At 74.2% G+C, this 57,671-nt stretch carries 42 protein-coding genes and 1 riboswitch (1 of these 43 running past the window's edge); of the genes, 24 read left to right on the forward strand and 18 right to left on the reverse strand.

What is annotated here, in order from left to right:
• Nucleotides 1–2,894: guadinomine polyketide synthase module 2 GdnF (gene gdnF / locus ACIA8Q_RS27630; protein WP_396317896.1), on the reverse strand; the 2,894-nt coding region annotated here is incomplete at its 3' end.
• Between the two features lie 121 nt (nt 2,895–3,015).
• Nucleotides 3,016–10,371 (reverse strand): amino acid adenylation domain-containing protein, encoded by a 7,356-nt coding sequence (locus tag ACIA8Q_RS27635; RefSeq protein ID WP_396317880.1) that lies wholly within the window; start codon nt 10,369–10,371, stop codon nt 3,016–3,018.
• A 640-nt stretch (nt 10,372–11,011) separates the two neighbouring features.
• Between ACIA8Q_RS27635 and ACIA8Q_RS27640 the strand changes: the two genes are divergently transcribed.
• The 4 genes from ACIA8Q_RS27640 (at nt 11,012) to ACIA8Q_RS27655 (ending at nt 14,478) form a co-directional block, all read left to right on the forward strand.
• Nucleotides 11,012–11,881, forward strand: coding sequence for a 3-hydroxyacyl-CoA dehydrogenase NAD-binding domain-containing protein (locus ACIA8Q_RS27640; RefSeq protein ID WP_360212043.1), 870 nt, complete (start codon nt 11,012–11,014; stop codon nt 11,879–11,881).
• A gap of 18 nt (nt 11,882–11,899) precedes the next feature.
• Complete coding sequence (locus ACIA8Q_RS27645) at nt 11,900–12,142, forward strand: acyl carrier protein (protein WP_360212041.1); 243 nt, start codon at nt 11,900–11,902, stop codon at nt 12,140–12,142.
• Nucleotides 12,143–12,230: 88 nt separating this feature from the next.
• The gene (locus tag ACIA8Q_RS27650) at nt 12,231–13,349 is read left to right on the forward strand and encodes a hypothetical protein (protein ID WP_360212039.1); all 1,119 of its coding nucleotides are present in this window, start codon (nt 12,231–12,233) and stop codon (nt 13,347–13,349) included.
• Between the two features lie 4 nt (nt 13,350–13,353).
• On the forward strand, nt 13,354–14,478 hold the full coding sequence (locus ACIA8Q_RS27655) for an acyl-CoA dehydrogenase family protein (protein ID WP_360212037.1): 1,125 nt from the start codon (nt 13,354–13,356) through the stop codon (nt 14,476–14,478).
• A gap of 76 nt (nt 14,479–14,554) precedes the next feature.
• Here the strand turns inward: ACIA8Q_RS27655 and ACIA8Q_RS27660 are convergent, their stop codons facing one another.
• The gene (locus ACIA8Q_RS27660) at nt 14,555–15,703 is read right to left on the reverse strand and encodes a histidine kinase (RefSeq protein WP_360212035.1); all 1,149 of its coding nucleotides are present in this window, start codon (nt 15,701–15,703) and stop codon (nt 14,555–14,557) included.
• Nucleotides 15,700–16,350 (reverse strand): response regulator transcription factor, encoded by a 651-nt coding sequence (locus tag ACIA8Q_RS27665; protein ID WP_360212055.1) that lies wholly within the window; start codon nt 16,348–16,350, stop codon nt 15,700–15,702. Before ACIA8Q_RS27665 ends, ACIA8Q_RS27660 begins: the two co-directional genes overlap by 4 nt.
• Before the next feature lie 344 nt (nt 16,351–16,694).
• On the opposite strand from ACIA8Q_RS27665, the gene ACIA8Q_RS27670 reads away from it, so the two are divergent.
• Both ACIA8Q_RS27670 and ACIA8Q_RS27675 read left to right on the forward strand, forming a co-directional pair.
• Nucleotides 16,695–18,524, forward strand: coding sequence for a phosphatidylglycerol lysyltransferase domain-containing protein (locus ACIA8Q_RS27670; protein ID WP_387905016.1), 1,830 nt, complete (start codon nt 16,695–16,697; stop codon nt 18,522–18,524).
• A 274-nt stretch (nt 18,525–18,798) separates the two neighbouring features.
• Complete coding sequence (locus ACIA8Q_RS27675; protein ID WP_360212033.1) at nt 18,799–19,512, forward strand: hypothetical protein; 714 nt, start codon at nt 18,799–18,801, stop codon at nt 19,510–19,512.
• 54 nt (nt 19,513–19,566) lie between these two features.
• On the opposite strand, the gene ACIA8Q_RS27680 is transcribed toward ACIA8Q_RS27675, so the two are convergent.
• Nucleotides 19,567–22,341 carry a SpoIIE family protein phosphatase gene (locus tag ACIA8Q_RS27680; protein WP_396317881.1) on the reverse strand — a complete coding sequence of 925 codons (2,775 nt, stop codon included), beginning with the start codon at nt 22,339–22,341 and terminating at the stop codon, nt 19,567–19,569.
• 279 nt (nt 22,342–22,620) lie between these two features.
• On the opposite strand from ACIA8Q_RS27680, the gene ACIA8Q_RS27685 reads away from it, so the two are divergent.
• The 5 genes from ACIA8Q_RS27685 to ACIA8Q_RS27705 all read left to right on the forward strand — a co-directional run bounded on the left by ACIA8Q_RS27685 (nt 22,621) and on the right by ACIA8Q_RS27705 (nt 28,935).
• A complete protein-coding gene (locus ACIA8Q_RS27685) occupies nt 22,621–23,844 on the forward strand; it encodes a rhodanese-like domain-containing protein (RefSeq protein ID WP_387905023.1) in 1,224 nt (407 codons plus the stop codon).
• 92 nt (nt 23,845–23,936) lie between these two features.
• Nucleotides 23,937–24,602: a DUF5819 family protein gene (locus tag ACIA8Q_RS27690; protein WP_360212027.1), complete on the forward strand. Its 666-nt coding sequence runs from the start codon at nt 23,937–23,939 to the stop codon at nt 24,600–24,602.
• Nucleotides 24,599–25,963, forward strand: a complete 1,365-nt coding sequence (locus ACIA8Q_RS27695; protein ID WP_396317882.1) for an HTTM domain-containing protein — start codon at nt 24,599–24,601, stop codon at nt 25,961–25,963. The genes ACIA8Q_RS27690 and ACIA8Q_RS27695 overlap by 4 nt, the downstream gene beginning before the upstream one ends.
• A gap of 10 nt (nt 25,964–25,973) precedes the next feature.
• A complete protein-coding gene (locus ACIA8Q_RS27700) occupies nt 25,974–28,139 on the forward strand; it encodes an FUSC family protein (protein ID WP_396317883.1) in 2,166 nt (721 codons plus the stop codon).
• 43 nt (nt 28,140–28,182) lie between these two features.
• On the forward strand, nt 28,183–28,935 hold the full coding sequence (locus tag ACIA8Q_RS27705) for an RNA methyltransferase (protein ID WP_360212021.1): 753 nt from the start codon (nt 28,183–28,185) through the stop codon (nt 28,933–28,935).
• 165 nt (nt 28,936–29,100) lie between these two features.
• Here ACIA8Q_RS27705 and ACIA8Q_RS27710 read toward each other — a convergent pair whose 3' ends face one another.
• The 4 genes from ACIA8Q_RS27710 to ACIA8Q_RS27725 form a co-directional block, all read right to left on the reverse strand.
• Nucleotides 29,101–30,027: a pyridoxamine 5'-phosphate oxidase family protein gene (locus ACIA8Q_RS27710; RefSeq protein WP_360212019.1), complete on the reverse strand. Its 927-nt coding sequence runs from the start codon at nt 30,025–30,027 to the stop codon at nt 29,101–29,103.
• A 25-nt stretch (nt 30,028–30,052) separates the two neighbouring features.
• A complete protein-coding gene (locus tag ACIA8Q_RS27715; RefSeq protein WP_360212017.1) occupies nt 30,053–30,523 on the reverse strand; it encodes a VOC family protein in 471 nt (156 codons plus the stop codon).
• A gap of 240 nt (nt 30,524–30,763) precedes the next feature.
• Nucleotides 30,764–31,777 (reverse strand): XRE family transcriptional regulator, encoded by a 1,014-nt coding sequence (locus ACIA8Q_RS27720; RefSeq protein WP_360212015.1) that lies wholly within the window; start codon nt 31,775–31,777, stop codon nt 30,764–30,766.
• A gap of 278 nt (nt 31,778–32,055) precedes the next feature.
• On the reverse strand, nt 32,056–34,200 hold the full coding sequence (locus ACIA8Q_RS27725) for a protease pro-enzyme activation domain-containing protein (RefSeq protein ID WP_396317884.1): 2,145 nt from the start codon (nt 34,198–34,200) through the stop codon (nt 32,056–32,058).
• 266 nt (nt 34,201–34,466) lie between these two features.
• Here ACIA8Q_RS27725 and ACIA8Q_RS27730 point away from each other — a divergent pair, with 266 nt between their 5' ends.
• Nucleotides 34,467–35,024 (forward strand): CGNR zinc finger domain-containing protein, encoded by a 558-nt coding sequence (locus tag ACIA8Q_RS27730; RefSeq protein WP_396317885.1) that lies wholly within the window; start codon nt 34,467–34,469, stop codon nt 35,022–35,024.
• 97 nt (nt 35,025–35,121) lie between these two features.
• On the opposite strand, the gene ACIA8Q_RS27735 is transcribed toward ACIA8Q_RS27730, so the two are convergent.
• The 3 genes from ACIA8Q_RS27735 to ACIA8Q_RS27745 all read right to left on the reverse strand — a co-directional run bounded on the left by ACIA8Q_RS27735 (nt 35,122) and on the right by ACIA8Q_RS27745 (nt 39,871).
• Entirely contained in the window at nt 35,122–36,609 is a 1,488-nt protein-coding gene (locus tag ACIA8Q_RS27735) for an FAD-dependent monooxygenase (RefSeq protein ID WP_396317886.1), read from the reverse strand.
• A 144-nt stretch (nt 36,610–36,753) separates the two neighbouring features.
• Entirely contained in the window at nt 36,754–38,454 is a 1,701-nt protein-coding gene (gene paaN / locus ACIA8Q_RS27740) for a phenylacetic acid degradation protein PaaN (RefSeq protein ID WP_360212007.1), read from the reverse strand.
• A 151-nt stretch (nt 38,455–38,605) separates the two neighbouring features.
• Nucleotides 38,606–39,871, reverse strand: a complete 1,266-nt coding sequence (locus ACIA8Q_RS27745) for a hypothetical protein (protein WP_360212005.1) — start codon at nt 39,869–39,871, stop codon at nt 38,606–38,608.
• Between the two features lie 174 nt (nt 39,872–40,045).
• Between ACIA8Q_RS27745 and ACIA8Q_RS27750 the strand changes: the two genes are divergently transcribed.
• Nucleotides 40,046–40,630 carry a TetR/AcrR family transcriptional regulator gene (locus tag ACIA8Q_RS27750; protein WP_360212003.1) on the forward strand — a complete coding sequence of 195 codons (585 nt, stop codon included), beginning with the start codon at nt 40,046–40,048 and terminating at the stop codon, nt 40,628–40,630.
• A gap of 18 nt (nt 40,631–40,648) precedes the next feature.
• On the opposite strand, the gene ACIA8Q_RS27755 is transcribed toward ACIA8Q_RS27750, so the two are convergent.
• Complete coding sequence (locus tag ACIA8Q_RS27755; RefSeq protein ID WP_360212001.1) at nt 40,649–41,110, reverse strand: Lrp/AsnC family transcriptional regulator; 462 nt, start codon at nt 41,108–41,110, stop codon at nt 40,649–40,651.
• Between the two features lie 149 nt (nt 41,111–41,259).
• Between ACIA8Q_RS27755 and pdhA the strand changes: the two genes are divergently transcribed.
• From pdhA to ACIA8Q_RS27775, 4 genes are all read left to right on the forward strand, one after another.
• Nucleotides 41,260–42,399, forward strand: a complete 1,140-nt coding sequence (gene pdhA, locus ACIA8Q_RS27760) for a pyruvate dehydrogenase (acetyl-transferring) E1 component subunit alpha (RefSeq protein ID WP_360211999.1) — start codon at nt 41,260–41,262, stop codon at nt 42,397–42,399.
• A gap of 80 nt (nt 42,400–42,479) precedes the next feature.
• Nucleotides 42,480–43,448, forward strand: a complete 969-nt coding sequence (locus tag ACIA8Q_RS27765; RefSeq protein WP_360212051.1) for an alpha-ketoacid dehydrogenase subunit beta — start codon at nt 42,480–42,482, stop codon at nt 43,446–43,448.
• Complete coding sequence (locus tag ACIA8Q_RS27770) at nt 43,448–44,755, forward strand: dihydrolipoamide acetyltransferase family protein (RefSeq protein ID WP_396317897.1); 1,308 nt, start codon at nt 43,448–43,450, stop codon at nt 44,753–44,755. Before ACIA8Q_RS27765 ends, ACIA8Q_RS27770 begins: the two co-directional genes overlap by 1 nt.
• Before the next feature lie 265 nt (nt 44,756–45,020).
• Nucleotides 45,021–46,727, forward strand: coding sequence for a globin domain-containing protein (locus ACIA8Q_RS27775; protein WP_396317887.1), 1,707 nt, complete (start codon nt 45,021–45,023; stop codon nt 46,725–46,727).
• A 54-nt stretch (nt 46,728–46,781) separates the two neighbouring features.
• On the opposite strand, the gene ACIA8Q_RS27780 is transcribed toward ACIA8Q_RS27775, so the two are convergent.
• A complete protein-coding gene (locus ACIA8Q_RS27780; RefSeq protein ID WP_360211995.1) occupies nt 46,782–47,324 on the reverse strand; it encodes an NUDIX domain-containing protein in 543 nt (180 codons plus the stop codon).
• 218 nt (nt 47,325–47,542) lie between these two features.
• Between ACIA8Q_RS27780 and ACIA8Q_RS27785 the strand changes: the two genes are divergently transcribed.
• On the forward strand, nt 47,543–47,968 hold the full coding sequence (locus ACIA8Q_RS27785; RefSeq protein ID WP_360211993.1) for an SsgA family sporulation/cell division regulator: 426 nt from the start codon (nt 47,543–47,545) through the stop codon (nt 47,966–47,968).
• 89 nt (nt 47,969–48,057) lie between these two features.
• Here ACIA8Q_RS27785 and ACIA8Q_RS27790 read toward each other — a convergent pair whose 3' ends face one another.
• Complete coding sequence (locus tag ACIA8Q_RS27790) at nt 48,058–48,438, reverse strand: phage holin family protein (RefSeq protein ID WP_360211992.1); 381 nt, start codon at nt 48,436–48,438, stop codon at nt 48,058–48,060.
• A 164-nt stretch (nt 48,439–48,602) separates the two neighbouring features.
• Here ACIA8Q_RS27790 and ACIA8Q_RS27795 point away from each other — a divergent pair, with 164 nt between their 5' ends.
• From ACIA8Q_RS27795 to thiC, 4 genes are all read left to right on the forward strand, one after another.
• Nucleotides 48,603–48,920, forward strand: coding sequence for a cupin domain-containing protein (locus tag ACIA8Q_RS27795; RefSeq protein ID WP_387905055.1), 318 nt, complete (start codon nt 48,603–48,605; stop codon nt 48,918–48,920).
• Nucleotides 48,921–49,012: 92 nt separating this feature from the next.
• Nucleotides 49,013–49,681 (forward strand): thiaminase II, encoded by a 669-nt coding sequence (gene tenA / locus ACIA8Q_RS27800; protein WP_360211988.1) that lies wholly within the window; start codon nt 49,013–49,015, stop codon nt 49,679–49,681.
• 250 nt (nt 49,682–49,931) lie between these two features.
• Nucleotides 49,932–50,132 (forward strand): DUF5326 family protein, encoded by a 201-nt coding sequence (locus tag ACIA8Q_RS27805; protein WP_360211986.1) that lies wholly within the window; start codon nt 49,932–49,934, stop codon nt 50,130–50,132.
• Nucleotides 50,133–50,305: 173 nt separating this feature from the next.
• Nucleotides 50,306–50,441: riboswitch (TPP riboswitch) on the forward strand.
• Nucleotides 50,437–52,269, forward strand: coding sequence for a phosphomethylpyrimidine synthase ThiC (gene thiC / locus ACIA8Q_RS27810; protein ID WP_360211984.1), 1,833 nt, complete (start codon nt 50,437–50,439; stop codon nt 52,267–52,269). It overlaps the preceding riboswitch by 5 nt.
• A gap of 112 nt (nt 52,270–52,381) precedes the next feature.
• On the opposite strand, the gene ACIA8Q_RS27815 is transcribed toward thiC, so the two are convergent.
• Entirely contained in the window at nt 52,382–52,816 is a 435-nt protein-coding gene (locus ACIA8Q_RS27815; protein WP_360211982.1) for a hypothetical protein, read from the reverse strand.
• Between the two features lie 429 nt (nt 52,817–53,245).
• On the opposite strand from ACIA8Q_RS27815, the gene ACIA8Q_RS27820 reads away from it, so the two are divergent.
• Nucleotides 53,246–53,614: an ice-binding family protein gene (locus ACIA8Q_RS27820; protein ID WP_396317898.1), complete on the forward strand. Its 369-nt coding sequence runs from the start codon at nt 53,246–53,248 to the stop codon at nt 53,612–53,614.
• A gap of 14 nt (nt 53,615–53,628) precedes the next feature.
• On the forward strand, nt 53,629–55,041 hold the full coding sequence (locus ACIA8Q_RS27825; protein ID WP_396317899.1) for an ice-binding family protein: 1,413 nt from the start codon (nt 53,629–53,631) through the stop codon (nt 55,039–55,041).
• Between the two features lie 381 nt (nt 55,042–55,422).
• On the opposite strand, the gene ACIA8Q_RS27830 is transcribed toward ACIA8Q_RS27825, so the two are convergent.
• Both ACIA8Q_RS27830 and ACIA8Q_RS27835 read right to left on the reverse strand, forming a co-directional pair.
• Nucleotides 55,423–56,283, reverse strand: coding sequence for a hypothetical protein (locus ACIA8Q_RS27830; RefSeq protein WP_360211976.1), 861 nt, complete (start codon nt 56,281–56,283; stop codon nt 55,423–55,425).
• 251 nt (nt 56,284–56,534) lie between these two features.
• On the reverse strand, nt 56,535–57,671 hold the 3' portion of the coding sequence (locus ACIA8Q_RS27835; protein ID WP_360211974.1) for a metallophosphoesterase. The gene runs 96 nt beyond the window's last position; 1,137 of the gene's 1,233 nt are visible here — the last part of the coding sequence; its start codon lies off the right edge, out of view; its stop codon occupies nt 56,535–56,537.

The raw sequence follows: 57,671 nt of genomic DNA on the forward strand, positions 1-57,671 counted from the left end.
CGGGTGCCGGTGGTGGTGAGGTGGTGGACGAGGGCGAGGAGTTCGGTGGTGAGGTGGTGGGTGTGTTCGGCGGTGGTGCGGGTGGTGTGGTCGGTTGGGTCGGGGAGGTAGAGGTGGTGGTCGGCGTCGGTGGGGTCGGTGACGGTGGTGGCGTGGGGGCCGAGGTCGACGTCGGTGGTGGTGCCGGTGACGTGCCAGTGTCCGGTGGGGGCGGGCGGGTTGTCCTCGGTGGTCTCCTCCCACCGGACACCCACCAGCCAGTCGTCGTCCGCCGGCAGCGGCCGCGCACCGGGCGCGGTCTCCTCGGTGAACCAGTGGCGTTCCCGCTGGAAGGGGTAGGTCGGCAGGGCGACCCGGCGCGGCCGCGGCCGGCCGTCGACGGCGGCCCAGTCGACCGGAACCCCGCGCACGTGCAGCGCGGCCGCACTGCCGAGCAGCTCGGTCAGGTCGCGGTCCGGGCGCAGGCTGGGCAGCAGGACGGCGTCGTCGGCGTCCGGCAGGCAGGCGCGGACGAGCCCCAGGAGCACCGGCTTGGGCCCGATCTCCACGAAGGCGCGGGCGCCGCCGGCGTGGGCGGCCCGGATCCCGTCGGCGAACCGCACCGGGGCGAGCGCGTGCCGGGCCCAGTACTCCGGGTCGCACAGCCGGTCCGCGCCGACCGCCTCACCGGTGACGTTGGAGATCACCCGGATCCGCGGCGCCGAGTACCTGACGGTCCTGGCGAGCGCCGTCAGCGGCGCGGTGACCGGCTCCATCAGGGGGGAGTGGAAGGCGTGCGAGACCCGCAGCGCGCGCCCGGTGACGCCCTGGCGGGCGAGTTCGGCGACGACCTGCTCGACCTGCCCGGCGTCGCCCGCGACCACCACCTCCTCGGGCCCGTTGACGGCGGCGACCGAGACCAGCGGGTGGCCGGCGACGGCGGCCTCGACCACCTCGGGGCGGCCGCGCAGCGACACCATCACCCCGCCGGCCGGCAGCTCCTGCATCAGCCGGCCGCGCTCGGCGACCAGGCGCAGCGCGTCCGACAGCGAGAACACCCCGGCGACGCAGGCGGCCACGTACTCGCCGACGCTGTGGCCGAGCACCACCTGCGGCTCGACGCCCCAGGAGCGCCAGAGCCGGGCCAGCGCGTACTCCACGGCGAACAGCGCCGGCTGGGTGTACCCGGTGCGGTCGAGCTCGTCGCCGGCCGGCTGTGCACCGTCCGGGTACAGCAGCCCGGTCAGTGACCGGCCGAGCAGCGGGTCGAGGACCGCGGCGCACTCGTCCACGGCCTGCCGGAAGGCCGGCTGCGACTCGTACAGCTCCCGTCCCATGCCCGGGTACTGGGAGCCCTGGCCGGTGAAGAGGAAGGCCACCTCCGGGACGCTGCGACGCCCCTGGACGTGCCCGTCGAAGCTGCCCGGGCCGCCCTCGGTGAGCCGCTGCACCAGCTCGCCCGCGGTGGCGGCGACGACGGCCCGGCGGTGGTCCAGGTGGCTGCGGCCGGAGTTGGCGGTGGCGCAGACGTCGGCGAGGTCGGCGCCGCCCGCGCCGTCGGCCAGGAAGGCGGCCATCCGGGTGGTCGCCTCGTCCAGCGCGGCCGCGGTCGCACCGGAGACGGTCAGCACGTGCAGCGGGCGGGCCGGCGCCCCGGCGGCCGGTTCCTCCTGCGGCGCGGACTCCAGCACCAGGTGGCAGTTGGTGCCGCTGAAGCCGAAGGAGCTGACCCCGGCGACCCGGCGCTCCTCGGTCCACGGCTCCAGCGCGGTCGGGACGCGCAGCGGCAGGGCGTCCCAGTCGATGAGCGGGTTGGGCGTGTCGAAGTGCAGGGTCGGGGGGATTGCGGCCTCGCGCACGGCGAGGACCGCCTTGATGACGCCCGCGATGCCGGCCGCCGACTCCAGGTGCCCGAAGTTGGACTTCACCGAGCCGACCGCCAGCGGGCGGGGCCGGCCGTCGAACACCGCGCCCAGCGCGGCGGCCTCGATCGGGTCCCCGAGGGCGGTGCCGGTGCCGTGCGCCTCGACGTACCCGACCTGGTGCGGCTCGACCCGCGAGTCCTCCAGGGCCCGGCGGACGACGTCCTGCTGGGAGGGGCCGTGCGGCACGGTCAGGCCGCTGCGGTGGCCGTCCTGGTTGGTGGCGCCGCCGCGGACGACGGCGAGCACGCGGTCCCCGTCGCGGCGGGCGTCGGAGAGCCGCTTCAGCACGACCATGCCGCAGCCCTCGGCCCGCACGTACCCGTTGGCCGCGGCGTCGAAGGGCTTGCAGCGCCCGTCGGGGGACATCATCCGGCCCTTGGACAGGCTGATCGTCTCGTGCGGGGTGACGATCTGGTTCACGCCGCCGGCCAGCGCCATGTCGCAGGCGCCGCTGCGCAGGTTCATCACGGCCAGGTGGACCGAGACCAGCGAGGAGGAGCAGGCGGTGTCCACCGAGAGCGCGGGCCCGGTGAGGCCGAGGAAGTAGGAGAGCCGGCCGCTGGCGGTGCTGGTGGTGCTGCCGGAGCTGAAGTACCCGTCGAGGTGCTCGGCGCCGTGCGAGACCATCGCCTCGCGGTAGTCCACGTTGCTGATGCCGACGAAGACGCCGGTGCGCGCGGGCAGGCTCCGCACCGGCATGCCGGCGTCCTCGAAGGCCGCCCAGGAGACCTCCAGCAGCAGCCGCTGCTGGGGGTCGATGCTGGCCGCCTCGCGGGCGGAGACGCCGAACAGCGCGGCGTCGAACTCGGCGACGCCGTCCAGGAACCCGCCGTACCGGGTGGACATCTTGCCGGGGGCGTCCGGGTCCGGGTCGTAGTAGGCGTCGACGTCCCACCGGTCGGCGGGCACCTCGACGACGGCGTCGCGGCCCTCGGTCAGCAGCCGCCAGTACGCGTCGGGTCCGTCGGCGCCGGGGAAGCGGCAGCCCATGCCGACGACGGCGATCGGCTCCGGGTCGGCGGCCCGGCCGCGGGCCTGCTCGACCTCGGCCTCCAGTGCCTCGATCCGGGCCAGCGCCCCCTTCAGGAGGGCCTCGTAGGCGTCGTTCGTCTCACGCATGGTCGAAGTTCCCGATCCCCAGCTTCTTGGCCAGCAGTAGAGCCGCCTCGTCCGCCCCGGAGCGGCTCTGCGGGCCGTCCTGGCGGGTCGCGTCGGCCGGCTGGTCGCCGGCGCCGTCGCCCGAGTCGTCGGTGATGCCGACCACGTCCCAGAGGTGGTCGGTGAGGGTGTCGAACGTGGGGTAGTCGAAGACCACGGTCTGTCCGAGGCGGCAGCCGAGCGCCGTCTGGAGCCGGTTGCGCAGCTCGATGGAGCCCAGCGAGTCCAGGCCGAGCGAGAAGAAGCCCACGTCGGGCTCCAGCCCGCGGTCCGAGCCGAGGCTGCGCACCACCTGGTCCCAGACCTGGTCGGCCAGCAGCTTGCGGCGCTGGTGCGGTTCGGCCGCTGCCAGCCGCTCCCGGAAGGACTGCGCCGGGGCGGCCGCCGGGCCGGCCGGTCCGCGGGTGCGGAACCGGGACAGCAGCGGCACCGCTCCGACCTGGTGCTCCAGGAAGCGGGGCCAGTCGATCGGCAGCACCGCGACGGCACCGCCGTCGGCGTTCGTGCGGAGCAGCGCGCCGAGCGCCTCGACGCCCTGGGCCTTGGGGATGACGCCCTCGCCCATCCGCTCCAGCTTGCCGTCGAGACCCAGCCGGGCGCTCATCCCGGCCTCGGCCCAGGAGCCCCACTGCACCGCGAGGGCGGGCAGGCCGAGGCCGCGGCGGTACGAGGCCAGCCCGTCCAGGTAGGCGTTGGCGGAGGCGTAGTTGGCCTGTCCCGGGGAGCCGAGCGCGGAGGACACCGAGGAGAACAGGACGAAGAAGTCCAGCGGCAGCCCCTCGGTCAGCCGGTGCAGCAGCCAGGCGCCGCGGGCCTTCGCGGCGAACACCCGCTCGAAGCGCTCGGCGGACTGCTGGCCGAGGACCCCGTCGTCCAGCACGCCGGCCAGGTGCAGCACCCCGCGCAGCGGCGGCAGGCCGGGGGTGTCGGCGAGCTCGCGCAGGCACCCGGCCAGGGCGGTCCCGTCGGCGACGTCGACGGCGACGGTCACCACCCGGGTGCCCGCGGCGCGCAGTTCGGCCAGCACCTCCTCGGCGGCCGGGCCCGGCGCGCCGCGCCCGGCGAGCACCAGGTGGCGGGCGCCCTGCTCGTGCAGCAGGCGGGCGGTCTCCAGTCCGAGCCCGCCGAGGCCGCCGGTGACCAGGTAGCTGCCGTCCGCGCGGACGGCCGGCCCGTCGGTCCCGACCGTCGCCCGGGTGAGCCGGGCCAGGTGCCGGACCCCGCCGCGGTAGGCGATCTGGTTCTCGTCCGAGCCGGCGAGCGCGTGCAGTTCGGCGGCGAGTTCGGCGGCCTGACCGGCGGCGGGCCGGGTCGGGTCCAGGTCGATCTGGGTGTGCCGCAGGTCCGGCTGCTCCAGGACGACGACCCGGCCGAAGCCCCACAGGGCGGCCTGCGCCGGCTCGGTCGCCTCGCGGTCGGCGAGGGCCTGGGCGCCCCGGGTCACCACGGCGAGCCGCGGTGCCCGCTCGCCGCGCGCGGTCAGGGCCTGGACCAGGTGCAGCAGGCGCACCCCGTGGTCGAGCGCGGCCTCGGACGAGCCTCCGTCGGACGGTCCGCCGTCGGACGGTCCGCCGTCGGCGGCCTCGACCGGCCAGGCCGCGACGACGAGGTCGCGGTCGCCCGCCTCGTCCAGCAGCCGGGTGAAGCCGTCGGGGCCGTCCGCGCCCGCCGGGTCCGCGGTGCGGCAGTCGACGCCGCGGGCACGGGCGGCGTCCGCCAGGGCCCGGCCGGCCGGGCCGTCGGCGAGGACGAGCCAGCGCTCCCGGCCGGGGGCGGCCGCCGGGTCGAGCGGCTCGGGCGTCCAGGACAGCCGGTAGAGCCAGTCGCGCCAGGCGGCGTCCGGGCGGCCGACCATGGTCTGCCGGTCGGCGCGCTTGAGCAGCACGCCCTCCATGGTGAGCAGGAGCAGGCCGTCGGCGTCGTAGAGGTCGACGTCGCCGTGCAGGGTCTCGGGGTCGTCGCTGTCGGCGGGACGCAGGCGCGCGTGGCACCAGGCGTGGGTGCCGACCCGCTCGTGGAACCGCATCCGCTCCACGCCGACCGGCACGTAGGTGCGCCGCCCGTACTTCTCCGGGTACGTCACCGTCAGGGCCAGGAAGCAGGCCTCCAGCAGCACCGGGTGGATCCGGTGCTGCGGGGCCTCGTGCCGCAGCGCCTCGGGCAGGGCGATCCGGGACAGGCAGCGGGTGTCCTCGCGCCACAGCCGCTCGGTGGCCCAGAACAGCGGGCCCAGGTCGATCTCGCGTTCGCGCTCGCCCTGGTAGATCTCCTCGACGGGGATCTCGGTGGTGAAGCGGGCGCGCAGCCCGGCCAGCGGCTCGGCCGCCCGGTCGGCGGGCTCCTGGCGGGCGGCCGGGGCGAGGCGCCCCGAGATGTGCTGCGTCCAGGGGCCCCGGCCCTGGTCGGCGAGGCGGGAGAAGATCCCGAGCCCGTGCTCGTCCTGGCCCTCCGGCTTCAGCACGATCTGGACGTCGCGGTCGGCCCGTTCGTCGGGGAAGGTCATGGCGCGGTGGATGAAGAAGTCGCGCAGTTCGACGGCCTCGCTACCGAAGGCCTCCTGACCGGCGGCGAAGGCGGTCGCCATGTAGGCCACGCCGGGCATCACGATGGTCTGGAAGACCCGGTGGTTCTCCAGCCACGACAGGTGGCGCGCGCCCACGACGGCTCCGAAGCGGATGTCGTCGGTGTCGGCCAGGTCCAGGCGGGTGCCGATGAGCGGCAGGCCCTCCGGGGCGGCGGGCCGCCGGGCCGGGCCGGCCGGGGCGTCGATCCAGTGCCGCTGCCGCTGCCAGGGGTAGCCGGGCAGCGGGACCCTGCGGTGCGTCCCGGGCCGGTACAGCCGCGCCGGCTCGACCGGGACGCCGGCCTGCCACAGCGCGCCGACCGCCTCCAGCAGCTGGCTCCGCTCGCGGTCGGCCCGCAGGCTCGCCACCACCAGCGGCTCGGCGTGCGCGAGCTGCTCCCCGACGAACTGCAGCAGGGTGGGCCGGGGCGAGACCTCGACGAAGACGTCGGCGCCGAGGCGCTCCATCGCCGCCACCCCGTCGGAGAACCGGACCGGGCGCATGACGTGGTCGACCCAGTACTCGGCCCGCGCCATCTCCGCGCCGATGACCTCGCCGGTGACGTTGGAGACGACCGGGGTGTGCGGGGCGCGGTACTCGACGGCCCCGGCGACCTCGGCGAACCGGGCCAGCACGGGCTCCATCAGCGGCGAGTGGAAGGCGTGCGAGACCGTCAGCTCGCGGTGGCGCACGCCGCGTTCGACGAGCTGCGCGACGATCGCCCCGACGGCCTCCCCCGCGCCGGACACCACGGTCGAGCGGGCCCCGTTCACGGCCGCGATCGAGACCTCGGCCGGGTACGGGGCGATCAGCTCGGCGACGTCCCGCTCGGGTGCGGCCACCGAGACCATCCGGCCGCCCGCGGGCAGCTCCTGCATCAGCCGGCCGCGCTCGGCGACCAGCGTCAGGGCGTCCTCCAGCGAGAAGACCCCGGCCCGGCAGGCCGCGACGTACTCGCCGAGGCTGTGGCCGATCATCACGTCCGGCCGCACACCCCAGGACTCCCACAGCTCGGCCAGGGCGAACTCGACCGCGAACAGGGCGGGCTGGGCGTACTCGGTGAGGTCGACGAGCGGCTCCGCGCCCTCGGCGGGGAAGAGCACGTCGAGGAGCGGGCGGGCCAGCCTGCCGTCCAGGAGGGCCGCACAGCGGTCGAGGGCGGCCCGGAAGACGGGCTCGGTCCCGTACAGCTCCCGGCTCATGCCCGGGTACTGCGAGCCCTGGCCGCTGAAGACGAAGGCGGTGCGCCCGGTGCGGCGCGGGGCCGCGGGCCCGGCGGGGTGGGCCGCGAGTGCGGCGGCGGCCTCCTCCGCCGTGCGGGCCACCACGGCCAGGCGGTGCTCGAAGGCCCGGCGGCCGACGGCGGCGGTGAAGCAGGCGTCGGGGAAGGGCAGTTCGGGGTGGTCGGTGAGCCAGCGGGTGTAGCGCCCGGCCAGCTCGTGCAGGGCCCCGGGGGTGCGCGCGCTGAGGGTGAGCAGCTGCGGCCGCTCCTCCCCGGCGTTCTCGGCGGCCCCGGTCCCGGGGGCCTCCTCCAGGACGACGTGGCAGTTGGTGCCGCCCATGCCGAAGGAGCTGACCCCGGCGCGGCGCGGTGCGGCGCCCGGCGCCCAGTCGGTGGTGGCGGTGTTGACGAAGAACGGCCCGGCGGCGAAGTCGATGCGCGGGTTCGGCTCGGTGAAGTGCAGGCTGGGCGGCAGGGTGCGGTGCTGCAGGGCCAGCGCCGTCTTGATCAGGCCGGCGATGCCGGCGGCCTCGTCCAGGTGGCCGATGTTGGTCTTCACCGATCCGATGGCGCAGGAGCCGGCGGGTGCGGGCTCCGCGGCGGCGTCCCGGAAGGCCTCGGTGAGCGCGGCGATCTCGATCGGGTCGCCCATCGCGGTGCCGGTGCCGTGGGCCTCGACGTAACCGACGGTCGAGGCGTCGACGCCCGCGGCGTCCAGCGCCTCCCGGACCACGTCGGCCTGCCGCTCGACGCTCGGCGCGGTGAAGCCCACCTTGTCCGAGCCGTCGTTGTTGATCGCCGAGCCCTTGACGACGGCGATGACGTGGTCGCCGTCGGCGAGCGCCTCGTCGAGCCGCTTGAGCAGCACCACGCCGCAGCCGTTGCCGAACAGCGTGCCCTCCGCCTCGGCGTCGAAGGCCCGGCAGTGCCCGTCGCGGGAGCGGATCATGCCCTCCTCGTGGAGGTAGCCGCCCTTCTGCGGCACCACGATCGACACGCCGCCGGCCAGCGCCATGGCGCTCTCGCCGGCCTGCAGGCTGCGGCAGGCGAGGTGCAGGGCGACCAGCGAGGTCGAGCACGCGGTCTGCACGTTGACGCTGGGGCCGCGCAGGTCGAGCTTGTACGAGACCCTGGTGGGCAGGTAGTTGCGGTCGTTGCCGAGCTTCAGCTGGAACTGCAGCATGTCCGCCTCGATCAGCGGGCCGCTGTCGGGGATGCCGAAGTGCGGGTTGAGGTTGTTGACCAGGTAGGTGGACATGCCGGAGCCGGCGAAGACGCCGACCGGGCCGTGCGCGTCGCCCGGCACGTAGCCGGCGTGCTCGAACGCCTCCCAGGCGCACTCCAGGAACACCCGCTGCTGCGGGTCGATGGTGGCGGCGTCCTTGGCGGTGATGTCGAAGAAGCCCGCGTCGAAGCCCTCGATGTCCGGCAGCACGGCGCCGGCCCGCACGTAGTCGGGGTGGTCGCGCAGGCGCGGGTCCACCTGGTCGAGCTCCTCGGGCGAGAGCGGGGTGACGGACTCCACGCCGTCCCGCAGGTTCCGCCAGAAGGCCTCCAGGTCGTCGGCGCCGGGGAAGCGGCCGGCCATGCCGATGACCGCGATGTCGGCGCCGAACGCGGGGGCGCGACGGGCGGGGGCGGCGGGCGCCCCGCCGTCGGGCCCGGTGCCGGCCCCGTCGAGGTGCGCGGCGAGCGCGCGGACGGTGGGGTGGCGGAACAGGTCGACGACGGAGAAGGGGCGGCCCAGTTCGGTGATCCGGCGCTGGACGGCCACCAGGTGCAGCGAGGTGCCGCCGATGTCGAAGAAGTTGTCCTGGACCCCGATCGAGTCGAGCTGCAGGACCTCCTGCAGCACCTCGACCAGGAAGCGCTCGGTGTCGGTGCCGGCGCCGACCGCGGCGGCGTCCGAGAGCCGCTCGAGGACGGCGGGCGGGGTGAGCCGGCGGCGGTCGGTCTTGCCGCTGGAGGTCAGCGGCAGCGCGTCGAGCAGGTCGTAGGCCTCGGGCACCATGTGGCGGGGGAGCCGGTCGCCGAGGTGGGCGTGCAGCCGCCGCGCCGCGCCGTCGCGGGCGGCTCCGGGCCGCAGCACCACGTGGGCGACCAGCCGCTTCCGGTCCTGTTCCCCGTGTGCGAGCACGACGGCCTCGCGCACGTCGGGGTGGGCGGTGAGGGCCGCCTCGATCTCGCCGGGCTCGATCCGCACGCCGCGGATCTTGACCTGGTCGTCCATCCGCCCGAGGTGCTCGACGGTGCCGTCGGCCGCGGCGCGGGCGAGGTCGCCGGTGCGGTAGAGGCGCCCGGGGCCGAAGGGGTTGGCGACGAAGCGCTCGGCACTGAGGTCGGGGCGTCCGAGGTAGCCGTCGGCGACGCCGGCGCCCGCGATGCAGAGTTCGCCCTCGGTGCCGGCCGGCACCTGCTGCAGCCGGGCGTCGAGCACGTACACCTGGACGTTGTCGATCGGCAGGCCGATCGGCACCGTCCGGGGCCAGTCGGCCGGGTCGCCGTCGAGGGTGCAGGTGGTGGCGTCCTGGAACTCGGTGGCCCCGTAGTGGTTGTGCAGGCGCGCTCCGGTGCGGCGGAACAGGTCGAGGGTGGCCGGGGTGAGCTGGAGCAGCTCGCCGGTGGTGACCACCTCGGTGAGCGCCGCGGGGGCCGCCCGGCCGGTGACGGCCTCGGCGAGCTGCCCGAGCGAGGTGACCGGGACGAAGAGCCGCTCGACGCGCTGCTCGGTGAGGAAGTCGGCGAGCGCGAAGGAGTTGCGCCGTACCTCGTCGTCGGCGAGCACCAGGGTGCCGCCGAAGCAGAGGGTCGAGAAGATCTCGTGGAAGGAGAAGTCGAAGCTCACCGTGCAGACCTGCGCGGTGCGCGCGCGGCAGCTGCCGGGGCGGGTGCGGTCGTGCCACAGCAGCATGTTGACGAGGGACCGGTGGGCCATGGCGACGCCCTTGGGGCGGCCGGTCGACCCGGAGGTGTAGATCACGTAGGCGGGGGCGTCCGGATCGGCGGTCTCGCCGGTCGCGCCGGTTTCGCCGTCGGGACGGGTCGCGCCGTCCCCGGCGGCCGCGGCCCACCGCTCGTCCAGGACGAGGACCCGGGCGGGGACGTCCGGGAGCGGGCGGGAGCCGTCCGTCACGATGACGCCGACACCGGCCTGTTCGGCGATGTGGCGCACCCGCTCGTCGGGGTCCGCGGTGTCCAGGGGGAGGTAGGCGGTGCCGGCCTTGAGGACGCCCAGCATCGCCGCGAACAGCTCGGGGGTCCGCTCCATGCACAGGGCGACCGGGACGCCGGGACGGGCCCCGGCGGCGCGCAGCCGGTCGGCGACGTCCTCGGCGAGCCGGTCGAGCTGACCGTAGGTCAACTCCCTGTCGCCCCGCACGATCGCGATCCCGTCCGGGGCCGCCTCGACCGCCTGCCGGAAGAGTCCGTGGACCGTGACGGAGGGGACGTCGACGGCGGTGCCGTACCACGCGCTCGACTCCGGGGCGCCGCCCTGACCCTGCGTACCGACCGCGCTATTCATGGTGCAGTTCCCCCAGAGTCTGACTTGCGAGCATGCGGAAGCGGCTGGATTACCCGTAAGGCCCGTGACGGCAGGTCCCCCCGGCGGCCCGGGCGAATGAACCCGTGATCTACCTGTCCCCGTTGAACCAGCGATCTACCTGTCCCCGTTGATCAGTGTTGATCGGTCGTCAGATCGTCGACCGTTGCGCCAATGTGATCTGCCGTCGGGCCCCAGAGTAAGCAGCTGGGTGACCCGGTGCGCAAGAGTGGCTGACGAACTTTCGACCCCCGGAGTTCCCCGCTTCCCGGACGAGATCCTCAGTCGAACCTTCTGGGCAGTCCAGCGTTAACCCTTGTTATCTTGATCACATGGTGGGATGCTGCTCAGCAGGTAGGCTGCGGGTCGGTCAGCTCGGTCCGGCGTTGAGAGATCATCGTTCCCGCATGTCACCGGCTTCCTCGGTGCTTCGTGGCCGAAGGCGTCGGTTGCCGCGCCTTTGCCGACTCGTGATCCGGGGGCGGAGCATCTGTTTGTTCTATTGATCGGCGTGAGTGGTATTCCGTCCGCCCTTTTCATGAACACCAATTAGGGGACCGGTGTCCTTATTTCGAGGACCGTCGGGGTTACCGGCCAGTACGGGGAGACAGGGGAAATAGCCATGGGGAACGTTCGCACCGTCGGGGTCATCGGTGCCGGGGTCATGGGGCGGGGTGTCACCACGGCGTTGCGGCAGGCCGGATTCCGGGTCGTCCTGGTCGACCGCGACGAGGAGATCCTGGAGCGCACCCGGGCCCGGCTGCGCGATGACGTCCGGCTGTACGCGATGCTCGCTCCGGGATCGGCCATCACCGCCGACGAGCTCTTTGCCGAGACCGTGTTCACGACAAATCTCGAGGACCTCGCGGACGTCGACCTGGTCGTCGAGAACGCCACCGAGCTCTGGACGGTCAAGCGCCCGATCTATGAGCGGCTCGGCGGGATCTGCCGGCCGGACGTCATCATCGCTGTGAACACGTCAGCCATCTCGATTACCCGGCTCGGCGCTCTGACCGGTCGGCCCGAGAACGTGATCGGCATGCACTTCATGAACCCGGTGCCGTTGAAGCCTACGGTCGAGGTCATTCGCGCCCACCACACCTCGGAATCGACGGTGGACGCGGCCCGCGAGTTCCTCACCGCCCTGGGTAAGAAGAGCATCGTGGTGAACGACTCCCCCGGGTTCGTCACCAACCGCGTCATGATGCTGACCGTCAACGAGGCGGCCTTCCTGGTGCACGAGGGCGTCGCGTCCGCGGCCGACACCGACCGGCTGTTCGTGGAGTGCTTCGGCCACACGATGGGCCCGCTGGAGACCGCCGACCTCATCGGCCTGGACACCGTGCTGCTCTCGATCGAGGTGCTGTACGACGAGTTCAAGGACAGCAAGTACCGCCCGTGCCCCCTGCTGACCAAGCTGGTGGACGCCGGCCTGCACGGCCGCAAGAGCGGGCAGGGATTCTTCAACTACGAGTCCGCCAAGCGCGGCTGAAAAGGGAGGGCGACAGACATGGCCGACAACAGGGCCGTCATTCGCGAGTTCATTCTGGAAAGCATCACCGAGTCCACCGTCGGGGACGACGAGGACATCTTCGAGCGCGGTCTGGTGCGCTCGATGTTCGTGATGCAGCTGGTGCTCTTCGTGGAACAGGAGTTCGGCATCTCCGTCACCGGTGACGATCTCCAGTTCGACAACTTCCGCACGGTCGAGCGGATCGACGAACTGGTCACCCGCAAACTGGCCGCTGCCTGACGGAATCGGAGGGCGAGAGGGTTTTCGGATGCCGACTGTACATGTCCGACTTTCTCAGCGGGTGCCGGAAACCCTGGCCCCCGAACTGATGAAGCGACTTTTCTTCGCGGCCAGCTCGATCGAAGAGTTCCAGCTATTCACGGAGGACGGCTCCGTGGTCGGCGTCGAATTGACGCTGAATTCCGCGGATTCCGCCGGAGTGGCCGAGAAGATCGACCGCGTGGTGGCCGAGCAGGTGCTGACCCAGCGTCCGCTGGCGCCCCGTTCGGTCTGGGAGTCCCCGGTGGTCCGGAGCGAGTTCACGGACGCCTTCCCCGAACTCCTGGCCCAGGACACCGTGGTGGTGTCCGGTGAGGGCCAAGTCGGATTCGCGGAGCCGCTGATATCGCTGTTCGGCTACCTCGACCGGAGGCTGCGCGCCATCGCGCTGAGCCTCGAGGGGGCCCGCGAGTACCAGTACCCGACCCTGCTGCCGACCAGCGTCCTGGACCGGTTCGGGTACTTCGGCTCGTTCCCGCAGTTCCCGATGTTCGTGACGCGGCTGCACAACGACATCGACGTCTACGCGGACTTCGTGGAGCGGTACCGGGAGGAGCAGCGGGTCCCGGACGACCTCTTCGCGCACTGCTCCAACACCGACTACTGCCTGCCGCCGACGATGTGCTACCACAGCTTCCACCAGTACCAGGGGCGGGAGTTGGCGGGGGACTCGGTGATCACGGCACGCGGCAAGTCGTTCCGCTACGAGTCCCGGTACCACACCAGCCTCGAGCGGCTGTGGGACTTCACCATCCGCGAGATCGTCTTCATGGGCACCCCGGAGTTCGCCGCCGAGTGCCGCAACTCCGTGATGCGCCAGACCTTCGCGCTGATGGAGGAGCTGGAGCTGGCCGGCGGGTGCGAGGTGGCCAACGACCACTTCTTCGCCAACGCGGACACCGCGGGCAAGATCCTCTCCCAGCGGATGATGGAGCTCAAGTTCGAGCTCCTGCTGCCGGTCGCGGCCGACCGGTCGATCGCCGTGGGCTCCTTCAACCTGCACGGGCACTTCTTCGGCGAGTCCTTCGACATCAAGGGCCCGGACGGCGGCCCGATCGCGAGCGGCTGCGTCGGGTTCGGCCTGGAACGGCTGGTCCACGCCTTCTTGAGTCAGCACGGCAGTGATCCCGCACGATGGCCGACCGCGGTCGCACAGGAGATTGGGTAGACGCATGCAGTACGCACTGACCGCGGAGCAGCGGGAGGACCAGTCCGCGTTCGCGGCCTTCGCCGACGAGCACCTCCTCCCCCGGGCGAACCAGTGGGACCGGGAGCAGCGCCTCTCCGACGAGATCGTCGAACTGCTCGGCAAGGAGCGCCTGCTGGTGCCCACGCTGCCCGTCGAGGCGGGCGGCCGGGCGATGGATGTGATGACCTACGGCCTGCTGAGCGAGGAGCTGGGGCGGGGCTGCGGCAACATCCGCAACCTGGTCGCCGTCCAGGGCATGGTCGCGCACGCCATCCTCAAGTGGGGCAGCAAGGAGCAGGCGGACCGCTGGGTGCCGCGCATCGGCACCGGCGAGACCGTCGGCGCGTTCGGGCTCACCGAGCCCGAGGCCGGCAGCGACGCCCGCAGCGGTACGACGAGCGCGGAGCGGGTCGGCGAGGACTTCGTCCTCAACGGCCGGAAGAAGTGGATCAGTTTCGGCCAGCGGGCCGGGATCTTCCTGGTCTTCGCCAAGCTGGACGGCGAGTCGGCCGCCTTCGTGGTCGAGCGCGGCACGCCGGGCTTCAGCACGACGCCGATCACGGACATGCTGGGCCTGCGCGCCTCCGAGCTCGCCGAGCTGACCTTCGAGAACTGCGTGGTGCCCAAGGCCAACCTGATCAGCCACGGTCGGCTCACCTTCGACCTGCTGGCCACCGGGTCCCTCGACTACGGCCGCTACAGCACCGCCTACGGCGCGGTCGGGCTCGCCCAGGGCTGCCTGACCGCGAGCCTGGACTACGCGCGGGAGCGGACCCAGTTCGGCGTCCCGCTCAAGGAGCACCAGCTGGTGCGCGGCATCCTCACCGACATGATCTCCGGTGTGGAGGCGGCCCGGCTGCTCTGCCGGCAGGCCGGCGCGCTGCGGGCCACGGCCCACCGCGACGCGATCCGCCAGACGCTGATCGCCAAGTACGTGGCCTCGCAGACCGGCTTCCGGGTCGCCAACGACGCGGTGCAGCTGCACGGCGCCAACGGCGTCGGCCCGGACTTCCCGGTCCAGCGCCACCTGCGCGACGCCAAGATCCAGGAGATCATCGAGGGCACCAGCCAGATCCAGCAGGTGCAGATCGCCGATCTGACCCTCTAGCCCGCGGCGCCACGGGCCCGGCCGGGGACACCGGCCGGGCCCGACGCGTGCCGCGACCGGGGTCCGGTGGCCCGCCTCAGGACCGCTCGGCCGGCAGGTCGGCGCGGACCTCGAAGCCGCCGTCCTGGGTCGGGCCGGCGGTGAGCGTGCCGCCGAGCAGCTGGGCGCGCTCGCGCAGGCCGACCAGGCCGTGGCCGCCGCCGGGCAGCACCTCGGCCGGCCGCCCGGGCGGCGCGTCGTTGCGCACCTCGACCCGCAGCCGGCGCCCCTTCGCCCGGACCTTCACGTGCACCCCCGCCTCGGGGGCGTACTTGGTGATGTTGGTGAGCGCCTCCTGGACGGTGCGGTAGGCGGCGCGCTCGACCGCCTCCGGCCACGGGCGGTCGCCGGGGCTCAGCTCGGTGTCGGCGGCCAGCCCGCTCTCCTCGATCAGCCGGGGCAGGTCGGCCAGCCGGGGCTGCGGGGCGAGCGGGGCGTCCGCGCGCTGGCCCGGGGTGCTGCGCAGCACCCCGACCATCTGGCGCAGCTCGTCCAGGGTGCGGACGGCCAGCTCGCGGATGGTGCGGGCGGAGGCGACGGCGGCCGGGTCGGCGGTGCTGACCTGGAGGGCGCCGGCCTGGATGCTGATCAGGCTGACCTGGTGCGACACCACGTCGTGCATCTCCCGGGCGAGCCGGCCGCGTTCGCTGATCAGCACCCGCTCGGCCAGCAGCCGGCTCTCCCGCTCCTGCCCGCGGGTGAGCTCGTCGAGGCGGGCGGCCAGCTCCCGGCGGGTCCGGGAGAGCAGACCGGTGGCGGCCGGGCCGGCGGCCAGCATCACCGACTGGATGGCGTAGAGCGCGGTGTCCCGGCTGAGCTCGACGATCTGCTCGGACAGCGGCCAGTGGAAGTACTCGACCAGCGCGAACAGGGTCGCGCAGGGGATGACGACGCGGGGGCGCGGGCGCTCGGCGGCCACCGTGTAGACGGCGGTGATCGGGGCGAGCCAGATGTCGTCGAGGTAGCTGCCGGGCATGGTGAGCAGCAGCACCGTCACCGGGAAGCGGCGGCGCCAGAGCAGCGCGACGGCGGCCACCACGGACAGCGTGACCTGCCACCAGGGGGCGTCCCGGGCGACCAGGGCGGCGTCGAGCAGGGAGTAGAGGGCGGGCAGCAGCAGCATCAGCCAGGGCGCGGTGCACCAGGCCGGGAGCCGGCGGGACGGCAGCTGTTCGGCGGTCGTCATGCCCCGTCGCCGGGCTTCGGGCGGACCAGCCCGGCGCGGTGGGCGAGCACGGCCGCCTGGACGCGGTTGGCGGCGCCGAGCTTGCCGAGGATGGCGCTGATGTGGTCCTTGACGGTGCCGGTGCCGAGGAACAGGCGGTCGGCGATCTCGGCGTTGGACAGGCCCTCGCCGAGCAGGGCCAGCACGTCGAGCTCCCGGCCGGTGAGGGTGCGGGTGAGCGCGCTGGCCTCGGCGTCGGGGCCGCCGCCGTCCACGTAGCCGCCGATCACGGTGCGGGTGACGGTCGGGGAGAGGATGTTGCCGCCGGCCGCGAGCACCCGGACGGCGTGCACCAGCTGTTCGGGGGCGGTGTCCTTGAGCAGGAAGCCGACGGCGCCGGCCCGCAGCGCCGTGCCGATGTACTCGTCGGTGTCGAAGGTGGTCAGCATGGCCACGGCCGGCGGGTCCGGCAGGGCGCGCAGGCGGCGCAGCACGGAGATGCCGTCGAGGTCGGGCATCCGGATGTCGAGCAGCACCACGTGCGGGCGCAGCCGTTGGACGTGTTCCTCGGCCTGCCCGCCGGAACAGTCGCCGACCACCTCCAGGTCGGGGGCGGAGCCGACGATGAGGCCGAGGCCGGAGCGGACCAGGATCTCGTCGTCCACGATCAGCACGCGGGTGGTGGAGATGGTGCCTCCTCGGTTCGGGCGGCCGGGTGGGGGGCGGTCCGCGTGGGTCGTATCGAGGGTAGGGGCAGAGGGGGCGGCGTGCCGAACTCATGGCGGGTCTGCACCCCCGCCGTTCGGCGGGGGTCGGAATCCGCTACCCGGTTCACGCGATTCTCAGGTGGAGTGGGGAACCATTGAGTTGGCTGCCCTTTTGCCGACCCGCTCCCCACCAGGGGCGATCGGCCGAGGCGAGGGCCGCCGGTCAGTCCGTCGGGCCCGTGCGGGCGCCCGGCGCCGGGCCGTGTGCGGATGCGCCCCACCATCTGATCGTTTGGAATTGAGCTGTGTCGTCCACTGTGAAGTCGGAGCCGTCCGCCACGTCCACCGGGCCCCGGCCCGTCGGCGTGCTCGACCGCTGGCGCCCCCGGGCCGCCGCGGCCTCCGTCTGGTACCTGCGGCTGATCGCGCTGCTGAACATCGCGACCGTGCTGCTGGTGCCCTTCCGCGACCAGGTCAGCGAGCACAACGAGGGTGAGTACTTCACCCCGTACCTGATGACCTCCGGCCTGGCCAGCGCCGTCCTGTCGGTCTTCCTGGCGATCGCGATGCGCCGGCGCAAGCGGGCCGCCTGGATCTTCAACATCGCGCTGTCGAGCGTGTTCGCCCTGCTCTACCTGGCCGCCATGGTGCTGCCCGACGAGCGCTTCAACCGGCACCCGCTGAACTACGTCTCCACCGTGCTGACCTGCCTGTTCGTGCTGGCGCTGCTGGTCGGGCGGAAGGAGTTCACGTCCAAGGGGGACCGCTCCAACCCGAAGACGGCGGCGGCCACCTTCGTCGGCGGGCTGCTGTTCGGCGGCACGGTGGGCGCGCTGCTGGTCTGGATGACCAACGGGCTGAGCGGTGCGGGCTTCTGGGACCTCTTCCGGTACTCGGTCGGCCGCATGATCACGATCACCCCGTCCGAGCACCTGCGGTCGGTGATCTCCGCGCCCACCTGGGTGAACGCGGCGATCAATGCGATGGGCGGGGCGCTCTTCCTGCTCGTCCTCTACGTGGCGTTCCGCAGCCCGCGCGGCAAGGAGCTGCTGACCCCCGAGGACGAGGCCAGGCTGCGGGGGCTGCTCGACAAGCAGGGCGAGCGGGACTCCCTCGGCTACTTCGCGCTGCGCCGCGACAAGGCGGTGATCTTCTCCCCCAGCGGCAAGGCGGCGGTGACCTACCGGGTCGTCGGCGGCGTCTCGCTGGCCTCGGGCGACCCGATCGGCGACCCGGAGGCCTGGCCCGGCGCGATCGACGCCTGGCTGGCCGAGGCCCGCGAGCACGCCTGGGCGCCGGCCGTGATGGGCGCCTCCGAGGAGGCCGGGGTGATCTACGCCCGGCACGGGCTGGACGCGCTGGAGCTGGGCGACGAGGCGATCGTCGAGCTGGACGAGTTCTCGCTGGACGGCCGGGCGATGCGGGTGGTCCGCCAGGCGTACAACCGGGTCAAGCGGGCCGGCTACACGGTGCGGATCCGGCGGCACGAGGACATCCCCGAGTGCGAGATGGCCGAGCTGGTGGCCAAGGCCGACCAGTGGCGCGACGGGGCGACCGAGCGCGGCTTCTCGATGGCCCTCGGCCGGCTCGGCGACCCGGGCGACGGCCGCTGCGTGATGCTCGAGTGCCACGACGGCGACGACGAGCTCAAGGCTCTGCTGAGCTTCGTGCCGTGGGGCCCGGACGGCCTCTCGCTGGACCTGATGCGCCGCGCCCGGGACACCGAGAACGGCCTGATGGAGTTCATGGTGATCGAACTGCTGCAGCGGGCCGAGGAGGTCGGGCTGAAGCGGGTCTCGCTGAACTTCGCGATGTTCCGTTCCGTTTTCGAGCGCGGTTCGCGGCTCGGCGCCGGCCCGGTGCTGCGGCTGTGGCGTTCCGTCCTCGGTTTCTTCTCGCGCTGGTGGCAGATCGAGTCGCTGTACCGCGCGAACGCGAAGTACCGGCCGATCTGGGAGCCCCGCTACCTGCTCTTCGGGAAGAGCAGCGAGATTCCGCGGATCGGCCTGGCGAGCGCGCGGGCCGAGGGCTTCATCGTCGCGCCGAGCCTGCCCGCCCTGTTCCGCCGCCGGCACGCCGGGTCCGCCGTGGTGGCGCCCCGGGAGCCCGTCGCGGCCCGGGACGGGAAGGGGTAGCCCTCCGCCGGGGGGCGGAGGGGGGCCGGTCGGCCGAGTACCGGGGCGGCCGTATGGGGGTGCGCTCAGGGATCTCCCTCCCCCCTGAGGATGACCGGGATCCCCATCCATGCCGATGTGGATTTGTTAACCGGCTTCTAATGTTGGAGTAGCTGAGAAGTTCGGGGATTCGGGAGTAACGGTTGTGATTCACAGGACCCACGCGGGGGGCGTGCGAAAGGGGCCGCTGGCAGTCGCCGGTTCGGCCGCTGTCGCCGAGTGGGGAACGTTGTACGTGACGGTCCGGGACACGGTGGCGCGCAAGAAGCTCGCGGCCGTACCGATGGCCACGGCGGCGACGTTTCTGATCCTGCTGTTCAGCATCACCCAGCACCTGCCGGGGGGCGAGCGCTTCGTCAACCACATCGGGGTGGTCAAGGCGGCGCTGCCGCTGGAGGTCTCGCTGCTGCGGACCCCGCTCTCGTTGTACGTGCCGGCCCTGGACCTGCCGGTCTGGGGCGCGCTGGCCCAGGTGTTCGTGGTCTTCGGCCTCGCCGAGATCGTGCTGGGCCGGCGGATGACCCTGGTGGTCGCCTACACCTGCACCGTGGCGGGCACGCTGTTCGCCCGGGTCGGCGTGGCGATCGGCCCGGACCACCTGTTCGGCTTCCCGAAGTGGGTCGCCTACGTGCGGGACACCGGGCCGTCGGCCGCGGTGGTGGCGCTGGCGATCGTCATCGCGTTCCGTTGCCGGGCCTGGTTCACCGCCGGCCTGGTCGTGGCGCTGATGGTCGGCGAGGCCGTCGTGCTGCCGAACCTGGCCGGTCTGGAGCACGTGGTGGCGGTGATCGGCGCGCTGCTGATCGCCGTCTCGGTCGAGGTGTTCGGGGACTTCTGGCCGCGGGTGCTGGCCGGGGTCGGAGCCGCCACCTCGGTGGCCGCGGCCGCCTCGCGGGAGGTCGCGGTGGAGGCCCGGCGCCGCCGGTCGGCGGGTGCGGTCATCCCCTGAGGCGCCCGGAGCCGGGGTGCGCGCCGGGCCGCGGGCCGGGCGCGCACCGGCGCGTCAGGCGTGCGGGAGCGGGAGCTCGAACCAGACGACCTTCCCCACCGCCTTGCGGGCGGTGCCCCAGCGCTCGGCCAGCTTGGTCACCAGGGTGAGGCCCCGGCCGGTCTCGCCGAGCTGCTCGGCGGGCTCCAGCGACGGCAGGTTGTGGTTGTCGTCGCTGACCTCGACCAGCAGTTTGTCCACCCGGATCAGCTGGAGCTGGACGCGGTCCCGGGCCACCCGGACGGCGTTCGTGACCAGCTCGCTGACCAGCAGCTCGGTGGTGTCGCTGAGCGCCTCCAGGTGCCAGCCGGCCAGCTGCTCGCGGACCAGTGAACGGGCCCGGCGGACCTCGCGGTGGTCCACCGTGAGGTCCCAGGTGGCCACCTCGGACGGGGCGACCCCGTCGAAGCGGGCCACCAGCAGGGCGACGTCGTCCTTCCGGTCGTCCGAGTGCAGCCGCTTGAGCACCACGTCGCAGGCCTGTTCCGGGCTCTGCCGCGGGTCGATCAGGTTCCCGCAGAGCGCGGCCAGGCCCGCCCCTATGTCACCGCCGCGGACCTCGACCAGGCCGTCGGTGCACAGCACCAGCATCGAACCGTCCGAGACGTCGATCGTCTTGGCGACGAACGGGACGCCGCCGACGCCGATCGGTGCGCCGGCCGGGATCTCCAGCAGTTCGCCGGAGCCGTCGGGGTGCACCAGCACCGGGGGGACGTGGCCGGCGCTGGCCAGCTCGCAGGTGCGGTTGATCGGGTCGTAGACCGCGTACAGGCAGGTGGCGAGGTGGTCGTCGCCGAGCTTGTGGGCCAGGTTGTCCAGGTGGCGCAGCAGCTGGCCGGGCGGCAGGTCGAGGGCGGCGAGGGTCTGCATGGCGGTGCGGAAGCGACCCATCGCGGCCGCCGAGTGCAGGCCGTGCCCCATCACGTCGCCGACCACCAGGGCGACCCGGCTGCCGGGCAGCTGGATCGCGTCGAACCAGTCGCCGCCGACCTCGGCCTTCGGGTCGCCCGGCAGGTAGCGGTGGGCGATCTGTACGCCCGGGATCTGCGGCGGGCGGGTCGGGATCATCGAACGCTGCAGGGTGGTCGCCACCCTGGCCTCGGCGCGGTGCAGCCGGGCGTTGTCCAGGGAGAGCGCGGCGCGGACGGCCAGTTCCTTGAGGGTGGCGGCGTCGCTCTCGTCGAAGGGCGCGCGGTCCGGCAGCCGGAGCAGCTTGAGGATGCCCAGCACGGTGCCCCGGGCGGACAGCGGCACCACCAGCATCGAGCGGCCGGTGACCACCGGGGCGAGCCGGACGCCGCCGAGCGCGATCGCGTAGTCGACGGCGACGTCCTCGCTGACCACCGGGACCAGCACCGGCTGGTTGAGCTGCAGGGCCATCCCGGGCGGGGTCCGGCGGGGCATGCTGACCAGCGAGCCCTCGGCGAGCACGTGGTCCCAGGCGCCGCCGGTCTCGTTGTAGACGAGGGCGACCCTCCGGAGCATGGTGTCGTCGTCCGGCCGGGCGACCGGTAGCTCGGAGTCGGAGATCAGCCCGTCCACCAGGTCCACGCAGGCGAAGTCGGCGACCCGGGGGACCAGCACCTGGCAGAGCTCGTGCGCGGTGAAGCCGAGGTCCAGGGTGGTGCCGACCTTGCCGCCGACCTCGTTCAGCAGGGCCAGCTGCTCGCCGGCCTGCCCGTTGGTCAGGAACGGGCCCAGCCGCCCGGGCTGCGCGGCCTCGGCGGCCGTGGGGGCCGCGGGGGCCGGGACGACGGGGGGCGGCCGGTGGCCGTTGCCGGCCGGCTCGGGGCCGGACGCCCCGGGGGAGGACGGTGCGCGGGTGGACGGCTCGGCGGCGGCCTGGTCGATGGGGACTCCTCCTCCGGCGGGCGGCGGGGCGGTCGGCGGTGCGGCGGCGACGGATTCGGCGGTGACGGGTTCGGCGGCCTCGCGCTGGGCCGGCAGCGGCCCGGGCGGGCGGCCCCGGACGGTGCGGGCCGCGGGCGCGGCGGGGTCGGGCGGCGGGGTCGGGCCGAGCCGGGCGGCGCGCTGCTGGGCGGTCGGGTAGCGCCGACCGAGCCCGGCGGCCGCGTGCGCGGCGGCGGCCTGGGCGTCGGCGGGCAGGACCGGCAGCACGGTGGACGCGTCCAGCCGCAGGGCGGGCAGCCCGGCCCGGTCCAGGGCGTCGAGCAGCAGGGCCCGGCGGTCGGCCGAGCCGGCCGGCAGCAGCGGGACGAGCCGGTCGGCCGGGAGCAGGCCGGCGCTCAGCCGCCCCGGTGCGGTCAGGGTGGCGCCCAGCCGGTGGAAGCCGCCCCGGGCGGACGGGGTGGCGGCGAACGGGAGCAGCCGCTCGCCGAGCACGAGCCGCGGGCCGGCGGTGCGCAGCGGCCGGGCGTCGGCGGCGAGGGCCAGCAGGCCGCCGAACGGCTCGGGCAGCGGGTAGGCCCACCAGAGCACGTCGCGCAGGTGCTCCTCGCGGTCGGTGACCGGCATCTGCCCGGCCCAGGGGCGGCCCTCGGAGGTCAGCGCGGCCAGGGTGTCCAGGGCGTCGCAGCGGCGCCGGACGACGGAGCCGGAGGCGCCGAGCGGTTCGACGGCGGGCAGCAGCCCGCTGGCGGCGCGGTCGTGGGCGACGTCGGCGCGGTGTCCGAACAGTTCCTCGGCGGCCCGGCTCCACTGGGCGATCCGTCCGGTCCGGTCGACCAGGACGAGGGCGAGCCGGACCAGGGCGGCCACGCCGGTCGGGTGGTCACCCGGCACGGTGTCGGCGCCCGCCGGGCGCGGTGTGGAGTTGGACTCGGCCACCATGGATTCGGTCTGCTCCCGCCTGGCCGCCACGCCTGGAGGCGGCCGTCTCTCCGGAGGAAGGCACGCTGTGTGGATACCAGCGAAGCACGGACCGGGCCGGGCTCGATAGCGAAACGGGGAGATTCCTCAGGATCGGTTGCGTGTCGTGCGGCGCGCGCCGGTCCGCGCTCCTCGTTCACCCGGACGGGGCTTTCGCGCACAACGGTAGGGTGGCAGGCCGGGCCGCCCCGCGGGGCGGTTCCGCGGGACGCAGCAGGCCGGACGAGACAGAGGCGAGAAGTGAGCGCGCAGAGCCCCGTCCGCTGGACGGATCCGGAGCAGCAGGAGCTGGAGGAGCGGGTCGCCGCCGCGGAACTCGCCTGGCTGAGCATGGACGTCGACGTGCAGACGCTCCGGGTCGAGATCGACAACTTCGCCCTGATCCACCATCAGCTGCTCGGCCCGCTGTACGCGCGCCTGGACGAGCTGGAGGCGCTGGTCGCCGAGGCGGTCGCCGCCCGGACCGGGAACCCCGAGGACCTGCGCCGGGCCGCCGAGGCCCGCCGACAGGTCGAGGAGCTGCCCGACCTGGACGCGCTGTTCGACTCCGTGCGGGAGCAGGAGGCGGCCGCGCCGCCGCCCGCCGCGCCCGCCCGGGTGCGCCCCGGGCGGGACGCCCAGCGCGTCTACCGCGAGCTGGTCCGCCGCGCCCACCCCGACCTGAGCACCGACCCGGCCGAGCAGGAGCGGCGCGCCGCGTTCCTGGCCCGGGTCAACGAGGCCTACGCCCTCGGCGACGGCACCGCGCTGGAGGGCCTGGCCGCCGAGTGGTCGACCGCGCCCGAGGCCGCGCCCGCCGTCGACGCGCCCGACCGGCTGGAGTGGCTGCGCCGCCGGCTCGAGTGGCTGACCGCCAAGATCACCGAGACCGCCGTCGAGCAGGTCCGGCTGGAGCGCACCCCGATGGGGCAGCTGCTCGCGCTCGCCCCGCAGGACCCGGACGGGCTGCTGGAGCAGCTCGCCGAGGAACTGCTCGCCAAGGCCGCCGCCCAGCAGGCCGAACTGGAGCGGCTGCTCGGCGGCCCGCAGTCCGCGCACGGCGGTCACCGCCCGCCGGTGGGCGACAATGGCACCGACCCGACCGCCGACCCCCGGCCTCCTTCGGCCGGAACGCACCCCCACCAGGAGAGCCCCACGATGTTCGCGCAGATCCCCTCCGCCGCCGCTGCCGCCGTGCCCGCCGACGCCGCCCTCCTGGACGTGCGCGAGCAGGACGAGTGGGACGCCGGGCACGTGGACGGCGCGCTGCACATCCCGCTCGGCGAGGTGATCGCCCGGCTCGGCGAGCTGCCGGACGGCAAGCTCTACGTCCTCTGCCGGGTCGGCGGCCGCTCCGCGCAGGTCGTCCAGTACCTGGTGCAGCAGGGCCGGGACGCGGTGAACGTGGACGGCGGCATGTACGCCTGGGAGGGTGCCGGCCGCCCGATGGTGAGCAGCACCGGCCAGGACGCCTACGTGCTCTGAGGTCTCCTGCATCCCCGCCCGGTAGGGCAGGATGGGCGCGCGACCGCGCCGGGACGGGACCGGGCCGGCGCGCCCACCGGATCGGGGAGGCCGTGACGGAGACGACGACGGGGCCGGCACCGGCCCCCGGGCGGGTCTGGTCGGCGCCCGCGCAACTGGTGCTCGGCCTGGCCGGGGCGGTGCTGGTGGTCGCGACCGGGCTCTTCCTCGCCGCGGTGTTCCTGCACGTCGCGCCGCCCAACGCGCTCTCCCGGCAGTACCGGGCGGAGGTCGACGGCCTGGTGTACCCGGAGTTCGAGCAGAACTGGAAGCTGTTCGCGCCCAACCCGCTGCAGCAGAACGTCAGCCTGGACGCCCGGGTGCGCACCGTCGGGGACGGCGGCGCCACCACCACCCGGGACTGGACCGGGCTGACGGCGCAGGACCTCGCCGCGGTGCGCGGCAACCCCGCGCCCAGCCACGTCGACCAGAACCTGCTGCGCCGGGCCTGGGACTTCTACGAGGGTTCGCACAGCCCGCAGGACGACTCCCTGACCAACGCCCGCGGCAAGCTCGCCGAGCAGTACCTCAAGCGGATCGCCCTGCAGCGGATCGGCCGGGAGGTGGCCGGTGAGCGGATCCTGGAGATCGAGTTCCGGGTGACCGCGACGACCGTCCCGCCGCCGTCCTGGAGCGGCGAGGCCGCGCCGGCGGCGCCGAAGGCGCGGGAGCTGCCGTGGTGGCCGGTGGGCGACGAGGACTACCGGGGGCTCGGGTGAACGAGACGTCGTCGCGGCCACCGGCCGGTGCCCCCGCGCAGGCCCCCGTCGACTCCCCCGTCGACGCCGGGGCGGTCGGGCTGCCGCAGCAGGCCGGGCCGCCGCCCGCGGCCGGAGCCGTCGCACCGGGGGTCGTCGCGCCCGGGACCGTCGCACCCGGGACCGTCGCGCCCGGTGGCACCGTATCCGCCGCCCGGGCGGCCCTGGGCACGGCGGCCGCGCGGGCCGTCGCGGCGTTCACCGGGCAGCTGTTCGGCGGGCACCAGGCCGCGGTGGTGCGGATCGGCTTCGGGCTGGTCTGGCTCGCCTACCTGCTGCGCGAGTGGCCCAACCGGCGGGTGCTGTACGGCGACCGCTCCCCCTGGTCGATGGAGCTGGCCGAGCGGCTGCTCGCCGACAACGGGGCGTTCACCGTGCTGCCCTGGTTCGGGGGGCGGTTCTGGTTCGAGCTGGTCTACCACCTGGCGGTGCTGGCCGCGCTGGCCGTGGTCCTCGGCTGGCGGACCAGGGCGAGCGGCGTGCTGTTCCTGGTCACCGTGCTGTCCCTGCAGAACCGCGACGTCTTCCTGGGCGACGGCGGCGACAACGTCGTCCACCTGATGGCGGTCTACCTGGTCTTCACCCGCTGCGCCGAGGTGTGGTCGTTCGACGCCCGCCGGGCCGCCCGCCGGGCGCTCCCCCCGGGCCGGTCCGGGGCCGACCGCGGCGGGGTGCTGCTCTGGGGGCTGCTCGGCGCCGTCCTGGCGCTCTGCCAGCTCGGCGACTTCTCCGGCGAGAGCCTCACCTGGACGGCCCGGACCTTCCCGTACGTCGGCTGGGCGCCGCTGTTCTGGGGCCTGTGGGCGGTCGCCGGGCTCTGGTGGGCGCTGGGACGGCTGCGCCCGGGCGGCGAGGCGCGGGCGGTGCTGGACGCGCTGGCCACCATGGTGCACAACTGCGCCATGCTGGTGATCGCCGCCGAGGTGGTGCTGATCTACGCGACGGCCGGCTGGTACAAGGTGCAGGGCTCGCGCTGGCAGGACGGCACCGCGCTGTACTACCCGCTGCACCTGGACTACTTCGCGCCCTGGCCGTGGCTGTCCGCCCTGGTCGGCTCGGCGCTGGTGCCGGTCTTCCTGATCTCCTACGGCACGGTGGTCGTGCAGGTCGCGTTCCCCTTCACCCTGCTCAACCGGCGGGTGAAGAACGTGCTGCTGGCCGTGATGATGGCCGAGCACCTGGGGATCGCGGTGCTGCTCGGGCTGCCGGTCTTCTCCCTCGCGATGATCGCGGCGGACGCGGTCTTCCTGCCGACCGGGGCGCTGCTCTGGCTGGCGGCCCGGGTGCAGCGGATCCGGCGGGGCCGGGGGCCCGTCACTTAGGCTGACCGACATGTCCTGGTTCGCCGCCCTTCGTGACACCGCGCGGACCGGACTGACCCTCGACCGGGCGCTCACCGACCCCAAACGGGCCGTCCGCGGTGCCGTCGCCGTCGCCCTGGTGCTCCTCCCGACCCTGGCGCTCGCCGGCCCGACCCCCGCCACCTCCGCCGCGATGGGCGCGTTCATCGCCGGTACGGCCACCTTCCAGCGCAGCTTCCGGCCCCGGGCCAGCCTCGCCGTCGCGGCCGGCCTCGCGCTGGGCACCAGCACCTTCCTCGGCTACCTGGCGGCCGGGGTCGCCGGCCTCTTCCCGGTGCTGCTGGCGGTCTGGGCCTTCGGCGCCGGACTGGCCTGGGCGATCGGGCCCACCGCCGGCGTGGTCGCCGCCAACACCGTCTCGGTGATGCTGGTCGTCGTCCAGCTGCCGGTCAGCGCGCTCGCCGCGCTCGGCCACGGACTCCTCTGCGCCGTCGGCGGTGTCGTCCAGGCCGCCGTGATCACCCTCTGGCCGATCGGCAGCTGGACCGCCCAGCGGGACGCCCTCGCCGACACCTACGCGGAACTCGCCGACTACGCCCGCAGGTTGCGCCAGGACCCGACCGCGCACGTCGACCCGGCGCCGTTCATGACCGCCCGGCACGCCGCCGCGCTCACGCCCTGGCAGGACCGCCACCGGCCGCCCGAACTGCGCGGCCTGCGCGGCCTCGCCGAGCGCATCCGGCCCACCCTGGCCGCACTCGCCGACCCCAGGGTCGGTGCTCCCGCGGAGGGCCCGGAGCGCGACCGGGCCCGCGAGGTGCTGGCCGCCTCGGCCGAGGTGATGGACGCCCTGGCCCGGGCCGTCCGCAGCGGCGAGGCGGTCCGGCTGCCCCGCTCGGCGCCCTCGCTCACGCTGGCCACCCCCGAGGAGGGCGTCCGGCTCCGGGGCGCGGCCCGGCGGTCCGCCCGGCGGCTGGGCGGGCTGCTGCGCAAGGCCGCCGACGCCCTCGACCGGGGCGACGAGGAGACCATCAGCACCCCGGTGGTCGGGGCCGGCGGAGCGCTGCACAAGCCGCCGATGTTCCGGATGCTGCCGGTGGCCCTGCGCATGGTGCAGCGCCAGTTCCAGCCGCGCTCCGCGGTCTTCCAGCACGCCGTCCGGCTCGCCGGCGTGGTCACCGTCGCCTACCTGCTGGCCCGGCTGGCCGGCTTCCACCACGGGTACTGGGCACCGATGACGGCGGCCATGGTGATGCGGCCGGACTTCGCACAGACCTACAGCCGGGGCGTCGCCCGGCTGGCCGGCACCGTCGTCGGCGTGGCCGTCTCCACCCTGGTGGTGCAGCTCGCCCACCCCGGCGAGTGGGTCCTGGCGGTGCTCGCCGTGCTCTGCATCGGCGGGGCGTACCTCACCCTGCGGACCGGGTACGCGCTGATGACCGTCGGCATCTCCTCCTACGTGGTGTTCCTGCTCGGCCTGCAGGCCGGGGACCCGTTCACCACGGCCGTCGAGCGGGTCGGGCTCACCCTGCTCGGCGGCTCGGTGGCGCTGGTCGCGTACGCGCTCTTCCCCACCTGGCAGACCGCCCGGCTGGGGGAGCGGCTGGCCGAGTGGCTGGCCGCCGCCGGGCGGTACGCGGGCGCCGTCGTCGCCTGCTACGAGGACCCGGCGGCGCCGCGCGGACGGGCGGTGCGCTCGGCGCTGCTGGACTCCCGGGAGGCCCGCTCCGAACTGCTCCAGGCGATGGAGCGGGCCGACGCCGAACCGGGCCGGCACGCCTCCGGGCTGCCCGGGCTGAACCGGCGCCAGCTGGACCGGGCCCGGGCCGCGGTCGGGCACCTGGGGCGGGTCGCCGTCCTGCTGGAGGCCCATCTCCCGGCCGCCGACGCCGATCCCGTCCCGGGCACCGCGGAGTACGCGGAGGAGCTGCGGTTGGCCACCGCGCTCGCGGGGGCCGCGCTGCTGACCGGGCGGCCGGTGGAGTTCGACGCCGTGCGGGAGGCCCAGACGCGGCTGGAGGAGCGGCTGGTGCAGGCGCCGGCCGGGGTGCAGCGGGACGTCGTGCGGGCCGGGACGCGACTGCTCGGGCAGGCGCTGAAGGACCTGGAGCGGGCGCTGCGCGGGCGGGAGGACGTCCGGGGGCCGGAGGAGGCGCGGTACCGGGAGGCGGTGCCGGCGCCGGAGGGCCCGCGGTAGGCCCCGGCGGGCCGGGGTCCACCGGGGTGACAGAGTGAACGCCATGGACGAGGACGAGCTGGTGCGGGCGTGGCGGGCGGCGGAGCGGGAGCCGGGGGCGCTGCTGCTGGACGGGTTCCACGCGCTGAAGCACGCACTGCGCTTCGGCGGGGACGTCCGGCGGGTGCTGACCGCCGACCGGGCGGCGCTGCTGGAGCTGGCCGCGGAGCTGGCGGCGGACGTGCTGCCCGCGCTGGACGGCCTGGCCGAGGAGCTGCCGGAGCCGCGGCTGCGGGCGCTGGCGCCCCGGCTGCACCCGACCGGGGTGATCGCGCTGGCGGTGCGGCCGTCCGTCGCCGCGAACCTGGCGGTGCTGGCCGAGCGCCCCCGGCGGGCCCCGGTGGTGCTGCTGGAGAACCCGCGCAACCTGGGCAACGTCGGGGCGGTGATCCGGCTGGCGGCCGGGTTCGGCGCCACCGGCGTGGTCACCACCGGCGACCTGGACCCGTGGCACCCGACGGTGCTGCGCGGCAGCGCCGGCCTGCACTTCGCCACCGCCGTGGAGCGGCTGGCCCTGCCGGAGCTGCCCGCCGGGCCGTTGTACGTGCTGGACCCGGAGGGCGCGGACATCCGCACGCTGCCCTTCCCGGACGACGCGTTGCTCGCCTTCGGCACCGAGCGGCACGGCGTCTCGGCGGAGCTCAGGGCGCGGGCGGACCAGCTGGTCGCGGTGCCGATGCAGCCGGGGGTGTCCAGCTTCAACCTGGCGACCAGCGTGGCGATGGGTCTCTTCCACTGGATGTCCGGGCGGCGCTGAGGCGTCGCGCCGCGGGCCGCCGGGCGGTCAGGAGAACAGCCGGCGCCAGGTCTCCGGGCCCGGGTGGCCGGCGGCGTCCGGGCCGGTCCGGCCCTGGGCCTGCTGGAGGGCCTGGAACGGCCTTGCGGTCGGAAGACCTTGTCCGGGGCGGGCGGTGGTGGCGCGTCAGGCCGCGGCGGCGGGCGGGAGGGCCGGGGAGTACTCCGGTCCGGTCCAGGTCAGCGGGGTGGCGTCGGCCAGCTCGCGGACGCCGGTGACGGTCAGTTCGACCATCCGCTCGGCGCCCGGGGCGCCCTGCCGGGCCCCGTCGGACCAGTCGGTCCGGGCCTCCCCGGTGACCAGCAGCGCCCCGCCGGTCTCCCAGTCGGGCAGCAGCAGGCCGGCGCGTGGGTCCAGCTCCAGGTTGCCGAGGGTCAGGAACATGCTGTTGCCCGGGTACTCGGGCCAGCGCAGCCGGTCCGGCGCCACCGCCTGCAGGAAGCCGGGGAAGCCGCCCCGGTGGGAGGCGTCCACGCTGCCGTCCGGGCCGGTGGTGGCGACGAAGAAGGTGTCGGCGGTGGCCGCGGTCAGCTGCTGGGCGGTGGACAGCACCGGCCCGGCGGCGACCGCGCGCGGCGGGCCGGCGGCGGGCCGGTCCAGCGGGGTGCGGCGCTGGATGTACTTGGGGCAGTTGGCGACCACCTGCTCGGCGGTGATCGTCAGGCCGCCCCGGCCGTCCGGTGCGGAGCGGCCGTTGAGCCGCATCCGGCGGCGGCCGGCCGGGTCCAGGGCGATGGTGCCGACCCGGGCGGGCCGGGTCAGCGCCGCGGCCAGCGGGTCGTCCCCGGCGGGGTGGGCGGCCACCGCCAGGGTCCGCTCGTCGGGGGCCTGCAGGAAGCCGGCGGGGCCGGCCAGCTGGGTGGCCCAGATCCGGCCGTCCCGGTCGGCGGCGCCGAGGACGAGCATCCGGCGTTCGGCGAGGAAGCGGGCGGCCACCGCCGGGACGGTGTCCCGGATCGACCGGCCGGCGTGGTCCGCCCGGTCGCTCCGGCCGGCCCGGGCCTGGGCGGCCCGTTCGCCGGGGTGGTAGGGCGTCGCGGTGGGGGGCGTCATGGCCGGCTCCAGTCGGGGGTGCTCGTTAGAAGAAACCGCAGGTCGGTGCGGAGGGGGTGGGGGCGGTGGCCCCGGTCTCGTCCACCCCGGTGCGGGTGTAGATCTCCAGCCGGATGCCGTCGGGGTCGGTGAAGAAGATGCCGCCGGAGGCCGAGCCCTCGTTGTGCGGGACGACGCCGTCGTGGGCGAAGGAGGCGCCGAGCCCCCGCAGCAGTTCCTCGGCGGCGCGGACCTCCTGGAGGCTCTCGACCTCGAAGGAGAGGTGGTGCAGGCCGGGCGCGGAGGTGGCGAAGGTGCCCTCGCTCTGCTGCCAGAGCGTCACCACGAGGCGGCCGTCGCGGCCGAGCAGGGCGAAGCGGCGCTCGGGGTCGGTGCCCTCGCGGGTGACCTCCAGGCCGAACACGGCGCGGTAGAAGTCGATCGAGCGGGCCAGGTCGGTGACGTTCAGCCCGATGTGGCCGGTGGTCAGGGTGCGGAGCGCGGTGGTGGCGGACATGCCTGGTCACTCCCGTGGTGTGGGGCCGTCGGCGAGGCTGCTGCCTAACCGGTACTCACGAATGTAGGGGTTAGGTGATGGGGCGTCAACCGGTACCGGTCCACGAAGGGGTTAGGTGTCGGCGTGGGCGCGCGGCCGGACCGGGCACGCGAAGAGCCCGCCGGACGCGGTCCGGCGGGCTCAACGGGGGTCGGTCAACGGGGGTCGGTCAAGGGGTGGTGCCCACGGGACGGCCGGCGGCTACTGCCACTCCCAGCGGATGCCGATGTGTCCCGGCTGCTGGTCCGGGGCCAGCACGTGGGCGCTCGCGGAGGCGCCGATCCAGAGCTGCTCGCGGCGGTGGTCGACGTCGGCGCCCGGCTCGCGGTCGTAGCGCTCGCAGTGCGCGGGGACGGCCGCCGGGTCGAAGTGCACCTGGAGCACGTACTCGCGCACCGTCGTCGCGAAGCGGCGGCTGTACTCCAGGGTCGGGCCGCCGGGCGGGATCTCCACCTCGTACTCGAAGACCGTGCTGTCGCCGAGGGCCAGCGGGCGGTCCAGCATCAGCTCGCCGACGGTCAGGCCGGCCTCCGGGCGTCGGCGGACCCGGCCGAGCCGGCCGTGCCGCACCGAGGTGATCTCGGGGCAGCCGGTGGCCTCCTCGTCGGCCTTGTGCACCACCAGGCAGCGGCCGACGCCGCTGACGGTGGCCCGCACCACCTGGCGCATCCGCAGCAGGTTGCCGCGCCGCTCGGCGTCCACGTAGTACGAGTCGTGGATGCTCAGCCGCTCCAGCTCACCGGCCGGCGGCGCGTCCAGCTCGGTGAAGATGTCCGCGATCTCCTGCTCGCCGGGCCAGACGTCCTCCAGCCCGAGGTGCAGGGTGTTGGCGGTGGCGGCCCAGCGGCCGCGGGGGCGCGGCGGGCCGAGCAGCGAGGTCAGCGCGCTGTGCGGCAGCCCGAGCAGCTCCTCCAGCAGGTGGACGGCGCGCAGCGAGCTGGCCCGCTCGGGCTGGCTGCGCCCGCGGCGCCAGTAACTCAGGGTCGTGACACTGACCCTGACACCGCGTTGGGCGAGTGCGGCCCGGATCCGGTCCAGGCTGAGGCCGCTGGCCTCGATGGCCAGGTGCAGGGTGTCCGCGAAGCCGCCCGCGGGGGCGGGCCGTCCTGCGGAGGGGGTGTTCGGCGCCGGTGCGGGCGCGGGTGGGCCGGGGCGCTCCGGGCGCGGTCCGACCAGTCGGAGCCGCGCGGAGTCCTGAGGCTGCTGTGCGGCCATGCGGTGACACTCCCCACCAGGTGAGTTCGGTGGGACCTGGCCGACGCCGGGGCGCGCCGCCAGCGGCTTCACCGAGCTTTGGGGAACCCTATGCACGGTCGAGAGGCTACGTCATCAGTCGTGCGTATGACAGTGGTCACGGCAGGTGAACCGAAGGGTTAGCGATCTTGAAACACTTCGGAAACACCCGCCGTGGATCCGGCCGGACGACGGACACCGCCGGGGCGGGCCGTACGGCGCCGCCCCGGCGGGGGTCTGGTGGTGCTGGCGGTCGGGGATCAGCCGACGTTCAGCGCCACGTCGTCGATCACGAAGCTGGTCTGCAGCGAGGAGTCCTCGGTGCCGGTGAACTTGATCGTGACGGTCTGGCCCGCGAACGAGGTCAGGTCCAGGGTGCGCTGCACGTAGCCGGCCGCGGCGTCCACGTTGGAGTAGGTCTTCAGCGTGGTGCTGTTGGCCTGGACGGTCAGCTTGTCGTACGCGGTGGAGCCGGTCTCGGCGGTGTCGACGTGCAGCCAGAAGGTCAGGCTCGCGGACTTGCAGCCGGCCGGGATCGAGACGGTCTGCGACACGGTGTCGCTGTGGGCGGAGCCGTAGCCGTCCATCCAGGCCTTCCAGCTGCCCGCGTGCGCCGCCTGCGAGGAGCTGTTGTCGACCACGCCGCTGGAGGCCGTCCACGGGGACGCCGTGCCGGTCTCGAAGCCGCCGTTGCCGATCAGCTGGGCGGCGGTGCAGCCGCCGCTGGGCGGCGGGGTGGTGCCGCCGAGCAGGGCGGTGGTCAGGCCGTCGGCGATCGGGGAGCCCCAGCCGGTGACCTGGTCGTAGCCGGCCTTGGCCGGGAAGTCCTGGTTGGAGCCGCTGGTCACGTCGTGGAACGCGGAGGCGGAGCCGCTGCCGTTCGCGACCGCGTACAGCCGGGGGCTGGCCTCGCCGAGGACCGGCTGGCCGGCCGCCTTGGCCTTCTGGTTGAACTGGGCCGCGTAGCCGGACCAGAGCGGCGCGGCCGCGCTGGTGCCGCCGTAGACCTGCCAGCCGCCGGCCGTGTAGATCGCGAAGCCGCTCGCCGGGTCGGCGTTGGAGGAGACGTCCGGGACGGTGCGCATGGTGCCGTTGATCCCGGTGCCGGTCTGCCAGGCGGGCTTGGCGAACACGGTGGAGACGCCGCCGCCGGCGGTGCTCCAGGCGCTCTCGGAGGAGTAGGTGGTGCCGGACACCTTGAGGTTGGTGCCGCCGACGCCGGTCTGGTGCGGGCTGGACGCCGGGAAGTCGACCGCCTTGACCGTCGAGCCGCTGGTGGAGCGGGTGCAGTCGCGCGAGCCGTCGTCGCCGGAGGCGGAGAAGATCGAGATGCCCTGGGCGGCGGCCTGCTTGAAGGCGTTGTCGACCGCGGTCATCGAGGCGGCGGTGGTGTCGGGCTCGCAGGAGCCCCAGGAGATCGAGATGACCGAGGCCCGGTTGTCGGCCACGATCTTGTTGGCCATGTCGATCTCGCCCTGGTCGCTGTTGGGCGCCTCGTAGACCAGCTGGGTCGCCTTGGGTGCGGCGCCGCGGACGATCTCGCTGTCCAGCTCGACCTCGCCCTGGCCCTCGCCCGGCTTGGAGTCGTAGTTGGCGCCGTCCACCGAGACGGTGGAGACCGCCGGGCCGGTCAGGCCGTACTGCGAGTCGTAGGTGGTCAGGTTGCCCTTGGAGTAGCCGTCGAACTCCCAGAGCGCGACGGTCACGCCGGTGCCGTCGGCGCCGGTCTTGTTCAGGTTGTAGGCGCCGTCGTACTGGGACGGGCCGAAGCCGCTCGGGGTCGCGGTGGCGGCCTTCGGGGCGATCGCGTTCGGCTTGGCCAGGCGGTTCTTGCGCACCGCGTGGTTGTCCAGGCCCTCGACGCCCTGGACCACGGAGGCCAGGTCGGCGGGCACGGAGGCGGCGGCGTCGTTGGCGAAGAAGGCCCGCTGCAGCTGCGGGTCGACGTAGGCGCTCTCGTGGGTGCCGAAGGCCTGCGAGACCTGGGCGGTGGTGCCGCGGGCGCTGACCACCTGGCGGTTGGCGCTCACGTCGGTGACCGTCAGGCCCTGGGCGGCCAGGTAGGACTTGACCTGGTCGACGGCGGCCTGGGTCGGGCCGAACCGGGCGGTGAACTGCTCGGGCGTCAGGTACTTGCCGAACTCCGGGGCGCCCGGCGTGGTGACCGCGGTGAGGAAGCGGTCCAGGGCGTCGGTGTCACGCAGCTTCAGGCTGACGGCCACCGAGATCTGCTGCTCGGCCGGGACGTCGCCCTTCTTCTCCGAGTGGGCCACCGCGGGGTTGACGGTGTCGGGGAGCGCGACGCGGGGGGCGGGCGCGGCCTGCGCGGTGGAGACGCCGAGGGAGACGGCGGTCAGCGGCAGCACGGCTATCGCCGCGGCGAGGGCAAGGGAGCGGGGGCGCAACGGATCCTCCTCTGGCCGGCTGTGGGGGCCGGCTGGGGGCCATGGCGTTCCGGGGTCGAGAACGCTGGCTAGAACATGACAGAACAACTGCGCGAGTTGGCTCATGGTCAAGCAATTCGTTGCTAAAAAACAGTCAAGTGTGGAGGGCTGGAAATGCCGCGCCCGCATACAGTGAATGGCCCGAATTCCCGGCCCGGTCCATACCAGTTCGGGGCGGAACGGGCGGACGTAGAATCGGGGCGATCCGAGGGAGGACGATGACCGACGTGACGACGGACCCCCGGGACCCCCGGCCGCTGACCGGTGAGCCGCTGGCACTCGACCTGCTGAACACCCGGTGGGCCGGCACCCCCGTCAACGACCTGCTCGCCGAGCCGGACGGGCAGCGGATCTGGCTCTCCTCCGCCGGCCTCACCGACCGCTGCCAGGACACCGACGCCGCCCTCGCGGCCCTGCGCGAGGCCCGCGGGGCGATCTCCGCGGTCGTCCAGGACGTCCTCACCGGAGGCGAGTTGGGCGCGGAGGCGACGGAGCGGCTGAACGCCGTGCTGCGGCACGGGCGGCTGCACCGGGAGCTCGGCCCGCAGGGGCCGGCCGCCCGCGTCGAGGTGGACGGGGCCGAGTGGCTGGCGGCCTGGCTGGCCGCGGACGACCTCCTCGACCTGCTCGGCCGGGGTGCGCACCGCATCAAGCGGTGCGCACACGAGGCCTGCATCCTGCATTTCCTCGACACGTCGCAGAACGGGCGCCGGCGCTGGTGCCGGATGGCGGTCTGCGGCAATCGCGCCAAGGCCGCGCGGCACTACGGGAAGGGCCGGGGTTAACCGACGACCGAACGAGCGGTCGGGGCTCCGGCGGCCCGGTGGGCGGGTGCGGGCGGTCGGCCGCGCACCCGCCGGCGGCGGGTCGGGCGGCGGTGGGTCAGACGGCGCCGAGCCACTCGGTGAGGGCCGCGCGCAGCTCGCCCTGGCCGGGGTCGACGGCGGCCCAGGCGGCGTAGCCGTCCGGCCGGATCAGCAGGACGGTGTCGCGCAGCTTCCCGTGCGGGTCGGCCGGTGCGGCGGTGACCATCCGGTCCGCCCAGGGCTCGGCGGCGGCCAGCTCGTCATTGCTGACCAGCACGAACCGCCCGGTGCGCAGCGCCTCGTAGAGCCGCTCCGGGGCGGCCGGAGCGCCCTCGACGGGCTTGCTCAGCGCGGTGAGCCGAAGGTCCGGGACGCGCTTGCCGACCTGCGGGTGGGCGTCCTTCGGGGCCGGGTAGGAGATGTCGAGGCCGGAGACCATCCGGGCGCCGCGCTGGGTGACCACGTCGAGGTGGCCGCCGAGCGCGGTGAGCGCCCCGCGCAGGGCGCGGGTGGGGGCGGACTCGGCGAGCGCGATCCGGATCAGCGCCCCGGAGGTGCGCAACACCGTCCGGCCGACGGGGTGCCGCTCGGTCTGGTAGGTGTCCAGCAGGGCGTCGGTGGCGCGGCCCCGGAGCACCGCGGCGAGCTTCCAGGAGAGGTTGGCGGCGTCCTGGAGGCCGGTGTTCATGCCCTGGCCGCCGGCCGGGGAGTGGCAGTGCGCGGCGTCGCCGGCCAGGAAGACCCGGCCCGAGCGGTAGTTGGGGGCCTGGCGCTCGTCGCTGTGGAAGGTGGAGCTCCAGCGGACGTCGTGCAGGCCGTAGTCCTCGCCGAGGGCGGCGCGGGCGACGTCGGCGATCCGCTCGGGCGAGGGGGTGTCGCCGTCCGGCTGGCGCTCCTCGCGGTCCCAGGCGATGACGCGGTACCAGCCGTCGCCGAAGGGGGCGAGGAAGGCGAACCCGGCCTCGTTGGCGCCGGCGGTGACGGCGTCGGCGGGTTCGCGCTCCAGCCGGGCGTCGGCGAGCATCACCGAGTCGACCACGGACTCGCCCGGGAAGGGGATGCCGAGCAGGTCGCGGACGGTGGAGCGGACGCCGTCGGTGCCGACCGCGTACCCGGCGGTGAAGGCCCGTCCGTCGGCGGTCTCCAGGGTGACGGACTCGGCGTCCTGGCGCAGCGCGGTGACCTCGGCGCCCCGCAGGACGGTCGCGCCGGCCTGCACGGCGCGCTCGTGGAGCAGCCGTTCGACGTTGTACTGCGGGGTGATCAGGACGAACGGGAACCGGGTGGGCAGCGAGCCGAGGTCGATGCCGAAGCGGTTGAACATCCGCAGCGAGGTGACCGGCCGGCCGGTGGCGATCAGGTCGTCGGCGAGGCCGCGGGCGTCCAGGAGCTCGGTGGTGCGGGCGTGCACGGCGAACGCCCGGGTCAGGTTGGACTCGGCGCCGCGCTTCTCCAGGACGGTGACGCCGACCCCGGCGGCGGCGAGGTCCCCCGCCAGCAGCAGTCCGGTCGGTCCGGCACCGACGATCAGGACGTCGGTGGCGGTCGTCGGCTTCGCGGTCATGTGTCAGCTCCCGGTGTTCGGAGGTCGGTTGGACGCCGTGTCCGGCGTTCTCCCAGCCTCCATCATCCCGGGCGCGCCGGGGACTGTGAACCGCCGGGCCCCGGCGGCGGTGCCGCCGGGGCCCGGGTGGGTGGTCCGCAGGGCTCAGCCGTGCCGGCGGACCTCCACCGTGCGGAACCGGTTGGCGACGAACGCGCCGTCGCAGTAGGCCGCGTTGGCGGCCGGGTTGGCGCCGGTGCCGTGCAGGTCGGAGAAGGCGGCCGTCTGGTTGGGGTAGACCCCGCCGGTCAGGTTGAGCGACAGCGAGACGCCCGCGTCGAGCGCGGCCTCGACCAGCAGGCCCTCCACCTCGGGCGAGGTGGTGTAGCCGGTGGCGGTCATGGCGCCCTTCTCGCGGACGGTGGTGCGCAGCAGCTCGACGGCGGCCGGGGTGGACTCGACGGCGACGGCGAAGGAGACCGGGCCGAAGCACTCGGTGCGGAAGACCGCGCGGTCGTCCGGCTTGTCGGCGTCCAGCTTGACCAGCGCGGGGGTGCGGACGGTCGCGCCGGGGAACTCGGCGGAGGTGACCGCGCGCGGGGCGAGCGCGAGCTCGCCGTACTCGCCGCCGGCCGCGGCGGCCGAGCGCTGCAGCACGCCCGGGTTGACCACGGCGCCGAGGACGGCGGCGGCGCGGGCGTCGTCCGAGAGCAGGCCCTCGATCGCGGCGGCGAGGTCGGCGACGACCTCGTCGTAGGACTTGTCGCCCTGGTCGGTGCTGATGCCGGTGCGCGGGATCAGCAGGTTCTGCGGGGTGGTGCACATCTGGCCGCTGTAGAGCGAGAGCGCGAAGGCCAGGTTGCCCAGCATGCCCTTGTAGTCGTCGGTGGAGTCGATGACCACCGCGTTGACGCCGGCCTTCTCGGTGTAGACCTCGGCCTGCCGGGCGTGCTCCTCCAGCCAGTCGCCGAAGGCGGTGGAGCCGGTGTAGTCGATCAGCCGGATCTCGGGGCGGACGGCGAGGGTCTGGGCGACGGTGCCGCCCTCGTGCTCGACGGCCAGGCAGACCGTGTTGGGGTCGTAGCCGGCCTCGGCGAGCACCTCGCGGGCGACCCGGACGGTCAGCGCGAGCGGCAGGACGGCCCGCGGGTGCGGCTTGACCAGCACCGGGTTGCCGGTGGCCAGCGAGGCGAACAGGCCGGGGTAGCCGTTCCAGGTGGGGAAGGTGTTGCAGCCGATCAGCAGCGCGAGGCCGCGCGGCACGACGGTGAACTCCTTGGTCATCACCAGCGGGTCGCGCTTGCCCTGCGGCTTGGTCCAGCCGGCCCGGCGGGGCAGCCGGGTCTGCTCGGCGTACGCGTAGGCGACGGCCTCCAGGCCGCGGTCCTGGGCGTGCGGGCCGCCGGCCTGGAAGGCCATGCCGTAGGCCTGGCCGGTGGTGTGCATGACGGCCTGGGCGAACTCGTGGGAGCGGGCGTTGATCCGGTGCAGGATCTCCAGGCAGACGGCGGCGCGCTCCAGCGGGGTGGCGGCGGCCCAGCCGGGGCGGGCGGCGGTGAGCGCGGCGATCAGCGCGTCCGGCTCGGCGTGCGGGTAGCCGACGCCCAGCTCCAGGCCGTACGGGGAGGCCTCGCCATCGACCAGGTCGCCGTCGGCGGGGTGGCCGTCGAGGGCGAACGGCCGGCCGAGCAGGCCGTCGAAGGCGGCCTTGCCGTCCGCCGGGCCGCTCTCGCCGTACGCCTTGGGGAACTCGGGGTAGGGCGACCAGTAGTCGCGCTTGGCGGCGGCGTCGAGGGCGGCGTCCAGGGTGGCCTGGTGGCGCTCGACCAGTTCGCCGACGAGGGGGTGGGTGACCGCTGCGGACATCTGTGCGCTCCTCAGAGGGGAGGACGGGACACGTCACAGAGTAACCGAACGATCGGTCGGCTCAAGAGGGTGCAGCGGTCGCGAATCCGGGAAGCGCGCGGGGGCGCGTCCGTCGCGGACGCGCCCCCGGGGGCCTGGAGAGGTGGTCGGTCTACGGAACGCCCAGCTCGAAGATGACGTACCCGGCGAACCAGCCCGAGGCGATCGCCCCGGTGCCCAGCACCGCCGCCAGCACCGGCCAGCTGAGCTTGCGCATCGCCACCGCCAGCGCGATGAACAGCGGGAACGCCGGCAGCAGGTAGCGCGAGACGTTGCCGAAGATGCCCAGGCTGCCGAGCACCGAGACGATCGTGGCCAGCGTGTAGGCGGTCAGCACCAGCGGCGGGCGCAGCCGGAACAGCAGCACCACCAGGGCCGGCAGGGTCAGCACGATCAGGGTCGCGAAGAGGTCCGGCACCGGGAACGCGAACGGGTAGTCGTTGCGCCCCAGCAGCACGCCCCGCATCGCCGCCCAGGTGCCCTGGCCCCAGTCGAAGTAGTGCAGCCAGGCGTCGTGCTGCAGCCGGAAGTAGCCGCCCCACTCGCCCATCCGCCAGCCCACCCAGGCGACGTAGCCGAGCAGGCCGACCGGGGCCAGCACCATCGCGGCCAGCGGGCGCAGCACGCCGCTGTCGCGCCGGTACAGCTCGACCAGCGCCGCCAGCCCGACCGCCCCGATCAGCGCCGCGGCCGTCGGCCGGTTCAGCCCGGCGACCAGGGTGATCAAGCCGGCCGCGACCCACTGCCTGCTCATCACGCAGTAGCAGGCCCAGGCGGCCAGCGCGACGAACAGCGAGTCCGAGTAGATCGCCCACTCGGCGCCCGAGCCCGGGGCGATCGCCCAGATCCCGGCCGCGATCACGCCCGCCTTCGGGCCGGCCATCCGGTCCACCACCGCGTAGATCCCGGCGGCGGCGAACAGCGAGGCCACCACCGACACCAGCATCCCGGCGCCGTACAGGCCGAGGCCGGTGACGTCCGAGGTCATCCGCATCAGGCCCGGGTAGAGCGGGAAGAACGCGGCGGAGTTCTGCTCGACGGTGAAGCCCACCGGGCCGTTCGGGACCGGGATCAGCGCGGGGTGGTAGCCGAACTCGGCCACCTGCTGGTACCACCAGCCGTCCCAGCTGGCCAGGACGTCCCACGGATTGGCACCGCCGCCGAACCGGGGGTGCTTCTTGATGTAGTCGCCGGAGAAGGAGAGCAGCTTCATGAAGACCGTGAAGCCGATCAGCTTCAGCACCGCGTAGCACCACACCGCCGGGCCGAACCGGACCACCAGGGCCCGGGCGTGCTCCCGCCAACCGCCGGGAACGCCCTCCGGCTCGTCGCTGCGCTGCTCGGGCGCGTCGGAGGCGACGGCCGGTATTGCGTTCATCGGACTGGACCCCACCTGCTGGACGTGGACGATCGTCCGCAGAGTCTAGGCCCTGCCCCTGAGAGCTGGTGTGGACCAGAGCCCGTGTGGAGCAGAGCCCGTGCGCACCGCGGCCGGTGCGCACCGGGCCGACCCGATCGCGTACGGCGCCGGGGGGCCGGGGATACTCGGGGGATGGCCGATCACACCACGCGCACCGCCTACACCGTCGAGTCACTGCTCGCGGTGACCGTCGACGTCTTCAACGAGCGCGGTTACGACGGCACCTCGATGGAGGACCTCTCCCGGGCCGCCGGGATCTCCAAGTCGTCCATCTACCACCACGTCCGCGGCAAGGAGGAGCTGCTGCGGCTGGCCGTCGGGCGGGCGCTGGACGGGCTGTTCGCGATCCTGTCCGAGCCGGCGGCGGTCGAGGGCCCCGCGGTGGAGCGGCTGGAGCACGTGGTGCGGCGTACCGCCGAGGTGCTGCTGGCGGAGCTGCCGTACGTGACCCTGCTGCTGCGGGTGCGCGGCAACACGGCCACCGAGCTGTGGGCGCTGGAGCGGCGCCGGGACTTCGACCACCAGGTCGCCGAGCTGCTGCGGGCGGCCGTCGCGGACGGCTCGCTGCGCGCGGACGTCGAGCCCCGGCTGGCCACCCGGCTGCTGTTCGGGATGATCAACTCGATCGTGGAGTGGTACCGGCCGGGCCTGCGCGGCGCCGACGGCGTCGCGGACGCGGTCGTCCACCTGGCCTTCGACGGCCTGCGCGCCCGCTAGCGCCGCACCCGGCGCCGCTCAGAGCGGGGGGACCTGGTCGGTCTCCTCGAAGATCAGCATGGTCCGGGTGCCGAGCACCTGCGGGATGGACTGGATGCGGTTGAGCACGAGCTCCCGCAGGGCGTGGTTGTCGGCGGTGTGCACCAGCAGCAGGACGTCGAAGTCCCCGCCGACCAGGGCGATGTGGGCGACCCCGGGGAGCTCCAGGAGCTGCTCCCGGACCGTCCGCCAGGAGTTCTGCACGATCTTCAGGGTGATGTACGCGGACGCGCCCTGACCTGCCCGTTCGTGGTCGACCCGAGCGGTGAAGCCGCGGATGACGCCGTCCTCGACCATCCTGGAGATCCGGGCGTACGCGTTGGCCCGGGACACGTGCACCCGCTCGGCCACCGAGCGGATGGAGGCGCGACCGTCCTGCTGCAGCAGCCGCAGGATCGACCGGTCGACCCGGTCGAGTCTGGACATCTGTTCAGCCGACATGACCCCCCACCCTCACCGATTGGACGCACTGCCACCAGTCGACCGCCGAACGGGCCGAATGTCCACCACCTTGTCACGCTTCTGGTCAAGATGAACAGACGACCGAACAATCGGTAGGGAGCCCCCGCCACCCCAGGAGGTGCCCCGAGATGACCGTTCTCGACCACAGACACCACACGGCGGTGCCCGGTTGGGAGCCCGGGGCCACCGCCCCGCGCTCCGATCCGGCCCCCCTGCTCCCGGACGCCTCCCCCGTCCGGGTGCTCGGCACCCCCGAGCTGGAGAAGTACGACCCGGCGCTGCTGCGCGAGCTCTACCGCCGCCTGGTGGTCGGCCGCCGCTACAACCAGCAGGCCACCACCCTGACCAAGCAGGGCCGGCTCGCCGTGTACCCGGCGTCCACCGGCCAGGAGGCCTGCCAGGTCGCCGCCGCGCTGGTGCTCGGCGAGCGCGACTGGCTGTTCCCCAGCTACCGGGACACCCTCGCGGTGGTCTCCCGGGGCGTCGACCCGCTGGAGGCGCTCACCCTGCTGCGCGGCAACGCCCACACCGGCTACGACCCGCGCGCCAGCCGCACCGCCCCGCTCTGCACCCCGCTGGCCACCCAGGCCCCGCACGCGGTGGGGCTGGCGCACGCCGCCCGGCTGGGCGGCGACCCGGTGGTGGCGCTCGCCATGCTCGGCGACGGCGGCACCAGCGAGGGCGACTTCCACGAGGCGCTGAACTTCGCCGCGGTGCTCCGGGCCCCGGTGGTCTTCCTGGTGCAGAACAACGGCTACGCGATCTCCGTGCCGCTCAGCGCGCAGTCCGCCGCGCCGACCCTGGCCCACAAGGCCGTCGGCTACGGGATGCCGGGCCGGCTGGTGGACGGCAACGACGCGCCCGCCGTGCACGGCGTCCTCGCCGAGGCGGTCGAGCGGGCCCGCACGGGCGGCGGTCCGACCCTGGTCGAGGCGCTGACCTACCGGGTCGAGGCGCACACCAACGCCGACGACGCCACCCGCTACCGCACCGAGCCCGAGGTTGAGGCCTGGCGCGAGCACGACCCGGTGCTGCTGATGGAGCGCGCGCTGCGCGGGCTCGGCGTGCTGGACGACGCGCTGGTGCAGGCCGCGGCGGACGAGGCGGAGGCGCTGGCGGCCCGGATGCGGGCCGAGTTCCACGCCGATCCCGAGCTGGACCCGATGTCGCTCTTCGCCCACGTCTTCGCCGAGCCGACCCCGCAGCTGCGGGAGCAGGCCGCCCAGTTGTCCGCCGAGCTGGCCGCCGAGGCCGAGGTGCAGCACTGATGCCCCCGACCTCCCACCCGTCGCCCGCCGCCCCGGCCCGGGCCGCCGCGGCCCGCCCCGCCGGTGCGCGCACCGCCACCATGGCGCAGGCGCTCAACGCCGCGCTGCGCGACGCCCTGCGCGAGGACCCGACGGTCCACGTGCTCGGCGAGGACGTCGGCGCGCTCGGCGGCGTCTTCCGGATCACCGACGGGCTGACCGCCGAGTTCGGCCCCGACCGCTGCCTGGACACCCCGCTGGCCGAGGCCGGCATCCTCGGCACGGCGATCGGCATGGCGATGTACGGGCTGCGCCCGGTGGTCGAGATGCAGTTCGACGCCTTCGCCTACCCGGCGCTGGAGCAGCTGTTCTCGCACGTCGCCAAGATGCGCAACCGCACCGGGGGCCGGCTCCCGCTGCCGATCACCGTCCGGATCCCGTACGGCGGCGGCATCGGCGGCGTCGAGCACCACAGCGACGCCTCCGAGGCGTACTACACCAGCACGCCCGGCCTGCACGTGGTCACGCCGGCCACGGTGGCCGACGCGTACGGGCTGCTGCGCGCCTCGATCGCCTCGGACGACCCGGTGGTCTTCCTGGAGCCCAAGCGGCTCTACTGGGGCAAGGACGGGTTCGATCCGGCGGTGCCGGTGGAGCCGGTCGGCCGGGCGGTCCTGCGCCGCCCCGGCACCTCCGCCGTGCTGATCACCTACGGCCCGTCGCTGCCGGTCTGCCTGGAGGCGGCCGAGACGGCGAAGGCCGAGGGCTGGGACCTCGCGGTGCTGGACCTGCGCACGCTGGTGCCGTTCGACGACGAGACGGTCTGCAAGGTGGTGCGCTCGCTCGGCCGGGCCGTGGTGGTGCACGAGGCGAGCGGCTTCGGCGGTACGGGTGCGGAGATCGCCGCCCGGGTCACCGAGCGCTGCTTCCACCACCTGGCGGCGCCCGTGCTGCGCGTGACGGGCTTCGACATCCCGTACCCGCCGCCGATGCTGGAGCACCACCACCTGCCCGGGGTGGACCGGATCCTGGACGCGGTCGCCCGGCTGCAGTGGGAGGACCGAGGATGATGCCCGTCGTGCGCGAGTTCAAGCTGCCCGACCTCGGTGAGGGTCTCACCGGGGCGGAGGTGGTGCGCTGGATGGTCGAGGTCGGCGAGGTGATCGCGGTCGACCAGCCGGTGGTGGAGGTGGAGACGGCCAAGGCCGTGGTGGAGGTGCCCTGCCCGTACGGCGGCGTGGTCACCGCCCGGTACGGCGAGCCCGGCGAGGAGATCGCCGTGGGCGCGCCGCTGGTGACGGTGGCGGTGGCTCCGTCGGACGGCCCGGTGCTGCCGGGGGAGCCGGCCGAGCAGGTGGAGCGGCCGCTGGTCGGGTACGGCGTGGCCGAGACCGGCAAGGGCGGTCGGCGGCGCCGGGTGGGGGTGCCGGCCGTGGGCGCCGCCGCCCCGGTCGCCGTGGCCACCGCCCCCGCCGTGCCGGCCCCCGCCCCCGTGCTGCGGTCCGGTCCGGTCGCGCCCGCGGTGGTGCCGGTGATCTCGCCGCTGGTGCGGCGGCTGGCCCGGGAGCAGGGGGTCGACCTGGCCGGGCTGACCGGCAGCGGCCCGGACGGGCTGATCATGCGGGCGGACGTCGACCGGGCGGTCGCGGCGAAGGTGGCGGCCCCGGCCGCGCCCGCGCCGGACGGGCGGGAGGAGGTCGTCCCGCTGCGCGGCCTGCGCAAGGCGGTGGCCGAGAAGCTCAGCCGCAGCCGTCGGGAGATCCCCGATGCGACCTGCTGGGTGGACGCGGACGCCACCGAACTGATGGCGCTGCGGCGGCAGTTGAATGCCACGCCGGGCCCGAAGGTGAGCGTGCTGGCGTTGCTGGCCCGGATCTGCACCGTCGCGCTGGGCCGCTTCCCGGAGCTCAACTCCAGCGTGACGGAGGACGGTTCGGCGATCGTGCGGCACTCCGCGGTGCACCTGGGCTTCGCCGCCCAGGGCGAGCGGGGCCTGGTGGTGCCGGTGGTGCGCGACGCCCACGCCCGGACGACCGAACAGCTCGGCGAGGAGCTCGGGCGGTTGACGGCTTCGGCCCGGGACGGCTCGCTCTCCCTGGCCGAGCTGACCGGTGGCACCTTCACCCTGAACAACTACGGGGTGTTCGGGGTGGACGGCTCCACCCCGATCCTCAACCACCCCGAGGCGGCGATGCTCGGGGTCGGCCGGATCATCGCCAAGCCCTGGGTGCACGAGGGGGAGTTGGCGGTGCGCGAGGTCGTGCAGCTGTCGTTCACCTTCGACCACCGGGTCTGCGACGGCGGCACCGCGGGCGGCTTCCTGCGGTTCGTCGCGGACTGCGTGGAGCGGCCGGGGACGCTGCTGCGGCAGCTCTGAGGTCGTCTCCAGGGGCGGGGCGGCTCTGTCGGGGAGCCGTTCCGGCAGGTCGGGACGCCCCGGGCGCGGACTCCGTGCCCGGGGCGTCCGGCCGTAGGTCGGGTGAGAGTAGCGCGTCCCCGGCCCGGGTGTCCGGGCTTCGCGCGATTTGTCGGATGAGCACTTCGGGCGTGCCACGCTGCCTAGGCGTCAACAGGGACAAGCCAGGTGGTGGCACAGGCCGGCCGGAGGCGAAACGATTCTCTTGGGTACTCGAAATGTTGCGGTGAAGTCCCGCAGAACACTTCTGGTCCGCACCGGGCACGGCGCGGGGGGAGCCGCCTCCGTCCCGGGCCTGCCGGAGCTCCCGCCCGACGCGACGGTGGCGCGGACGCCCGGGGACGTCCTCGGGCCGGCACAGGGGGCCGCGCCCGCGCAGGCGTACGGGCCGGCGCCGGCGGCTCGGTACGAACGGCCGCCGATGCCGCTCGACCCGCCCGACCTCCCGCCCCCGGCCGCGCCGGAGGCGCCGACGGCCGTCCTGCCGGTGCTGACGGCGCCGTCCGATCCCGGTCCGCCGACGGCCGTCCTGCCGCCGGTGGCCGCCGAGCCGGTGCGGCCGGCCGTGCCCGAACCGCCGGCCCGGCCGCCGGTCGTCCCCGCGCCGAGCTATCCGGAGCCGGTCGCCGCGCCGCCCGCCGCCGCCGCGTTCCAGCCGCTGTTCACCGATGCCCCCGGCCTCAACTGGGCCGGCCCGGGCGACAGCTGGAGCCAGGCCTGGGCCGTCCAGACGCTCGCCGAGGGCCGGCCGGCCGCCCTGCCCGACCCGGCGCACAACCACTCGGCCGCCGAACTCCCGCCCACCGCACGGGACGTCGAACTGATCCGGGCCAGCCTGGCGGTGGTCGAGCCGCTCGCCGACCGAGCCACCGCGCACTTCTACGCGCTGATCTTCCTGCACCACCCCGAGGTCCGGGCGCTCTTCCCGGCCGCCATGGACGTCCAGCGCGACCGTCTGTTCCGGGCGCTGCTGGCCGCCGCCCGCAACGCCGACGACCCGGAGGGCCTGCGCGTCTACCTGAGCGGGCTCGGCCGCGGCCACCGCCGGTACGGCACCCTGACCGGGCACTACGGGCCGGTGGGCGAGTGCCTGGTGCAGGCGCTGGCCAGGTACGCGGGCGGCCGCTGGGACGCCGAGACCGAGCTGGCCTGGCGCCGGGTCTACCGGCTGGTGTCGTCGATCATGATCGAGGCCGCCGAGGAGGCCGCCCGCACCTCGCCGCCGTGGTGGCAGGGCGAGGTGGTCCGGCACGAACGCCGCACCCGGGACGTCGCGGTGATCACCGTCCGCCCCGACCAGGCCTACCCGTACCGGGCCGGGCAGTACACCAGCCTGGAGACGCCCTGGTGGCCCCGGGTGTGGCGGCACTTCTCGTTCGCCTCCGCCCCCCGCCCGGACGGCCTGCTGACCTTCCACGTCAAGGCCGTCCAGGCGGGCTGGGTGAGCAACGCCCTGGTGCACCGGGCGGCGCCCGGCGACGTCCTGCGGCTCGGCCCGGCGGCCGGCTCGATGACCGTCGACCACGGCGCCGGGGCGGACCTGCTCTGCCTGGGCGGCGGCACCGGCATCGCGCCGATCCGCGCCCTGGTCGAGGAGGTCGCCGAGCGCGGTACGCCGGTGCGCAGCATGGACGTCTTCTACGGCGCCCGACGCGCGGCGGACCTCTACGAGCTGGACGGGTTGGAGGAGCTGGCCCGCCGGCACCCGTGGCTCACGGTGCGGCCGGTGCTCTCCGGCAGCGGGCCGTCCGGTGGCGCGATGACCGGCGAACTGCCCGAGGTGGTCGGCCGGTTCGGGCCGTGGACCGGTCGGCAGGCCTTCCTCAGCGGGCCGCCCGCGATGGTCCGGCGGGGCGTCGGGGTGCTGCTGCGGTCGGGCGTCGCGGCCGAGTGGATCCGGCACGACCTGGTCGGCGACCTCGCGGCGGGTTGAACGGACGGGAGCACGGACCGCCGAACGGGCCGGACGCCCGGCGGACCGGGAGCCCTAGCCCAGATCGGGTGCCAGCAGCGCGCGGACGCCCTCGATGTTGGCCGCCAGGTACGCCCGGAGCCGTGGCGGGACGACGTTGACGGAGGTCACGCCCTCGCGGGTGAACGGCAGCCGCACCACCTGGTACTCGCCGTTGGGCTCGTCCACCTCGGGCCCGTGCCGCCGGTCGAGGTCCATCGAGGCGAGCCGGCAGACGAAGAAGTGCTGCACCTTGACCCCGTGCGGGTGGAGCAGCGTGCCGTCGTCGTGGTGGGTGTGGCTGATGGTGTCGACGAAGGCGGGCACCACGTCGGTGATCTTGCCGCCGAGCTCCTCGTCCACCTCGCGGTGCAGCGCCTCGACCACCGTGCGGTCACCGCGTTCGACGCCGCCGCCGGGGGTGATCCAGTACGGGTGCGGCGAGCCCGGCCGGACCCGCCGGATCAGCACGATCGAGGCCGGGCCGTACGGGTCGGCCGGGTCGAGCTCCAGCAGGATCGCCCGCGCGGTGCGTTTGACCACCGGGCGGGGCGGCGGGATTCGGTTGGCGGGGCCCATGGCGACCTCCGGGGCGGGAGCGTTGTGCGGGAGTCTCCCGCGGGGCGGTCCGGGCGAAACCCGTCCGAACCGGTCGGTCCGCCCGAATGCCGCACGATCCGCCCGGTCGCCGTGCTCCCCGGCCCGGCGTCCCGGCGACACGTCAGCGAACCGCACGGCCGGCGGCCGGCGGACCGGCCGCACCCCACCGGCCGAGCAGAAGGAGAGGTACCGGCGCCATGCAGCAGAGCACCGTCCAGGCCCACCTCGAGATGAGCCTCGTCGTCTCGCGCGAGCTCTCCCTCCGCGTCCTGGCGGACCTGGAGTACCGGGCCGCCGACCCGTACGCCGTCCGCCTGACCTTCCACCTGTCCGGCGACGACCCGGTCACCTGGGTGTTCGCGCGCGGGCTGCTGCTGCACGGCCTCGGCCGCCCGTGCGGCGAGGGGGACGTCCGCGTCCACCCCGCCGACGGTGACCCGGACGAGCTCCGCATCGTGCTGCGCTCGCCGGAGGGCGCCGCCGTGCTGCGGGCCGCCGTGGCGCCGGTGCTCGCCTTCCTGGCGGGCACCGAACGGCTGGTGCCGACCGGCCGGGAGACGGCCGGGCGGGAGCTCGACGCCCAGCTCGCGGCCATCCTCGGCGGACGCGAGAACGCGGGCTGAGCGGCCCGCCGGGCCGGCACCGGGAACGAGAGGGGCCCGCGCCCGGGCCGTCACCCGGGTGCGGGCCCCTCGGGGGCCGGTGGAGGGGCTCAGTCGTCGTCCAGGGCCAGGTGCAGGCCCCAGGAGACCAGGCTGATGATCAGCGCACCGAGCAGCGCGGGAACGAAGCCGGTGACGTTGAAGTCCAGTTCCAGCTTCCCCGACGCCCAGGAGGTCAGCCAGAGCATCAGGGCGTTGATCACGAAGGTGATCAGGCCCAGCGTGAGGATGAACAGCGGGAACGAGAACAGCTTGACCAGCGGCTTGATGAGGAAGTTGACCAGGCCGAAGACCAGTGCGACGGCGAGCACCGTCAGCGTCTTGTGCTGCCAGTCGGCCTTGCCGTCGGCGAGTTGGATACCGGTGACGATCCAGGCGGCGACCCAGATGGCCACCGCGTTGATCAGTGTCTTGATGACGAAACCCTTCATGGCGCCCAAGAGTGGCAGGCCCCGAGGCCCGGGGGGAAGCTCCCCCGGCGTGCCTCCCCGCTCCCGGTGCCCCGCCCGGCGCCTCCCCGCGGACGGCCGGCGCCGCCTCCGGTGGTGTTGAATGCGAGCGACCCCACCACGGACGGACGAGGGAGGACGGCGGCGTGAAGCTGTTCCGGTTGGACGAGCTGGACGCCGAACGCGCGGCCAACGACGGTGCCTACCTGCGGTTCCTGCGCGAACCGCGGATGTCCGCGGGGCTCTACGCGCTCGCCCCCGGAGCGACCGACCCGCAGACCGCGCACGACCAGGACGAGATCTACCAGGTGATCAGCGGCCGCGCCGAACTGACCGTCGGCGCCGAGACCGCCACCGTCGCGCGCGGCACCGTCGTCTACGTCCCGGCCGGCACCCCGCACCGCTTCCACCACGTCACCGAGGAACTCCGGGTGCTGGTGGTGTTCTCGCCGCCGGAGGCCTGAGCCGGCCGGCCGCCGCTCCGGGCCCGCCCCGGCCACCGGCTCCGGCGACCGGCCCCGGCGGTGATCCACGGGGCACGCCTTAGGGTCGGGGCATGAGCATGAGCCTGACGGAAGAACTCTGGGCGGCCATCGAGCCGGTGTACGCCGAGATCCTCGCCCACCCCTTCATCGGCGGCCTCACCGACGGCACCCTGCCGCGCGCCGCCTTCCGCCACTTCGTCGTCCAGGACTCGCACTACCTGCGCGACTACGCCCGGGCGCTCGCGGTCTGCGCCGCCAAGGCGCCCGGCGAGGCGGACGTGCGGGCCTTCGCCGACGACGCGGTCGGCGCGCTGGCCGCGGAGCAGGGCATGCACGCCGAGTTCATGACGGCCTTCGGCGACAGCGCCGAACAGGCCGCCGCCGAGCCGGTGCTGCCCACCACCCGGGCCTACACCAGCTACCTGCTGGCCACCGTCTACGGCGGCTCCTTCGCCGAGGCGGTCGGCGCGGTGCTGCCCTGCTACTGGATCTACGCCCGGGTCGGGGAGGCGCTGCTCGCCCAGGGCTCGCCCGATCCGCTGTACGCCAAGTGGATCGCCACGTACGGCGACGAGGCCTTCCAGTCCGTGGTGCGCCGGGTGCTGGCGCTCACCGACCGGCTCGGCGAGGAGGTGTCCCCGGCCGAACGGCGCCGCGTGGTCGAGCACTTCGTCACCACCTCGCGGTACGAGTGGATGTTCTGGGACGCGGCCTGGCGCGGGGAGCGCTGGCCGGTCTGACGGCCGGCCGGACCGCGGCCCGGGCCTTCCGGGGCCGCTCCCGGGGGGCTCCTCCGGGGGCCTGTCCGGGAGTCCTCCCCGGGCCCTGACCAGGGTTTCCCCGGTCTCCGGGTCGGGGTGATCTCCGGGTTCTCTCCGGGCTGCGGGCCCTCGTTCCGGCACCCCGGCCCCCGTACGATCGAAGTACCGAAAGCAAGCGGGAGACGGCACCGGACAGGCAGCCGACCCCACGGGGAGAGAAGGAACGGACATGGCTGAGCTCTGGAAGTCGCTGCCCTCCTGGGTGCGCAACATCGTCATCCCGGTGCTGGTCCTGGTGCTGCTCTGGAACGTCGTGGGATTCGTCTTCGGCGTCGTGGGCGCCCTGCTGGCGATCGTGATCAAGGTGCTGGTGGTGGTCGGCATCGCCGCCGCCGTGGTGGTCCTGGTCAAGAAGGCCGCCAAGGGCTGAGACCGGCACCCCCGAGGCCCGGTACCCCGCGCGGGGTACCGGGCCTCCGGCGTTCCCGGCCGCCGCGCGCCCGGGGGCCCGGTCCGCCGGTCCCGCCCCGCCGTCCGTGGACCCCCTCTGGACCTGCGGCGATCGGCTCGCTACGGTGTTGGGCGTCATGTGCAGGCAACACCGCCTGTGGACGCGGGAGCTCGGAGCACCGGGCTGAGAGGACGCTGACCGGACCGTCGACGGACGGACCGACGGCTGCGTCGACCGCAGGAACCTGGACCGGGTAATGCCGGCGTAGGGAGTATGAGGTCAGATGACCACGTTCGACGCACAGCCGAAGTCTGCCCGCAGCACCGACGCCGACGGCTCCGCCGTCACCAGCGCGGGCACCGGCTACCCCACCCCGGCCTGGCGCAAGGCCTACCGCGAGGGGTCCCGGCCCGATCTGCGGGTCCCGTACCGCGAGGTGCAGCTCACCAACGGCCGGACCGTCCCGCTGTACGACACCTCCGGCCCGTACACCGACGCCGCCTACGAGCCCGACGTGCGGCGCGGCCTGCCCGCCCTGCGCGACTCCTGGATCCGCCAGCGCGGCGACGTCGAGGAGTACGACGGCCGGGAGGCGCGCCCCGAGGACGACGGCATCAAGCACACCTCGCCGCGCGGCGGGAACCTGCGCAACCTCGACGCCGTCTTCCCCGGCCGCCCGCGCCGTCCGCTGCGCGGCCGCGGAGGTGCCGCCGTCACCCAACTCGCCTATGCCAAGCGGGGGGTGATCACCCCGGAGATGGAGTTCGTGGCACTGCGCGAGGGGCTGGCGCCCGAGTACGTGCGCGACGAGGTGGCCCGCGGCCGGGCCGTCATCCCGGTGAACGTGAACCACCCCGAGGTGGAGCCGGCGATCATCGGCACCAACTTCCTGGTGAAGATCAACGCCAACATCGGCAACTCCGCCGTCACCTCCTCGATCGAGGAGGAGGTGGAGAAGATGACCTGGGCCACCCGCTGGGGCGCCGACACCGTCATGGACCTCTCCACCGGCCGCAACATCCACACCACCCGCGAGTGGATCCTGCGCAACTCCCCCGTGCCGATCGGCACGGTGCCGCTCTACCAGGCCCTGGAGAAGGTCGACGGCAGGGCCGAGGAGCTCAGCTGGGAGGTGTACCGGGACACCGTCATCGAGCAGTGCGAGCAGGGCGTCGACTACATGACCGTCCACGCCGGCGTGCTGCTGCGGTACGTCCCGCTGACCGCCCGCCGCAAGACCGGCATCGTCTCGCGCGGCGGCTCGATCATGGCCGCCTGGTGCCTGGCGCACCACCAGGAGAACTTCCTCTACACGAACTTCGAGGAGCTCTGCGACATCCTCGCGGCCTACGACGTCACCTTCTCGCTGGGCGACGGCCTGCGCCCGGGCTCCATCGCCGACGCCAACGACGAGGCGCAGTTCGCCGAGCTGCAGACCCTCGGCGAGCTCGGCCGGATCGCCCGCGAGCGCGACGTCCAGGTGATGATCGAGGGCCCCGGCCACGTCCCGATGAACAAGATCCGGGAGAACATGGATCTCCAGAAGGAGATCTGCGACGAGGCGCCGTTCTACACGCTCGGCCCGCTCACCACCGACGTCGCTCCCGGCTACGACCACATCACCTCGGGCATCGGCGCCGCGATGATCGCCTGGTGGGGCACCGCGATGCTCTGCTACGTCACGCCCAAGGAGCACCTGGGCCTGCCCAACCGCGACGACGTCAAGACCGGCGTGATCACCTACAAGATCGCCGCCCACGCCGCCGACCTCGCCAAGGGCCACCCCGGTGCCCAGGCCTGGGACGACGCGCTCTCGGACGCCCGCTTCGAGTTCCGCTGGGAGGACCAGTTCAACCTGGCCCTCGACCCGGAGACGGCCCGCGAGTTCCACGACGAGACCCTTCCCGCCGAGCCGGCCAAGACCGCGCACTTCTGCTCCATGTGCGGCCCGAAGTTCTGCTCGATGAAGATCTCCCAGAAGATCCGCGACGAGCACGGCGACGGCTCCACCGCCGTCGCCAGCGGGTTCGACGCCGAGGCGCTGGCCGGCATGCAGGCCAAGTCCGAGGAGTTCGCGGCCCAGGGCAACCGGGTCTACCTCCCGCTGGCGGACTGACTGACGGTGGGTGTCGGGGCGCTGCGCCGGGATCCCTGAAGGGGCCGTCCGGTGCGGCGCCCGCGAACGTCCGGGCCTGCAGGGGGAATCCCGTGGATCGCCCGAGTGTGCGTCAGAGCCCGAGGATCTCGCGGATGAGCCCGAGTTTGCGCTCCGGGGAGAGGTTCTGGGGGCGGCCGGCGAGCAGGTCGTTCAGGACCGTGGGGACGTCGGAGCCGTCGGGGGCCTGGACGGCGTCGATGACCTGACAGCGGAGGCCGCCGTCCCGGACGAACACCCACACCTCGTGGTCCTTCCGCGGCTCGCCGTTCTCCGTCGGGGAGAGCCGCCAGGCCGGGAACCAGCCGAGCCCCTCTTCGGCGAGGCGGTCGGCGAGTTCTTCCAGGACGTACTTGCCGAGTCTTCGGTAGCCGACTTCCGCGCGCAGTTCACCGAGGGTGACCCTGAGCAGGCCGCCTGCGGCGCGGCAGCGCTCGGCCACCGTGCCGGCGCCCCCGGCGGCCGCAGTGGGGGGAGCCTCTTCCTGCAGATTCGTTAGGTCGTTCATGATCGGGCCAACGATTGGGATCACGGGGCGATACGTGATTCACCGGCCTGGGCGCGGACAAGAGGAAAAAACGGTACTGCTATGGCGCTGGCGGCGCCCTGGACAGCCGACGGCGTCCAGTGGGGGCAGCTCATCATTTAGTACGTAGACGAACGGAGCTGTGGAATGGGGGTCATTCCCCGATCGGCTCTGGTGCGTCACTCCGTTGCATCTTTATGACTCTCTTCTTTCCATGTTGTTGTTGCACGGTGTAGTGAGTCGGTGACTATTCATCACCTGCCGTGGTCGGCCCTCGCCCTCGAAAGCCCTCCGACATGAGCGCGTGGACGTGAGGCCCGGCCGGAAGCACCAGCGGCGCTCCGCATGCCCTCTTCGGGTGACGGGGTTCAACGGCGACAAGAAAGGTACTGTCCTATGGCAGTCGATGCCATGTTGTCCGCTCCACCGGGACGAGGGCGCAGACGCGCTCGACTCGCGGGGGCGTCCGTCCTGCTGTCCGGACTGACGTTGCTCGCGACGGCCGGCCTGTTCCCCAACCCCGCGCACGCCGCAACGGCACCAGTGGGGCTGGGGACTGACACCAGCTACGCGGTCCTGGCGGGCTCGACCGTCACCAACACCGGCCCCAGTGACATCTACGGCGATCTCGGTCTCTTCCCGGGCACCAGCGTCACGGGCTTCCCGCCCGGAGCCGTGCACGGGGTCCAGCACGTCAACGACGCCCAGGCGGCGCAGGCCCAGTCCGACCCGTCATCGCCTACAACGACGCCGCCGGCCGGGCCCCCACGGCCATCCTGACCTCGCCCGGCGACATCGGTGGGCTGACGCTGACACCCGGGGTCTACAAGGCGAGTTCGTCGCTGAACCTCACCGGTACCGTCACCCTCGACGCGATGGGCGACCCGAACGCCGTCTTCATCTTCCAGATCGGCTCCACCCTCATCACGGCTCCGTCGAGCGTCGTCAGCCTGGTCAACGGAGCACAGCCCTGCAACGTGTTCTGGCAGATCGGCAGCTCCGCCACCATCGACGTCGACTCCTTCTTCAAGGGCAACATCCTGGCCCTCACGTCCATCAGCGTGAACCACGCCTCGGTGATCGAAGGCCGCGCCCTGGCACGCAACGGCGCCGTCACTCTGGACGACAACACCATCACGAGAGCGGCCTGCGCCGTCGGCCCGCCCGGACCGAGTGGTCCGCCCGGACCGAGCGGGCCGCCCGGACCGAGCGGGCCCGCCGGTCCTCCCGGTTCCCCGGGGTCACCCGGTCCCAACGGTGCTCCGGGTGTGGCGGGTTCCCCGGGTGCTCCGGGTGCTCCCGGCCCCAACGGCGCCCCCGGCGCCAACGGTTCGCCCGGCGCCCCGGGTGCTCCCGGCCCCAACGGGGCCCCTGGTGCGCCCGGCGCCCCCGGCGCCCCCGGCCCCAATGGTGCTCCGGGTGTGGCGGGTTCCCCGGGTGCTCCGGGTGCTCCCGGCCCCAACGGCGCCCCGGGCGCCCCTGGTGCCCCTGGTGCCCCCGGATCCCCCGGCGCACCCGGGCCCAATGGTGCTCCCGGCGCACCCGGGCCCAATGGTGCTCCCGGAGCCCCCGGTGCCAACGGTTCGCCGGGTGCCAATGGCTCGCCGGGTGCCAACGGTTCGCCGGGTGCCAATGGTTCGCCGGGTGCCAATGGTTCGCCGGGTGCCAACGGTTCGCCGGGTGCCAACGGTTCGCCGGGTGCCAATGGCTCGCCGGGTGCCAATGGCTCGCCGGGTGCCAACGGTTCGCCGGGTGCCAATGGTTCGCCCGGCCCGGCTGGCCCGGCTGGCCCGGCTGGCCCGGCTGGCCCGGCAGGCCCTTCCGGTCCGGCAGGCCCGGCCGGTCCGCCCCAGTCTCCGGGCGGGCACGGTGGTCACGAACAGGGGGATCACGGGCACGGCCAAGGCGGTCACGACAACGTTCCGACCGGCCACGGCAACGGCAACGGCGGTCACGAGCAGGGTGATCAGGGGCACGGCCAAGGCGGTCACGGCAACGTTCCGGCCGACCACGGCAACGGCAACGGCGGTCATGAGCAGGGTGTGCCGGTCGTGCGTCCGCACGAGTCGGGACAAGCGCTCGCTGCCACCGGCTCCGGCAAGTCGATCGTCATGGCGGTCGGCTCGGCGGCCGCCGTCCTCCTGGGAGGTTCGATCCTCATCCTCGTCAAGCGCAGCGGACGAGCCGCAGCTCGGCGTCGGCACTAGCCCTCGCAGGGACGGTCGTCGAGCGTTCGGAGCGGGTCCACTTCCCACCGACGGACTGTGCATCGAATGACGGGCGCTGCTCCCCGAGGCCCACGGCCTTCGGGGGAGCAGCGCCCCGTCGCGTTCCGGTCCCAGCCGGTCCGTCGCACCGCCCCGGGCGGTCCGCCACCTCCCGGGGTGTTCTGTCGGGGCGGTCCCGTCGGGGCGCGCGGCCGCCGGTGGGCTCGCTCCGACGGGCGGGGGAACGCCTCGACCGGTTGCCCGGCCCGCGCGTGCGCGTCGGCGACGGCGTACGCGGTGCCCCGGCCGGGTCGGGGGACAGCGGCCGACCGGTGCCCGGTCGGGCCCGGGGGCGTCCTCGGGCCGGTGCGCGTCCCCGGCTCAGGGGACGTCGTCGGGGCTGGTGAAGGAGGGCGAGCTGTAGCCGGGCCCGGTGAAGTCGGGGGTGGTGAAAGCGGGGCGCGGGCCGGGGACGCCCGGGTCGCCGCTGCCGTCGGGGCCGGGGCTGGTGAACGAGGGGGAGCTGTAGCCGGGCCCGGTGAAGTCGGGGCTGCTGAACTCGGGCCGGACGCCGGGCCCGCCCGCGGCGGGGGCGGCGGGCACGGCCGGCAGGCCGGCGTGCAGGTAGGGCAGCAGGCCGCGGTCGCGCAGCGCGGTGCGCCACTCCCGGCGGGCGTCGGCGAGTTCGGCGGCGAGTTCCGGGTCGGTGCCGGCCGGGGCCGCTCCGGCGCCGTCCCGCACGGCGGTGAGGACCAGCCCGATGATGCCGACGGCCATCGCGGCGACGCCGGCGGCGAGGGCGATCCAGCCCGCGGTGAGCAGGGAGCGGGCGAGCACGAGCTCCGGGTCGGCGGCGCGGAGCAGGTAGCCGATCAGCAGCAGGACGAGGGCGGCGGCCCAGGCGAGGATCGGGGTGAGCACGGTGAGGACGGGGAAGAGCCCGGCGCCGCCGTCGGCGGAGCGCAGCTGGGTGAGCAGTCCGGGGGCGGTGGGCTCGGTGCCCTCGGGGACGGGCGGGGTGGCGCGCAGGTCGTCGCGCAGCCGGGTGTAGTGCGCGTACTCGGTGCCGGCGGCCGCGGCGATGGTGTCGGCGTCGCGCAGGGCACGGACGCGGAGCTGGTCGGTGGTGAGCGCGCCGGGGGCGCGCAGGGCGGTGAGGACGGTGCGGTCGCGCAGGGCTTCGGCGAGGAGGCGCTCGTATTCCGGGCGGTCCTCGGCGAGCAGTGGCGGGGGGTTGTTCATGGGGACCCCGTTCGTGCGGACCCCGTTCGCTCCGCCCCGGGGGCCGCGGGGGCCGTCCGGGACGCCGGAACGGGCGCGGAGGCGGGCCGCCGGACGGGCGGCCGGGTGTGGTGTGCCTCATGGTAGGGGCGGGCGCGGCCGTGCTGACAGTCGGTTTCCGGAATTTCGCGCCCCGGGCCGCGCGCACGCGGCGGCCCGGGCGCCGGGAACAGGTGTTCCCGGCGGGGCCCGGAAGCCTCCCGGCGGAGTGGTCAGTTGACGGGCAGTCGGGCGACGAGCAGGCGCCCTTCCATGGTGACGCCGCCGTCCATGGCCACCGCGAGGTCGTCCGCGTAGACGTAGGGTCCGGGGATGTGCGGGGGCTGGCCGTCGTCGGCGTGCACGGCGCCGGTGAGGTACGGGATGGGGCTGTGGCCGTGCACGATGCGGGTGCCGCCGTAGGTGTCGAGCAGCTCGTGGACGGCGGTCGGCCCGGCGTCGCCGCGGAAGGCGAAGCGCTTGGTGAAGCGGCGGAAGCAGTCCCACCACTCGTCGACGCCCTCGTCCGCGAGCAGGCTGTGGACGGCGTCGTTGACGTCGGGGATGGACTCGCCGTACTCCAGGTACGCGGTGGTGTCGGAGTGCAGCAGCAGGTGGCCGTCCTCCAGCGCGATGGCGGGGAGCCGGGAGAGCCAGCTGATGTGGTGCGCCTCGAGGCGTTCGAGGTCGTGCTGCTGGCCGCCGTTGAGGCGCCAGGCGGCGAGGAAGGAGGCCGTGCCGGCGGTGGACTGGACGGGTTCGTCGCCGTACCTGGCGGCGCCGAGGAAGAGCAGTTCGTGATTGCCCATCAGGGCGCGGCAGTAGCCGCCGGCGGCGGCGGCCTCGGCGGCGAGCTGCATGACGAGGTCGATGACGCCGATGCCGTCGGGGCCGCGGTCGGTGAAGTCGCCGAGGAACCAGATCCGGGAGCGGCCGGCGGACCAGTGGCCGTCGGCGTCGATGATGCCCTGGTGGCGCAGCTCGGCGCGGAGTTCCTCCAGGTAGCCGTGCACGTCGCCGACGACGTAGAGCGGGCCGGGGGGCTCGCCGGGGCCGGGGGCCGGGTACGGGTAGCTGGGGGCGGAGGGGTCGGGCAGCGGCGGGCCGAGCTCGATGGTCGGCGGGTCGTCGCGGCCGGGCAGCTGGAGGGCCGGGGAGGGCTGGTCGGGCAGGGTCGGCTCGTAGCCGGGGTGGTCCTGGTGGGCGAAGGCCTGGGCGTGTTCCTGGCCGTGCTCCTGGGCGTGCACGGTGTGGCCGTGGCCCTGTCCGTCGTCGGGCCAGTGCTGTTCCAGGTAGCGGGCGCCGCCGTAGCCGCTGTAGGTCTCCGCGTCGTACGGCGTGCCCGGGTAGCCGGTGGCCGGCTCCGGTTC

Source organism: Kitasatospora sp. NPDC051705 (assembly GCF_044453265.1).
Lineage (GTDB): Bacteria > Actinomycetota > Actinomycetes > Streptomycetales > Streptomycetaceae > Kitasatospora.

What these genes read in the sequence shown, in the direction of transcription:
- ACIA8Q_RS27745 (WP_360212005.1), bottom strand. Translation starts at nt 39,871, where the DNA reads ATGAACGCAATACCGGCCGTCGCCTCCGACGCGCCCGAGCAGCGCAGC.
- ACIA8Q_RS27680 (WP_396317881.1), bottom strand. Translation starts at nt 22,341, where the DNA reads ATGGTGGCCGAGTCCAACTCCACACCGCGCCCGGCGGGCGCCGACACC.
- ACIA8Q_RS27755 (WP_360212001.1), bottom strand. Translation starts at nt 41,110, where the DNA reads ATGTCGGCTGAACAGATGTCCAGACTCGACCGGGTCGACCGGTCGATC.
- ACIA8Q_RS27765 (WP_360212051.1), top strand. Translation starts at nt 42,480, where the DNA reads ATGGCGCAGGCGCTCAACGCCGCGCTGCGCGACGCCCTGCGCGAGGAC.
- tenA (WP_360211988.1), top strand. Translation starts at nt 49,013, where the DNA reads ATGAGCATGAGCCTGACGGAAGAACTCTGGGCGGCCATCGAGCCGGTG.
- ACIA8Q_RS27640 (WP_360212043.1), top strand. Translation starts at nt 11,012, where the DNA reads ATGGGGAACGTTCGCACCGTCGGGGTCATCGGTGCCGGGGTCATGGGG.
- ACIA8Q_RS27655 (WP_360212037.1), top strand. Translation starts at nt 13,354, where the DNA reads ATGCAGTACGCACTGACCGCGGAGCAGCGGGAGGACCAGTCCGCGTTC.
- ACIA8Q_RS27770 (WP_396317897.1), top strand. Translation starts at nt 43,448, where the DNA reads ATGCCCGTCGTGCGCGAGTTCAAGCTGCCCGACCTCGGTGAGGGTCTC.
- ACIA8Q_RS27705 (WP_360212021.1), top strand. Translation starts at nt 28,183, where the DNA reads ATGGACGAGGACGAGCTGGTGCGGGCGTGGCGGGCGGCGGAGCGGGAG.
- thiC (WP_360211984.1), top strand. Translation starts at nt 50,437, where the DNA reads ATGACCACGTTCGACGCACAGCCGAAGTCTGCCCGCAGCACCGACGCC.
- ACIA8Q_RS27660 (WP_360212035.1), bottom strand. Translation starts at nt 15,703, where the DNA reads ATGACGACCGCCGAACAGCTGCCGTCCCGCCGGCTCCCGGCCTGGTGC.
- ACIA8Q_RS27750 (WP_360212003.1), top strand. Translation starts at nt 40,046, where the DNA reads ATGGCCGATCACACCACGCGCACCGCCTACACCGTCGAGTCACTGCTC.
- ACIA8Q_RS27785 (WP_360211993.1), top strand. Translation starts at nt 47,543, where the DNA reads ATGCAGCAGAGCACCGTCCAGGCCCACCTCGAGATGAGCCTCGTCGTC.
- pdhA (WP_360211999.1), top strand. Translation starts at nt 41,260, where the DNA reads ATGACCGTTCTCGACCACAGACACCACACGGCGGTGCCCGGTTGGGAG.
- paaN (WP_360212007.1), bottom strand. Translation starts at nt 38,454, where the DNA reads ATGTCCGCAGCGGTCACCCACCCCCTCGTCGGCGAACTGGTCGAGCGC.
- ACIA8Q_RS27635 (WP_396317880.1), bottom strand. Translation starts at nt 10,371, where the DNA reads ATGAATAGCGCGGTCGGTACGCAGGGTCAGGGCGGCGCCCCGGAGTCG.
- ACIA8Q_RS27700 (WP_396317883.1), top strand. Translation starts at nt 25,974, where the DNA reads ATGTCCTGGTTCGCCGCCCTTCGTGACACCGCGCGGACCGGACTGACC.
- ACIA8Q_RS27830 (WP_360211976.1), bottom strand. Translation starts at nt 56,283, where the DNA reads ATGAACAACCCCCCGCCACTGCTCGCCGAGGACCGCCCGGAATACGAG.
- ACIA8Q_RS27650 (WP_360212039.1), top strand. Translation starts at nt 12,231, where the DNA reads ATGAAGCGACTTTTCTTCGCGGCCAGCTCGATCGAAGAGTTCCAGCTA.
- ACIA8Q_RS27735 (WP_396317886.1), bottom strand. Translation starts at nt 36,609, where the DNA reads ATGACCGCGAAGCCGACGACCGCCACCGACGTCCTGATCGTCGGTGCC.
- ACIA8Q_RS27720 (WP_360212015.1), bottom strand. Translation starts at nt 31,777, where the DNA reads ATGGCCGCACAGCAGCCTCAGGACTCCGCGCGGCTCCGACTGGTCGGA.
- ACIA8Q_RS27710 (WP_360212019.1), bottom strand. Translation starts at nt 30,027, where the DNA reads ATGACGCCCCCCACCGCGACGCCCTACCACCCCGGCGAACGGGCCGCC.
- ACIA8Q_RS27790 (WP_360211992.1), bottom strand. Translation starts at nt 48,438, where the DNA reads ATGAAGGGTTTCGTCATCAAGACACTGATCAACGCGGTGGCCATCTGG.
- ACIA8Q_RS27820 (WP_396317898.1), top strand. Translation starts at nt 53,246, where the DNA reads ATGTTGTCCGCTCCACCGGGACGAGGGCGCAGACGCGCTCGACTCGCG.
- ACIA8Q_RS27715 (WP_360212017.1), bottom strand. Translation starts at nt 30,523, where the DNA reads ATGTCCGCCACCACCGCGCTCCGCACCCTGACCACCGGCCACATCGGG.
- ACIA8Q_RS27780 (WP_360211995.1), bottom strand. Translation starts at nt 47,324, where the DNA reads ATGGGCCCCGCCAACCGAATCCCGCCGCCCCGCCCGGTGGTCAAACGC.
- ACIA8Q_RS27645 (WP_360212041.1), top strand. Translation starts at nt 11,900, where the DNA reads ATGGCCGACAACAGGGCCGTCATTCGCGAGTTCATTCTGGAAAGCATC.
- ACIA8Q_RS27805 (WP_360211986.1), top strand. Translation starts at nt 49,932, where the DNA reads ATGGCTGAGCTCTGGAAGTCGCTGCCCTCCTGGGTGCGCAACATCGTC.
- ACIA8Q_RS27815 (WP_360211982.1), bottom strand. Translation starts at nt 52,816, where the DNA reads ATGAACGACCTAACGAATCTGCAGGAAGAGGCTCCCCCCACTGCGGCC.